Origin of the sequence: Flavobacterium sp. CHNK8 (genome assembly GCF_019774515.1) — a bacterium.
GTDB classification, from domain to species: Bacteria; Bacteroidota; Bacteroidia; order Flavobacteriales; family Flavobacteriaceae; genus Flavobacterium; species Flavobacterium tiangeerense.
Genome location: NZ_CP081492.1, coordinates 3,229,105 through 3,286,775, shown reverse-complemented (window position 1 = coordinate 3,286,775; position 57,671 = coordinate 3,229,105). Strand labels below are relative to the sequence as shown.

Annotated in this window: 48 protein-coding genes, 1 tRNA gene and 1 pseudogene (2 of these 50 only partly in view); 25 read left to right on the top strand and 25 right to left on the bottom strand. The window is 34.2% G+C overall.

Annotated elements, in window-relative coordinates; genetic code table 11:
• The 5 genes from K5V07_RS14285 to lepA all read right to left on the bottom strand — a co-directional run.
• Window positions 1–458 carry the beginning of a SulP family inorganic anion transporter gene (locus K5V07_RS14285; RefSeq protein ID WP_221918011.1) on the bottom strand. It extends 1,150 nt beyond the left edge of the window, so the window shows 458 of its 1,608 coding nt (coding positions 1–458); the start codon lies at window positions 456–458; the stop codon falls past the left edge of the window.
• 19 nt (window positions 459–477) lie between these two features.
• Entirely contained in the window at window positions 478–2,349 is a 1,872-nt protein-coding gene (locus K5V07_RS14280) for a proton-conducting transporter membrane subunit (protein WP_255577977.1), read from the bottom strand.
• A 1-nt stretch (window position 2,350) separates the two neighbouring features.
• The gene (locus tag K5V07_RS14275) at window positions 2,351–4,843 is read right to left on the bottom strand and encodes a YbcC family protein (protein WP_255577976.1); all 2,493 of its coding nucleotides are present in this window, start codon (window positions 4,841–4,843) and stop codon (window positions 2,351–2,353) included.
• Between the two features lie 66 nt (window positions 4,844–4,909).
• Window positions 4,910–5,278, bottom strand: a complete 369-nt coding sequence (locus K5V07_RS14270; protein ID WP_221918010.1) for a hypothetical protein — start codon at window positions 5,276–5,278, stop codon at window positions 4,910–4,912.
• A 61-nt stretch (window positions 5,279–5,339) separates the two neighbouring features.
• Window positions 5,340–7,136 (bottom strand): translation elongation factor 4, encoded by a 1,797-nt coding sequence (lepA, locus tag K5V07_RS14265; protein WP_221918009.1) that lies wholly within the window; start codon window positions 7,134–7,136, stop codon window positions 5,340–5,342.
• Window positions 7,137–7,584: 448 nt separating this feature from the next.
• Here lepA and K5V07_RS14260 point away from each other — a divergent pair.
• Window positions 7,585–8,112 (top strand): annotated as a pseudogene (locus tag K5V07_RS14260) (pyridoxamine 5'-phosphate oxidase family protein); the annotation flags it as partial.
• A gap of 18 nt (window positions 8,113–8,130) precedes the next feature.
• Here the strand turns inward: K5V07_RS14260 and K5V07_RS14255 are convergent.
• The 4 genes from K5V07_RS14255 to K5V07_RS14240 all read right to left on the bottom strand — a co-directional run bounded on the left by K5V07_RS14255 (window position 8,131) and on the right by K5V07_RS14240 (window position 11,045).
• Entirely contained in the window at window positions 8,131–8,490 is a 360-nt protein-coding gene (locus tag K5V07_RS14255; protein WP_221918007.1) for a hypothetical protein, read from the bottom strand.
• A 2-nt stretch (window positions 8,491–8,492) separates the two neighbouring features.
• Window positions 8,493–8,975 carry a DoxX family protein gene (locus K5V07_RS14250; protein ID WP_221918006.1) on the bottom strand — a complete coding sequence of 161 codons (483 nt, stop codon included), beginning with the start codon at window positions 8,973–8,975 and terminating at the stop codon, window positions 8,493–8,495.
• A gap of 80 nt (window positions 8,976–9,055) precedes the next feature.
• Window positions 9,056–9,721, bottom strand: coding sequence for a GIN domain-containing protein (locus tag K5V07_RS14245; RefSeq protein ID WP_221918005.1), 666 nt, complete (start codon window positions 9,719–9,721; stop codon window positions 9,056–9,058).
• A gap of 118 nt (window positions 9,722–9,839) precedes the next feature.
• On the bottom strand, window positions 9,840–11,045 hold the full coding sequence (locus K5V07_RS14240; RefSeq protein ID WP_221918004.1) for an AraC family transcriptional regulator: 1,206 nt from the start codon (window positions 11,043–11,045) through the stop codon (window positions 9,840–9,842).
• A gap of 140 nt (window positions 11,046–11,185) precedes the next feature.
• Here K5V07_RS14240 and dusB point away from each other — a divergent pair, with 140 nt between their 5' ends.
• The gene (gene dusB, locus K5V07_RS14235) at window positions 11,186–12,181 is read left to right on the top strand and encodes a tRNA dihydrouridine synthase DusB (protein ID WP_144890531.1); all 996 of its coding nucleotides are present in this window, start codon (window positions 11,186–11,188) and stop codon (window positions 12,179–12,181) included.
• Between the two features lie 113 nt (window positions 12,182–12,294).
• On the opposite strand, the gene K5V07_RS14230 is transcribed toward dusB, so the two are convergent.
• Entirely contained in the window at window positions 12,295–13,494 is a 1,200-nt protein-coding gene (locus K5V07_RS14230) for an FtsX-like permease family protein (RefSeq protein ID WP_221918003.1), read from the bottom strand.
• 3 nt (window positions 13,495–13,497) lie between these two features.
• Window positions 13,498–13,890 carry a 30S ribosome-binding factor RbfA gene (gene rbfA / locus K5V07_RS14225; RefSeq protein ID WP_221918002.1) on the bottom strand — a complete coding sequence of 131 codons (393 nt, stop codon included), beginning with the start codon at window positions 13,888–13,890 and terminating at the stop codon, window positions 13,498–13,500.
• Window positions 13,891–14,171: 281 nt separating this feature from the next.
• On the opposite strand from rbfA, the gene K5V07_RS14220 reads away from it, so the two are divergent.
• The 5 genes from K5V07_RS14220 to K5V07_RS14200 all read left to right on the top strand — a co-directional run bounded on the left by K5V07_RS14220 (window position 14,172) and on the right by K5V07_RS14200 (window position 24,485).
• Complete coding sequence (locus K5V07_RS14220) at window positions 14,172–17,864, top strand: exodeoxyribonuclease V subunit beta (protein WP_255578004.1); 3,693 nt, start codon at window positions 14,172–14,174, stop codon at window positions 17,862–17,864.
• Window positions 17,865–17,912: 48 nt separating this feature from the next.
• On the top strand, window positions 17,913–19,106 hold the full coding sequence (gene kbl / locus K5V07_RS14215) for a glycine C-acetyltransferase (protein ID WP_221918000.1): 1,194 nt from the start codon (window positions 17,913–17,915) through the stop codon (window positions 19,104–19,106).
• 132 nt (window positions 19,107–19,238) lie between these two features.
• On the top strand, window positions 19,239–20,672 hold the full coding sequence (locus tag K5V07_RS14210) for an OmpA family protein (RefSeq protein ID WP_221917999.1): 1,434 nt from the start codon (window positions 19,239–19,241) through the stop codon (window positions 20,670–20,672).
• A gap of 63 nt (window positions 20,673–20,735) precedes the next feature.
• The gene (locus K5V07_RS14205) at window positions 20,736–23,513 is read left to right on the top strand and encodes a PD-(D/E)XK nuclease family protein (RefSeq protein WP_221917998.1); all 2,778 of its coding nucleotides are present in this window, start codon (window positions 20,736–20,738) and stop codon (window positions 23,511–23,513) included.
• A 300-nt stretch (window positions 23,514–23,813) separates the two neighbouring features.
• The gene (locus K5V07_RS14200; protein WP_221917997.1) at window positions 23,814–24,485 is read left to right on the top strand and encodes an ATP-binding cassette domain-containing protein; all 672 of its coding nucleotides are present in this window, start codon (window positions 23,814–23,816) and stop codon (window positions 24,483–24,485) included.
• On the opposite strand, the gene K5V07_RS14195 is transcribed toward K5V07_RS14200, so the two are convergent.
• The 3 genes from K5V07_RS14195 to K5V07_RS14185 form a co-directional block, all read right to left on the bottom strand.
• Window positions 24,482–25,264, bottom strand: coding sequence for an alpha/beta fold hydrolase (locus tag K5V07_RS14195; RefSeq protein WP_221917996.1), 783 nt, complete (start codon window positions 25,262–25,264; stop codon window positions 24,482–24,484). The two genes, K5V07_RS14200 and K5V07_RS14195, sit on opposite strands and share 4 nt — an antisense overlap.
• 211 nt (window positions 25,265–25,475) lie before the next feature.
• Entirely contained in the window at window positions 25,476–26,276 is an 801-nt protein-coding gene (locus K5V07_RS14190) for a TIGR00266 family protein (RefSeq protein WP_221917995.1), read from the bottom strand.
• Between the two features lie 330 nt (window positions 26,277–26,606).
• Window positions 26,607–27,899: an aminopeptidase P family protein gene (locus tag K5V07_RS14185; protein WP_221917994.1), complete on the bottom strand. Its 1,293-nt coding sequence runs from the start codon at window positions 27,897–27,899 to the stop codon at window positions 26,607–26,609.
• A gap of 202 nt (window positions 27,900–28,101) precedes the next feature.
• Here K5V07_RS14185 and K5V07_RS14180 point away from each other — a divergent pair, with 202 nt between their 5' ends.
• Window positions 28,102–30,939, top strand: coding sequence for a sialidase family protein (locus K5V07_RS14180; protein WP_221917993.1), 2,838 nt, complete (start codon window positions 28,102–28,104; stop codon window positions 30,937–30,939).
• A 68-nt stretch (window positions 30,940–31,007) separates the two neighbouring features.
• Here K5V07_RS14180 and aceA read toward each other — a convergent pair whose 3' ends face one another.
• A complete protein-coding gene (aceA, locus tag K5V07_RS14175; RefSeq protein WP_086453285.1) occupies window positions 31,008–32,288 on the bottom strand; it encodes an isocitrate lyase in 1,281 nt (426 codons plus the stop codon).
• Between the two features lie 64 nt (window positions 32,289–32,352).
• Window positions 32,353–33,972 carry a malate synthase A gene (gene aceB / locus K5V07_RS14170; protein ID WP_221917992.1) on the bottom strand — a complete coding sequence of 540 codons (1,620 nt, stop codon included), beginning with the start codon at window positions 33,970–33,972 and terminating at the stop codon, window positions 32,353–32,355.
• Between the two features lie 141 nt (window positions 33,973–34,113).
• On the opposite strand from aceB, the gene K5V07_RS14165 reads away from it, so the two are divergent.
• The gene (locus K5V07_RS14165) at window positions 34,114–35,595 is read left to right on the top strand and encodes a helix-turn-helix domain-containing protein (RefSeq protein WP_221917991.1); all 1,482 of its coding nucleotides are present in this window, start codon (window positions 34,114–34,116) and stop codon (window positions 35,593–35,595) included.
• Between the two features lie 99 nt (window positions 35,596–35,694).
• On the opposite strand, the gene K5V07_RS14160 is transcribed toward K5V07_RS14165, so the two are convergent.
• On the bottom strand, window positions 35,695–37,056 hold the full coding sequence (locus K5V07_RS14160; RefSeq protein ID WP_221917990.1) for a hydroxymethylglutaryl-CoA synthase family protein: 1,362 nt from the start codon (window positions 37,054–37,056) through the stop codon (window positions 35,695–35,697).
• 369 nt (window positions 37,057–37,425) lie between these two features.
• Between K5V07_RS14160 and K5V07_RS14155 the strand changes: the two genes are divergently transcribed.
• From K5V07_RS14155 to K5V07_RS14145, 3 genes are all read left to right on the top strand, one after another.
• On the top strand, window positions 37,426–38,091 hold the full coding sequence (locus K5V07_RS14155; protein ID WP_158730266.1) for a succinate dehydrogenase cytochrome b subunit: 666 nt from the start codon (window positions 37,426–37,428) through the stop codon (window positions 38,089–38,091).
• Between the two features lie 13 nt (window positions 38,092–38,104).
• Window positions 38,105–40,105 carry a fumarate reductase/succinate dehydrogenase flavoprotein subunit gene (locus K5V07_RS14150; RefSeq protein WP_221917989.1) on the top strand — a complete coding sequence of 667 codons (2,001 nt, stop codon included), beginning with the start codon at window positions 38,105–38,107 and terminating at the stop codon, window positions 40,103–40,105.
• Between the two features lie 67 nt (window positions 40,106–40,172).
• Entirely contained in the window at window positions 40,173–40,919 is a 747-nt protein-coding gene (locus K5V07_RS14145; protein ID WP_182649716.1) for a succinate dehydrogenase/fumarate reductase iron-sulfur subunit, read from the top strand.
• 111 nt (window positions 40,920–41,030) lie between these two features.
• Here K5V07_RS14145 and K5V07_RS14140 read toward each other — a convergent pair whose 3' ends face one another.
• Window positions 41,031–41,594, bottom strand: coding sequence for a hypothetical protein (locus K5V07_RS14140; protein ID WP_221917988.1), 564 nt, complete (start codon window positions 41,592–41,594; stop codon window positions 41,031–41,033).
• A gap of 74 nt (window positions 41,595–41,668) precedes the next feature.
• Between K5V07_RS14140 and K5V07_RS14135 the strand changes: the two genes are divergently transcribed.
• Window positions 41,669–42,439 carry a nitrilase family protein gene (locus tag K5V07_RS14135; RefSeq protein WP_221917987.1) on the top strand — a complete coding sequence of 257 codons (771 nt, stop codon included), beginning with the start codon at window positions 41,669–41,671 and terminating at the stop codon, window positions 42,437–42,439.
• Here the strand turns inward: K5V07_RS14135 and K5V07_RS14130 are convergent.
• Complete coding sequence (locus tag K5V07_RS14130; protein WP_221917986.1) at window positions 42,436–44,094, bottom strand: Ig-like domain-containing protein; 1,659 nt, start codon at window positions 44,092–44,094, stop codon at window positions 42,436–42,438. The two genes, K5V07_RS14135 and K5V07_RS14130, sit on opposite strands and share 4 nt — an antisense overlap.
• Before the next feature lie 190 nt (window positions 44,095–44,284).
• Between K5V07_RS14130 and mce the strand changes: the two genes are divergently transcribed.
• The 4 genes from mce (at window position 44,285) to K5V07_RS14110 (ending at window position 46,989) form a co-directional block, all read left to right on the top strand.
• The gene (gene mce, locus K5V07_RS14125) at window positions 44,285–44,686 is read left to right on the top strand and encodes a methylmalonyl-CoA epimerase (protein ID WP_182649708.1); all 402 of its coding nucleotides are present in this window, start codon (window positions 44,285–44,287) and stop codon (window positions 44,684–44,686) included.
• A gap of 141 nt (window positions 44,687–44,827) precedes the next feature.
• A tRNA-Ile gene (locus K5V07_RS14120) sits at window positions 44,828–44,901 on the top strand.
• A 131-nt stretch (window positions 44,902–45,032) separates the two neighbouring features.
• On the top strand, window positions 45,033–45,788 hold the full coding sequence (locus K5V07_RS14115; RefSeq protein WP_255577975.1) for an ApaLI family restriction endonuclease: 756 nt from the start codon (window positions 45,033–45,035) through the stop codon (window positions 45,786–45,788).
• Window positions 45,778–46,989, top strand: a complete 1,212-nt coding sequence (locus K5V07_RS14110) for a site-specific DNA-methyltransferase (protein WP_221917985.1) — start codon at window positions 45,778–45,780, stop codon at window positions 46,987–46,989. The genes K5V07_RS14115 and K5V07_RS14110 overlap by 11 nt, the downstream gene beginning before the upstream one ends.
• Before the next feature lie 88 nt (window positions 46,990–47,077).
• Here the strand turns inward: K5V07_RS14110 and K5V07_RS14105 are convergent, their stop codons facing one another.
• The 5 genes from K5V07_RS14105 to K5V07_RS14085 all read right to left on the bottom strand — a co-directional run bounded on the left by K5V07_RS14105 (window position 47,078) and on the right by K5V07_RS14085 (window position 50,841).
• A complete protein-coding gene (locus K5V07_RS14105) occupies window positions 47,078–47,365 on the bottom strand; it encodes a hypothetical protein (RefSeq protein ID WP_221917984.1) in 288 nt (95 codons plus the stop codon).
• 13 nt (window positions 47,366–47,378) lie between these two features.
• Window positions 47,379–48,239, bottom strand: a complete 861-nt coding sequence (locus K5V07_RS14100) for a hypothetical protein (RefSeq protein ID WP_221917983.1) — start codon at window positions 48,237–48,239, stop codon at window positions 47,379–47,381.
• 314 nt (window positions 48,240–48,553) lie between these two features.
• On the bottom strand, window positions 48,554–48,850 hold the full coding sequence (locus K5V07_RS14095; RefSeq protein ID WP_221917982.1) for a helix-turn-helix domain-containing protein: 297 nt from the start codon (window positions 48,848–48,850) through the stop codon (window positions 48,554–48,556).
• An 81-nt stretch (window positions 48,851–48,931) separates the two neighbouring features.
• Window positions 48,932–49,609 (bottom strand): hypothetical protein, encoded by a 678-nt coding sequence (locus K5V07_RS14090; protein ID WP_221917981.1) that lies wholly within the window; start codon window positions 49,607–49,609, stop codon window positions 48,932–48,934.
• Window positions 49,609–50,841 (bottom strand): site-specific integrase, encoded by a 1,233-nt coding sequence (locus K5V07_RS14085; protein ID WP_221917980.1) that lies wholly within the window; start codon window positions 50,839–50,841, stop codon window positions 49,609–49,611. Before K5V07_RS14085 ends, K5V07_RS14090 begins: the two co-directional genes overlap by 1 nt.
• Before the next feature lie 522 nt (window positions 50,842–51,363).
• Here K5V07_RS14085 and K5V07_RS14080 point away from each other — a divergent pair.
• Window positions 51,364–51,576, top strand: a complete 213-nt coding sequence (locus K5V07_RS14080; RefSeq protein WP_144894141.1) for a hypothetical protein — start codon at window positions 51,364–51,366, stop codon at window positions 51,574–51,576.
• A gap of 18 nt (window positions 51,577–51,594) precedes the next feature.
• Here the strand turns inward: K5V07_RS14080 and K5V07_RS14075 are convergent, their stop codons facing one another.
• Window positions 51,595–52,182, bottom strand: coding sequence for a riboflavin synthase (locus K5V07_RS14075; RefSeq protein ID WP_182649704.1), 588 nt, complete (start codon window positions 52,180–52,182; stop codon window positions 51,595–51,597).
• A 57-nt stretch (window positions 52,183–52,239) separates the two neighbouring features.
• Between K5V07_RS14075 and pdxA the strand changes: the two genes are divergently transcribed.
• The 7 genes from pdxA to K5V07_RS14040 all read left to right on the top strand — a co-directional run.
• Window positions 52,240–53,289, top strand: a complete 1,050-nt coding sequence (gene pdxA / locus K5V07_RS14070; RefSeq protein ID WP_221917979.1) for a 4-hydroxythreonine-4-phosphate dehydrogenase PdxA — start codon at window positions 52,240–52,242, stop codon at window positions 53,287–53,289.
• Window positions 53,290–53,374: 85 nt separating this feature from the next.
• Window positions 53,375–53,917, top strand: a complete 543-nt coding sequence (locus tag K5V07_RS14065) for a DUF177 domain-containing protein (protein ID WP_221917978.1) — start codon at window positions 53,375–53,377, stop codon at window positions 53,915–53,917.
• 9 nt (window positions 53,918–53,926) lie between these two features.
• Window positions 53,927–54,121, top strand: coding sequence for a 50S ribosomal protein L32 (gene rpmF / locus K5V07_RS14060; protein ID WP_007137315.1), 195 nt, complete (start codon window positions 53,927–53,929; stop codon window positions 54,119–54,121).
• 174 nt (window positions 54,122–54,295) lie between these two features.
• Window positions 54,296–55,294 carry a beta-ketoacyl-ACP synthase III gene (locus tag K5V07_RS14055; protein WP_144894149.1) on the top strand — a complete coding sequence of 333 codons (999 nt, stop codon included), beginning with the start codon at window positions 54,296–54,298 and terminating at the stop codon, window positions 55,292–55,294.
• Between the two features lie 23 nt (window positions 55,295–55,317).
• A complete protein-coding gene (gene accB / locus K5V07_RS14050; protein WP_221917977.1) occupies window positions 55,318–55,797 on the top strand; it encodes an acetyl-CoA carboxylase biotin carboxyl carrier protein in 480 nt (159 codons plus the stop codon).
• A gap of 94 nt (window positions 55,798–55,891) precedes the next feature.
• A complete protein-coding gene (accC, locus tag K5V07_RS14045) occupies window positions 55,892–57,238 on the top strand; it encodes an acetyl-CoA carboxylase biotin carboxylase subunit (protein ID WP_221917976.1) in 1,347 nt (448 codons plus the stop codon).
• Between the two features lie 419 nt (window positions 57,239–57,657).
• Window positions 57,658–57,671 carry the 5' end (the start) of a hypothetical protein gene (locus K5V07_RS14040; protein WP_144894155.1) on the top strand. The gene runs 283 nt beyond the window's last position, so only the first 14 of its 297 coding nucleotides appear in the window; its start codon is at window positions 57,658–57,660; its stop codon lies off the right edge, out of view.

Genomic DNA, 57,671 nt, shown 5'->3' with positions numbered 1-57,671 from the left:
ACTGGAATTTGTTTGGCAATAATAATAATTCCAATGGCGGCTAACATACCATGAATGGCTGAAAGTGGAAAGAAATCGGCTAGTTTTCCCAGTTTTAAAACGCCAAATAATATTTGAACTAAACCAGCAATAACCATTGCGCCTAAGGCTAGTTTCCAGCCTAAAATCGGATCGCCTTTTCCAAATTCAGCAACAGCACCGGCAACAATGACAATTAATCCAGCTGCTGGACCTTTTATGGTTAATCGTGAACCTGAAATTAAACTCACTAATAAACCACCAATGATTGCTGTGATCAATCCCATAATTGGGGGGAAATCGGAGGCTTTAGCAATTCCTAAACTTAAAGGTAGCGCTAATAAAAATACGATAAAACCAGATATAGCATCTGCTGAGAAATTTTCTTTCAATCCCGCAATTCCGTCTGCTGGGATGAATTTTTTTATTTTTGAGTTCATAGAAATGAATGTGTTTTAATTATGATGATTTATAAGGTAATTCGTGATAGGTCTTAATGTGTGTTCCTAAGAAAAGTCTAGTGTAAATTCTAACGCCGGCTATTCCAGAAACCACAAAACTAGTGGCTACTAAAAAAGCTAGTACAACTTGGTGACTTTCAATATGACTAAACAATAAATCTTCGCCAATAAAAGTGGAAGTAATTGGAAAACCTGTAACGCCAAGTGCTGCTAATAAGAAAAAGAAAGCAAATTTTGGATGTTCATATACGTGTCCAGAATGTTGACTTAATAAAATTCTCTTTTCCATTGTTTTTAATTTCAATAAAGCGATGTAACCAATAGTTCCCGCTATTACAATTCCTGTGATATATAAGGATATTTCGTAATAACTTACTTTTTCGTTAAACAAAATGGCTAACACAATCCAGAAATGGTTAAAAACAATTAATAACCAAGCAACAAACGGACTTTTTCTTTCTGAAAAGGCTTTGAAAACGAATACCAATCCAATGGTAGCGAAAACTTCAGGTAAATAATTAGTCACGTAACTTGGAATGGAATTTTTGTAATACAAAGTGATGCTTCCAACTAAATACGTGCTTAAAAACAAGAAGAATAGTTTTCTTAAGTTTAAGAAGTTTAACTTATTACCAATTGTGTTTAATGGATTCCAAAGGAAAATTCTAATGATTTTTTCCAAGTGAAATTCGTTTAAACTCAAAACATATAAAGCATTTTCTAATTTTTTAGGAATCATGCTTTTACGTACTTGTTTAGGTACGAAATTGTAAAATTGTTCTCGGATTAAATAACTTACCACAGATGGTGAAACCAATAATTGATAGGTTCTTAAAAACGCATTTCCAGCAATATGAAATAAAGCTAATGTTTCGAATCCCAAAGCTATTTCAATAAATATCAATCCAATTTGTGAAATCGAGCTATAAGCAATTTGACTTTTTACGGAGGATTGTACTCTGGCAATTAAAGTGGTAACGATACTTGTGGTTAATCCCATTACGCCGATGGCAATTCGCATAGACGTTTGGTGTTCCCAAAAAGGCATCGTACGTAACATTAAAAAAGCACCTAGATGCACCGAAAGGGAACCATAAAAGATAGCACTTGATGGAGTAGGACCTTCCATCGCTCTTGGTAACCAAGAAGAAAATGGTACTTGAGCCGATTTTACTGCTGCTGCACACGCCAAACATAAGGCGATAAACGAACCAATTAAGGTGTGATTTTGCAAATGTTCGTTGACCAATTCGTAATTGTGTAGTCGGATAAAAGTGATGTTTTCATGAAACAAATGATGACTTGCCCACATCGCTAAAATAATTCCCACATCACCAATTCTATAGATTGAAAATACTCGGAAAGCATTTTTTACAGGTAAATAACGTTCTCTGTAAAAACCAATAAGTAAAAATGATGAAATTCCGATAATTTCCCAACCGATAAATAAAGTTTCAAAATTCCCTGATAAAATGGCTAAATTATATCCAAAAAAGAAGAATAAAACGGTGATAAAAAAGCGTTTGTATCCTTTTTCTCGATGTAAATAATAGCGACTGTATGTAGTGATCATGGAGGTTAATAGAGCCCCGATAAATAAATATACCGCAGTTACTTTGTCAAAATAAAAATCGATAAAGAAGTCGTAGTCATTTGTTTTGACTAACGATACTTCGAATAAATTCAAATCTTTGCTGCCGTTAAATATCCAATAGAAAATAAAAACACACAACACTAACAACTGCGCAAAAACCGTTGTAAATGCCGTCCAAGATAGCCAAGACTCTTTCTTTTCTGGAATGAAAAAACTAATCAAAAATCCTACAATAGGAATAATGATAAATACTAATAAAAATTCATTTGTCATCATCTTATTTTAGTAGCGTTATGTTTAAATTTTCCGAACTCGTTATCGCATATTCCAAAGAATTATCGATAGTTTGTATATTAAAAGAAGCGGGTTGGTAAATTTCAAATTCACCATTTACAAAACGATATAGTGTTTTAGTTTCTGGATCCAAGGCAACCAAGTTCACCCAATTATTGATAAACCATTCATAGGTTGCGGGAACTTTTGTTATGGCATATTTTACAATTTCAGGAAAATGTTCTACTACAATTAACAAGCGTAATGGATCGTGAACTTCAATCATTTGACTAGGTAAACCTGGTCGTAAATCGCCGTCAATTCCATTCGCAACTCCAATTAATCCCATTACATTATGAGGTAATTTGGAGCCCGCACCGAGTTTATGATTGTCAACTCTTGAGAAATAATATTCTAAATTAATTCCACCACCAACAGGAGCTACGGCATTTAAAATTCCAGCTAAATAGTCGCCTTTTGGATCTACTTCATAATCAAATGAATTCATAAAGGAACGTCTGTCTAAGAACACATGGTCCGAAACACTTCTTCTTCCCACGATACACATGGCATTTGTCGCATGATTCAATTCAGGTCGAGGTTCAAATAATGAAACCGAACGATTTTTTATTTTCTCATGTACTTTTGAAATGCTTTCGTTAGAATTAATGGTGTCAAACCTTCTAGAGCGTTCTTTGGCATTATTGGCTAGTGCATTTGTGAACGTTTTGCTATTCTCCTTATGTGAAAATGTATTGATTTGGGAAAGTAATTCTTCATCGTAAAAAACAATTTCATCTCTAGTTGTATCATGTAAAGCCGGTAGAAACTGAGTTTCAGCTGGAATAACAATGCCTCGTTCAACCAAAATTTCACGAACTTTTACATGATTAGCAGCGAAGCTTAATACTTTCGCGTTTACGCTACTTGGTCTTCCGCTACATGCACCACAATCGTAACCAGCAAAATGAGTATTGTTTACGCTAGTAGCGCCGTGGCCTACTACATAAACTATTGGAGCAAAATTTTCTACCAAACCAATAGTCTTTAAAATACCTTCCACACGATTAGCCATTTCTTCAATAGAAAATCCTACTTGTAAACCGTCTATTTTTTCTTCTGGATTAGTGTTTTCTATTACTAATTTAGACTTTTTATTCAAATGTTTGAAGGAAGCCGAAGTAGCAGGTGACATACTAGGTTTGAAAATATTTAAAAACAATTTAAACGCTGAGGTATACCCTAAAGTTTGAGAAATAAGCCAACCAAATACCAAGGAATGCGATTTTTTATGGTAGTGATAATCTTTAGCGCTTTTCTTTTTTCTAGGCAACTCTTTAATTAAAAATTGCGGAGTTACAGGTGCTGGACATAATTTGGTAAAGAACTTTCCATTTATGGGTTGATAGAAAAATTCGAAATTAAAAAATGCCGCAACCCCAAAAGTTTTTACACTTGGTTCTAAAGCTTCAATATGTCTTCTAAACGAACATTCTCTATCGTCCATACAAAATAAAGCTTGAAATTTTGTGTTTTCTTCTGAGGCTTTTACACTTGTTTTATGCTGCAAACCGGTTAAGGCTTGGTTGTAAAAGGTCCATTCAAAAGCTTCTTGCCAAATAGAAAGCACTTCAAAATATTCTGAGTAAGCCGATTGAGAAAATAGATTTTCAGCTTCAAATGTGATTTTGGTAATTAGAGGTTCCCAGTTTTCACCAAATTTTTTATCTAATGCATCAATCTCTAAAAGCAACTCGAAAGTAATAAGTTCTTTCAAGTTTATTTTTCTTTCATCTAAAAGTGAAGTGGGATTGCTTTCTAAAGTTGCAATCATGCCGCTCCATCCAGGATGAGAAAATTGTTGATCAAAGAGATAATTTTCAAAATACAAACCTTCTCCAACTAAAATTTGAAGTAATTTGTAAATTGAAGTGTCTTCTTTTAGTAGCTTTTTGGCTCTTGCCGTTGAAAATATACTAAAAACACCATTTTTATCTAATTCTTTTATAGAAGCTAAAAACCCGTCTTGATGAACAGGAAATGCCCAAACAGAAATGCCTTGATCTAAATAACTACATAAGATTCTAAAAAGAATACCGTGAGTAGATTTGTCTAAGTTTATGGCATATTTCTCTTTCCATAGACTTCTAAGTTTTCCAATTTTAGGATAAATGGCTTCGTCGTAATTTTTATGCAGAACATTTTCTTTCCAAGATGAAAAGTTATCTTCTCCTTTTTTCTGATAAATAATTTTATCTAGAATAGCCTCATTTATTTGGTTGTTTTTTAACTTGTTTCTAAAATCAGAAAGAGGTAAAAATGTTTTGTAACCAAATATTTCAGATGATTCTTGTAAGGCTGTAAAGAAGTCTTTATCCTGAAAAGCATGTAATGTATTGTGATGCACAAAGTCTTTCAGCGGATTTTGTGCAGGTAGAAAATGCGAGAGTTTGTGAAGAGTTGCCTCTTCCACAAATCGCAATGAAGTTAAATTCATTATATTCTAAATTAAGTTAATAACAATAATGTTTTGCTTGTATAGCAAACAGTTATGAATATTGTATTAACTTAAATTAAGCTTCCAGTTACAGAAAAGATCGTATAAAGGAATACTTTTTTGTAGGATACAAAAAAGTGTTTTATTGTAGATTTTTTGATTTTTGGAATATGAAAATAAACCAAAATTTGAACTTATCGAATTGGAATATTTTTCTAAGTCATCACCAAATTCGACATCTTCTTCAATGTCAAAACTGATAAATTCAAAATCATTTTCAATTTCATTTAGAGCAGAAAAACCGTATGATTTTGCGTGCTCAACTTTATAATTCTTAAAATTATTACTGACTTCAGGTGTATTATTTCCATACGACAAATTCCCACATGCAAAGTATGTGAGAATTGTGAGTAGGAATAATAATTTTTTAGTCATTGTAATAAGTAGTCGTCAGGCAAAACTATTAAAAAAAAATTAAAAGCGTATGATTATATCTTTAATCATTCAATTTTAATACGGCCATAAACGCTTCTTGAGGAATTTCAACATTCCCTACCAATCGCATTCTCTTTTTACCTTTTTTCTGTTTTTCTAATAATTTACGTTTACGAGAAATATCTCCTCCGTAACATTTTGCCGTAACGTCTTTACGCAATGCTTTGATCGTTTCACGCGCAATAATTTTAGCACCAATTGCCGCTTGAATCGGAATGTCAAATTGCTGTCTCGGAATCAATTCGCGCAATTTCTCACACATTTTTTTACCAATGTTGTAGGCATTACTCTCGTGAATCAAAGCAGACAAAGCATCTACAGATTGCGAGTTCAATAATACATCAAGTCTAACTAATTTCGAAGTACGCATTCCTATTGGAGAGTAGTCAAATGAGGCGTACCCTTTAGAAACCGTTTTCAATCTATCGTAAAAGTCAAATACAATCTCGGCAAGTGGCATGTCAAAATTTAATTCAACACGCTCTGTTGTCAAGTAAGTTTGATTGGTAATTACACCACGTTTTTCAATACACAAACTCATTACGTTACCCACAAAATCAGCTTTAGTGATGATAGTTGCCTTGATAAAAGGCTCCTCTACACGGTCTAAACGTGAAGGTTCCGGTAAATCAGATGGGTTGTTAATGATAAAAGGTGTCTCCGGATCTTTTTTGGTGTAAGCCAAATACGAAACGTTAGGAACCGTAGTAATTACGGTCATGTCAAACTCGCGCTCCAATCGTTCTTGGATAATTTCCATGTGCAACATTCCTAAGAATCCGCATCGGAAACCAAAACCTAAAGCCGCTGAACTCTCAGGCAAAAATACAAGCGAAGCATCGTTCAATTGTAGTTTTTCCATCGAGGCACGCAAATCTTCATAATCCTCTGTATCAACAGGGTAAATACCGGCAAAAACCATTGGTTTTACATCCTCAAAACCCGTAATCATATTCGTTGTTGGCGTTTTTGCATCCGTAAGTGTATCACCTACTTTTACTTCTTTCGCCTCTTTAATTCCAGAAATTAAGTATCCAACATCTCCAGCTGAAATAACTTGTTTTGGCACTTGATTGAGTTTCAAGGTACCTATTTCGTCAGCAAAATATTCATTGCCAGTAGCCATGAATTTAATTTTTTGCCCTTTTTTAATTTCACCATTTACTACTCTAAAAATAACTTCAATACCTCTAAACGGGTTGTAATGAGAGTCAAAAATCAAAGCTTGCAAAGGCTCGTCAACATTTCCTTTTGGAGCAGGAATTTTTTCAATAATTGCTGCTAATATATTTTCGACACCAAAACCAGTTTTACCAGAGGCGTGAATAATATCCTCCAGTTCACAACCCAATAAATCAATAATATCATCGCTTACCTCTTCAGGGTTGGCGCTTGGCAAATCTACTTTGTTCAAAACCGGAATAATTTCCAAGTCGTTTTCTAATGCCAGATATAAATTTGATATCGTTTGTGCCTGAATACTCTGCGCTGCATCCACAATCAAAAGCGCACCTTCGCAAGCCGCAATCGATCGAGAAACTTCATACGAAAAATCAACGTGTCCCGGAGTGTCAATTAAATTCAAGATGTATTCCTCACCCTTGTAGGTGTACTCCATCTGAATGGCGTGACTTTTAATTGTAATACCACGTTCACGCTCCAAGTCCATATTGTCAAGCAATTGCGCCTTTTCTTCACGAGCAGTTACAGTTTGTGTAGCACCTAGTAAACGGTCTGCAAGCGTACTTTTCCCGTGATCAATATGTGCAATAATGCAAAAATTCCTTATGTGTTTCATTTTCAGTAAATATCAATAAATTTGCTTGTCAACTTGTGGGCGTGCCGGCAGAAAAAGCCGTCGGGCTATGCGCTCTATCTTTTGTGAAGTCCCGATTGCTATCGGGACTTCACAAAAGGATGCCGCTGCTATCCCTCACGCAAAACCCCACTAAGAGTCAATTAATTTGCAAATATAGGCTAAAAGTTTTTTATGAGAGATTGAACAATGCCTAATGTTGCAGCAATTGAAATTTAATTTTTTAGCAGTTCTCTTTTAGGGTCTTTCTTATTGTATTTTTGCTCGTACTTACAAGAGCATCTTGCAGTTACATTTGAACTTTTATACCATCTATTTATGCCTACTTCACCACAAGATTCTATTACCATAAACGACACTTCTTACAACTTACAAGAGCTAGAAACACTAGCTTGGAAGAAATTAGTCAACGGTTCAGTCAAGAAAAAAAAACGGTTTCCGAACCATGTGCGTTGGTACCATAAATGAAAACAACACTGCCGCTTTGCGAATTGGAGTAAACAGAAAAGTAGATGAAATTCAAAAAATCATTTACTTTCACACGGACAATCGCTCCCGAAAATGTTATGATTTACAAAAAGACAATCGCATTTCACTCTTGTTTTACGATGCACGTCAACGGGTTCAAATTGTTGTGAAAGCGCATGTCGCTTTACACACTAACGATGCCTTATCAAATGATCGTTGGAAGGCAACCAGTCCGCAAGCTCGTCTAGGTTATATGACATTGGAACCACCCAATTCAAAATCAGACCATCCAACCTTGGGATACGAAGAACGTTTTTCGACCCTAAAGCCCACAGATATTGAAAGTGATTTGTTTCAAGAAAATTTCACGGTTGTCGCTTGTACCGTCTATGAACTTGAATTTTTATACCTCGACTTTACTGGCAACAGAAAAGCTAATTTCTTTTACGAAAACAGTGTTTTACAAGATAGTTTTTGGGCAGTTCCTTAAACTTAAATAGGCAATGACTCATATTTTATTGAACTTCGCTTTGTAATAAGTAGTGTCTTTTTCAGAGAAAACGACTCTGCGGTTATCGTCATTTTCGAATTCTAAACTGTCATTAACCACAAATTTTACTTCTGTAAATTTATAACCGGTAACAAATGTGGTTGTTATTTGATAGGTGTTATTGGTAGCATTCAATTTCATTTCGGTAGCTTCACCCCAAGACAATGGTTTGTCTTTTCCACGAATGGCTACCTTTTTTACATTTTTCATTTCGGTTGCATCCAAAGTAAAAATAACGGTTTTTTGCTGTGTTTTTTGAACGCAATTTGTTAAAAATAAAGAAAGTACAAGTGCTAGTAATATCGTTTTAGTTTTCATAATTAACCTTTGTTTTTAGTTAGTAAATAATCAATTCCAAATCGTCCTGACCCTAGTATTAAAAAGAACATCGCTACCCAAAGAAATCCCATGGCGGCAAGGCAATTCCACAGTCCATTTTGTATTTGTTGCATAAATATGGCAACTAGCATGGTGCAAATTACTAAGAAAGAAGCAATACGGGTTTGAAATCCAAATAACAGTAACAATCCGCCACCAGCTTCTGCAAAAGCGCCCATCCAAGCAAAGAAAGCTGGAGCAATGGCAAAAATCCCACCATAATTTGCCACATCACCGGGAAACCAAAAAGCGACTTCAAACAATCCTAAATTAGCATCAACGGGTGACCAAGGCATTCCAAATTTATCGGCTCCAAAGTTAAAAGCCAGCAAGTACCCGCAAACAATTCGCGGAATAGCAATAAATAGATCTTGTGACCAATGTGGCAACAAAATAGGTTTAGTGATTTTGGTAAGTAGTTTCATAATGTTATATTTTTTGATTTTCTTATTGAAATTGATATTGAATTTTGATATTGCCATTGCCATTGAACTTTGAATTTTTATTAATTGACAATTAAATCTCCATTACCTGATTTTTTCGAATTAGAATCGAATTGGGCTTTCCCTTTGTTAATGATATCTCCGTTTCCAGTTAATTTTGCAGTAAGTTTTTCAGTCACATTGGCAGTTAGATTTCCGTTTCCAGTACTTTTTAAATCGGCTTTTTTAGCAACTAGATTCTCTGCGTTTACATCGCCATTTCCAACTTTAACAATATCTAAATCGTCAATTGATCCGCTAATTTTACTTTCGCCATTTCCGGTGTTTTCTAATCTAAAATAACGACCCAAAACATTTTTCACGGTTAAATTACTATTGCCAACGTTTTTGATTACACTTGCCTCTGGCATCGTGATTTTTATTTTTAGATTGGTGTCTTCAATATATATTTTATTGTTCTGGTTTCCTTTAAATTGAATTTTTAGTTCTCTATCTGAAACGTTTTCTGAAAAAGTCAAGAGAGGTTCCAAATTGTCATCAATAGTTATTGCAATGTTCCAAGGTTTGCCAATCTCAACCTCAATTGTTCCGTCTAAATCTTCAAAAGAAAGCTTGTCGAAATTTTTGTAGTCGTAATTTTTAGTGACTGTTTTTCCAGATCCTTGTAGTTGTGCGTGAGCAAAAGTTGAAACGAAGACCAACATTATTGCCAAGATTAATTTTTTCATAATTAGTTTTTTAGTGATTAATAACAGGTCAAAGTTGCGCCATAAATCAGCATCAATCGCTTCAAATTATGATTTGAGACTAATTAAATAATGTTTTAAAGTATTGTAAATATTGAGGTCACAGGTTTTCTGTAAATTCTTTTGGTGTTTTTGAGGTATTTTTCTTGAAAGCTCTGTTAAATGTAGCTTTCGAGTTAAAGCCGCAATCGTAAGCAATTCCTAGCAAGGTAGATTTTTTGTGTTCGCCATTTGACAAACTGATTTTAACCGCTTCAATTCTAAAATTATTGATGTAATCATTAAAGTTCATTAGAAACCCTTGATTGATTGTTTTGGAAATAACGGAAGCGTTGGTTTCTAATTTTTTTGCCAAATCGGTAAGCGTTAATTCGGGATTTTGATAGAGTTTTTCAGCTTGAATTAAGGTTTCTATTTTAGATTTCCAATGTTCCGTTTCGGGTGAAACAACTTCTTCAACAGTATCATATTGAATGTCAATACTGGTCTCCAGTTCATTTGCACTGCTATTTTCTAACAAAAGAATGGGGTTTTTGTCAAAAAATGACATCTTAAACGGTATCGTAGCATTTGTAGGATTAGAATATCCCGTAATGGCAATGTAATACATCACAATTGAGAAAGAAAGATAAAACCACCAACTACCTTGATACGATTTTATTTCTGGAAAAAAGTATTCAACACCATCAAAAACAAGTGGTAAAAGCAACATCACTAAAAAAGCAATCAAATACGTTTGAATCCATTTAAACAAAACCGAATCGGCATAACTCACCACCTGAAACATCAGTCTTTTGTATACATTGTAATATCGGATACTCAAAATAAAATACACAATCATCGAGAGTAAACCTAATTTTTGATACCATTCCTCAAAGTCTTTGTCCATTCCGTTTTCGTAGAAATAATAATCCCCAAAAATGAATTTGTCGTAAATCCAAATAGCAATAATGTAAATAAGATAAAGCAATCCTGGCAGAATATGTAATGCCTCTTTTTTCGAAAATTTAAATGAAGGATTCAGTAAACTTTGAGTATAAAAAAAGATGATCGGACCTATCCATAAAAGGTGTTGAAAAGGAGTGTAAAATAAAATATCTCGATAGGGTTGATTGTCATACCAGCCTGCAAAACCAAGCATCCACGGTGCAATATAGAGGCTACAAAGAAAAATGAAAAAACTCAACCAATAATTCGATTTATTTTCGGTTTTGATAGCTTTTGCAAGTAACAAAACGCTGTAAACAATTCCTTGAGTAAACGAAATAAGTAAAACGGAACTGTAAAATCCAAAGGTAAAAAGCATCTTGTAGTTTTCGTAAAAATAATTATTTTTTGTAAACTAATGTCAAAATTTTGCAACTACGACTTCTTGTGTCTTAATCTATTGATAGTTCCAAAATTATCGGTCTAATTTTTTTATCTTTGCAAAAAAATAAAAACACCTTGATTAAAATAGGCGACCATATTGTATTACCGGATTTTCCCTTACTTCTTGCTCCAATGGAAGATGTAAGCGATCCTCCGTTTCGTAGATTGTGCAAAATGCATGGTGCTGATATGATGTATTCTGAATTTATTTCTTCTGAAGGATTAATACGTGACGCCATCAAAAGCCGAATGAAATTAGATATTTTTGATTACGAACGCCCTGTGGGAATCCAGATTTTTGGTGGAGATGAAGAAGCAATGGCACTTTCGTCTAAAATTGTTTCTACCGTAAATCCCGATCTTATTGATATCAATTTTGGTTGTCCAGTAAAAAAAGTGGTCTGTAAAGGTGCCGGTGCTGGTGTTTTAAAAGATGTTGACTTAATGATTCGGTTAACTAAAGCTGTTATTGATAGCACTCATTTGCCAGTAACGGTGAAAACGCGTTTAGGTTGGGATGATAATTCTATCAATATTGATGAGGTTGCTGAACGTTTGCAAGACATTGGCGTTGCAGCATTGAGTATACACGCTAGAACACGTGCCCAAATGTACAAAGGCCACTCGGACTGGTCACACATTGCCCGCGTGAAAAACAATCCAAGAATTACGATGCCTATTTTTGGAAATGGCGACATTGATTCTCCAGAAAAAGCATTACAATATAAAAATGAATACGGCATTGACGGAATCATGATTGGTCGTGCTGCCATTGGTTATCCTTGGATTTTTGACGAAATCAAACATTACTTCAAAACAGGAGAGCATTTAGCTAAACCGACCGTTATTGATAGAGTAGAAGCCGTGCGCAATCACCTTACTTGGGCCATGGACTGGAAAGGAGAACGATTAGGAATTGTGGAAACGCGACCGCATTACACGAATTATTTCAAAGGAATCCATTCTTTTAAAACCCACAAACAAAAATTAGTAACCCTAGATCGTCCAGAAGAGTTATTTGCCGCTTTAGATGAAATTCAGGATGCTTATGCTGGTTATGAGGTGGTTTAGTGACACTATAAACTTAATCTGAGCTATAAGGAACAAGCGAAGCAATTCCATTAATCTGCACAAATTAATTCGTGTAAATTGGTGGAATTCGTGTTTTATTTTAAATGGGAAAACTACTCCAACAACCTTTTACTAACCCTACTACTCGCTATCAGTGAAGCAATAAAACCTAGCGATACAATGGTTCCCATCACAATAAGAACATTTTCAAGAGAGAAAACAACGGGATAGGCTAGTGTAGGAGTAATCATAATCAACTGGAAGTATTCTTGCAATAAAACAATAATAATCCCAATAGTTAATCCTATAATGCCACCAAAAACACTCAATAAAGTACCTTGAAGTAAGAATATTTTGCGTAAGTCTTTTATTTCTGTACCCAGGTTATAAAGTGTTTTTAAATTCCCTTTTTTGTCCAAAATCATCATGATCAAAGCGCCAATTAGGTTAAAAAGCGCCACCACAATCACTAATGTAAAAATTAAGTACACAGCAATATTCTCAGTGTTTAGCATTTTATAAAGCGCCTCGTTAAGTTGAGCTCGGTTTTTTACCGTGATTTTATGGCTAAAAATGGAGTTTAATTGGGATGTAATTGCCTTTTCATCGGCTGTTTTAGATACTTTAAATTCTATTCCCGAAACTTGATTGGGTTTGTATTCCAGTAATTCTTGGGCTAAACCCAAGTCAGCAAAAACATACTTTGAGTCTAAGTCATCGTTAATATTATAGATGCCTACAGGTATTACATCGGTTTTATTAAAAGCTTGTTCAGGATTTTCAATGGCGCCTTTTCCTGGTTTTGGAACTAAAACTTCCAGTTGATTATTGAAATCCAACAATCCCATGGAGAATTTTTGAGCAATTCCGTAGCCTACAACTACTTGGTACGTATCTGGACTAAGCCATTGCCCATTAAAAAGTTTTGTATCAAGGGCATTTACTTTATTAAAATTGTGGTCCACTCCTTTAAGAGTAGCAACCTCTTGTTTTCCATCAAAAGTAAACAAAACGCGCTCTTCAATAATTTTAGAATAGGAAACGATGCCGTCAATTTTTTTAATCTGCTTTTCCTGACTTGGTAAAACGAAGAAAGATTTACCCAGAGTGCTGCCTATTTTTAAATCAGGATCTATATCATTTGCAAACGAAAGACTAAATACTTTAAGTCCGCTAAACACTGATAAAACCACAAACAAAGCCATGGCACCAACAATAATTCCCAAACTGGCAATCCGATTGATGATGTTAATAGCGTTGTTTTTGCTATTACTTTTAAGGTAACGTTTGGCTATATAAAGCGGAAAATTCAAAGGTTATTGAAATCTACGTTTGTCTAATAAATCTCTATTTTCAATAGGATTGTCTCGGTTAGCAAGAGCATTGTCTATTTTTTCAATATAATCTAAAGAGTCATCAATAAAGAAAACCAAATTTGGTACTTTTCTCAATTGTAAACGTACACGTTGAGACAAGTCATGCTTAATATTCTTAGAATTTGATTTTACTGCCTCCAGAATTTCATTTGCTTTTTCTTGAGGAAATACACTTAAATGCACCGTAGCTACTGATAAATCTGTAGTAACCGTAACCTTGGATACCGAAATGACTAAGTTTGCCACTCCGTTTTTTCTCACTTCACCTTGCAGGATGTCTACCAAATCTTTTTGGATCACCCCACCTATTTTTTTCTGTCTATTTGTTTCCATGCTGCAAAAATACTACTTTTAAGGTTTATCCCGAAGTTTCAACTCAAATTTTAAAAATTAACCTATTAATACACGTATTTTTAGGAGCTATTTCCTGCTGTTCACTATATCTTTTTATAAGGTGATGAAAAATCACCTCATAAAAAGGATGCCGTTTCCATCAGGGCTAGGAGATCCCGTGCAGTAGTGCGCTATTTCTATAAAATGATAAGTAAAATTCAATATTTAAAAATATCAATTTGGAACCTAAAATAAATCCAGTTTCGGCTCCCTCCCCTTTGGTGAGTCCCGACGCATCGGGAGGGGAGGGAAAACCATCTTTCTCTATATATGATGCTTCGGCAGGCTCTGGAAAAACCTATGCGCTAGTCAAAGAATACCTTAAGATTATTCTTGTTGCAACAAAAAACGATGCCTATCGCAACATTCTAGCCATTACGTTTACCAATAAAGCGGTACACGAAATGAAATCCCGAATCGTAGGCAGTTTATCTGAGTTTGCAAAAGAAGAGCCCAACCAAAAGGCGCAAGACTTAATGCTGGATTTAGCTTCGGATACGCAACTGTCTATTATCCAAATCAAAACCAAATCCCAGCAAATCATTAAGCATATTATTCACAATTATGCTGCCTTTGATATTTCGACCATCGATAAATTTACCCACAAAGTGATTCGGGCTTTTGCTCATGACCTGAATCTGCCCATGACTTTTGAAGTCACTTTGGATACCGAAAATTTATTAACAGAAGCTGTTGATGCCATTATTGCTCAAGCCGGAGAAGATGAAACATTAACAAAATTGTTAATTGATTTCACAATGGAAAAAACAGATGATGATAAGTCATGGGATATATCTCGGGAAATTCTTCAAACTGGGAAACTGGTCTTGAATGAAAACAACCGAAATGAAATCACCCATTTTCAAGATAAATCCATCACTGAATTTGTCGAAATCAAAAAAAAATTAGCCGAAACCTGTAAGATTCTTCAAAAAGAGAGCATCCTTTTAGCTGAAGAAGGGTTGTCAATTATTGATAAAAACGGAATCAATCTTAAATCCTTTTCGGCAGGACATTTCCCCAATCATTTAGTTGCCATTAAAGACGGAAAATACAATCCTAAAAATAAAACCTATCATGAATTTGATGATATAAAAATTAATAAAACAGCACAAGACAGAGCCGTAATAGAAAGTATCATTCCTAATTTACTTCAGCTTTTAGACAGTATTTATAAACTGCATGATAAAATAAATTTTTACAAAGCATTCTTAAAAAACATTACACCTTTATCATTATTGAATACAGTAAGTAATGAATTGGCCAAAATACAACAGGAGCAAAATGTCCTTTCAATTGCTGAGTTTAATGCCATCATTCACAGAGAAATTCAAAATCAGCCAGCGCCCTTTATATACGAGAGATTAGGAGAGCGTTACCGACATTTTTTCATAGATGAATTCCAGGATACTTCCGAAATGCAATGGCAAAACCTGATTCCGTTAATTGACAATGCACTTTCAGGTCAGGACGATTACGGAGTAAAAGGGACTTTGATGATAGTAGGAGATCCCAAACAATCTATTTACAGATGGCGTGGTGGTAAAGCAGAACAGTTTATTGAATTAAGTAAGGATCAAAACCCATTTAGTAATCCGGATAAAAGACTGGAACATTTAGACAAAAATTATCGTTCCTATTCACAGATAATTGAGTTTAACAATGATTTTTTTAAGTTAATTTCAAATGAATTTGAGCACCCAGATTACAAAGATTTGTATGAAAACCACAGCTATCAAAAAACGAATGATAAAAAAGGAGGGTATGTAAACATTTCATTTATTCCAAAACCAGAAAAAGGAGAAGAGGAATATGATACAAATCTAGAAGAGGAAAGCAAGAGCAAAATAGATTTATACGTTGAAGCCACTTTGAGCACAATTCAAAAAACGCTTCAACAAGGTTTTCAATACAAAGATATTGTGGTACTCACCAGAAAACGAAGTCAAGGAATTGCCATTGCAAATTATTTAACAGAGCAAGGAGTTCCACTTTTGTCTTCAGAGACTTTGATGATACAAAATGCCACCGAAGTACGATTGATTATTCATTTATTAAAATATTTAAAAAACAGCTCTGATTTAGAGTCTAAGGCGAATTTTCTTCAATACATAGCTCAAAACAGTCAAGACAAGCTTCCTGTTCATGATTTTATTGCACAAGGAATGGCTTTGCATAAAGAAACTGATTTTGAAAATTGGTTACTCGGCTTTGATGTTTCGCTTTCGTTTCAAAACATTCGAAAAAAATCATTGTATGAAGCGGTAGAAACTATAATAAGTAAATTCCTCTCCCCATCCCTCTCCAAAGGAAAGGGTGACGAAGCGGCTAATGGTTTGGATAAAAATGTTATAGCAGAATCAAATAAGTTAGGATACATGACCGGCGGAAATTATGCTCATCTTTTAAATGAAAAAGCAAAAGAAAAGAGAAAAGAGCCAACGCCTGCTGAGAAAGCTCTTTGGATGGAGCTTAAATCTAAGTCACTAGATGATCATAAATTTAGGCAGCAACACTTAATAGATGATTTTATTGTTGATTTTGTCTGCTTGTCAAAAAAACTAGTTATTGAAGTAGATGGAGAGTATCATTTTACCGATGAACAAGCTGAGCTAGATAGTAATAGAACCAATACTCTCAATAAGTTAGGATATAAAGTTATCCGATTTACTAATGAGCAAGTGTTAAAAAATATATCAGAGGTTTTAAAAGAAATCAAAAAGGAGGTAATGGTTCAGGAGAATTCTCTAGATATTATTGCTCCAGTTTCATCTCCCTCCCTTTCGGGGAGGGCTGGGGAGGGGAATGCCTATGTTCAGTATTTCTTAGACATTGTTTTGGAGCGCGATATTCGCAACCAAGCAGGAATTTCTGATTTCTTGAATTTTTGGGATAAAAATGCAGAGAAATTCAGTATTCCTTCACCAGAGGGAACCAATGCCGTTCGGATAATGACCATTCATAAATCAAAAGGATTGGAGTTTCCAGTTGTTATTTTTCCATTTGCCGAGGAAGATTACAATAGAAAACCAAAAGACAAACTCTGGTTGAATGCTGAAGAGGAGGATTTTGGTTTACCAAAAGTTTTAATTGATAATAGTAGTGCAGTTGAGGGATTTGGTGAAGCGGCAGCGGCGGTATACCATCAAAAGAAACAGGAAGAATTGCTAGATAATATTAATGTTTTGTATGTGGCTTTAACTCGTGCAGAGGAACAGCTGTATGTGATTTCAAATATGAATCTATCTAGTAAAGGCGAAATTCCAAAGAATAATATGTGTAGCTTTTTCATTAATTATCTAGATCATAAAATTGGTTTTGAAGAGCAAAAATTAGAATATGAATTGGGTGAACCAGTAAAGTTGTCCTTGGTGAAGCAATATGTTGATACTTCAAAAACAATTCCTGTTGTTTCAGAAATTTTGAATCCAAAGAATATTAAAATTGCCCAACGCGAATCTATAATGTGGGGAACGCAGCAACAAGAGGCCATTGAGTATGGTAATTTAATCCATGAAATTTTATCCTTTGTTAAAACAAAAAAGGATGTTTCTATAGCCATTACAAAAGCATTAGAAAATGGTTTAATATCATTTTTACAACAAGAAACGGTTTTGGCTACCATTCAAGAAATTGTGAATCATCCTGAATTAGAAATTTGTTTTTCAGAGGGTAATGAGGTTTTAAATGAGCAAACCATAATTCAAAAGCAAGGAAAATCTATAAAACCAGACCGTATGGTGATTACTCCAAATAAAGAAGTGCAATTGATAGACTATAAAACGGGTACTCCTAATATAAAGTACCAACAACAATTAGAAGATTATCAATCGGCAATAGAGTTGATGGGTTATAAAGTGATAAAAAAAGCACTTATTTATATCGGAAAAGGAATCGAAGTAGTAAATTTGTAGCTCAAAAATGAATAATTCGCAAAAAATAGAACTTTTAAAAAATAGTTTATGTACGGAAAAATAAAAGAACATCTTCAAGCTGAATTGCAAACCATAGAAGATAACGGTATTTTTAAGAAAGAAAGAATAATAACCTCACCACAAGGTGCTGAAATTACAATAGCAACCGGAGAAACGGTACTTAATTTTTGTGCAAACAATTATCTAGGATTATCATCTCATCCAGAAGTAGTTCAGGCTGCAAAAGATGCACTTGATACACATGGTTTTGGGATGTCATCTGTTCGTTTTATATGTGGTACACAAGACATACATAAAACATTAGAGAGAAAAATATCTGAGTTTTATGGTTTAGAGGATACTATATTGTATGCTGCCGCATTTGATGCTAACGGCGGTGTTTTTGAACCTTTATTAGGTGAAAATGACGCCATAATTTCAGACAGTTTAAATCACGCCTCTATTATAGATGGTGTGCGTTTGTGTAAAGCAGCTCGTTACCGTTACGAAAACTCAAATATGGAGGATTTAGAACAGCAACTGATAAAAGCTACTGAGGCGGGAACCCGATTCAAGTTAATTGTTACTGATGGAGTTTTCTCAATGGACGGATTAGTTGCGCCATTAGATAAAATTTGTGATCTAGCGGATAAATATGATGCCATGGTTATGGTAGATGAGTGCCATGCTGCAGGTTTTATTGGTGCAACCGGAAAAGGTACGCTCGAAGCAAAAGGAGTAATGGGCAGGGTAGATATAGTTACAGGAACTCTAGGAAAAGCACTAGGAGGTGCAATGGGTGGTTATACTACAGCCAAAAAAGAAATTATAGAAATCTTACGTCAACGTTCAAGACCGTACTTGTTTTCTAATTCACTTGCTCCATCAATTGTTGGTGCATCAATAAAGGTTTTTGAACTATTAGAAAAAGACACCACTTTACGTGACAAACTAGAATGGAATACAAATTATTTCAAAAACGGGATGAAAAAAGCTGGTTTTGACATTATAGACGGTGATTCAGCGATAGTACCTGTGATGCTGTACGATGCAAAGTTATCTCAAACCATGGCCGATGAATTATTAAAGAAAGGGATATACGTTATTGGTTTCTTTTTTCCGGTTGTTCCAAAAGATAAAGCAAGAATTAGAGTGCAACTCTCTGCTGCCCATACCCAAGCGCATTTAGACAAGGCAATTCAAGCATTTGTTGAGGTTGGAACAATGCTAAATATTATATAATTACTATATTGGGATTATATAATTCTCACATTGAGCTGAGAAAACGATTTTTTTTAACATTTCATTTTGTAGTTTAAAATTTACGTGCTACTTTTGTTCATAATTAACTAAATGTAATTAAAAAATTTAAGTATGAAACATCTTAACAAAATTTTTGTTGCTGCGATGATGGTGGTGGGATTTACTTCTCAAGCACAAGATAGCAACAATCCTATTGCAATATCTTTCGGAGTAAATGCAATAGATACTAAAACAAGTGCAGGTGGAGGAAAAGGATGGGCTGATCGTCATTTCTCTCAACCATTTGCTGTAAAAGACAACTGGAATATTTTACCATCAGTTTCGTACCTAAGCGTATCGAAATATGTTGGAGATAATTTCTCTGTAGGTCTTTCAGGATCTGTGAATAAAATTGATAAATACGTACGTTTTAATCCAGCTGCTCCAGGTAGAGATTCTCGTGGGTATGTAGTAAACAATCCTGGAGATTTAATGTATTATGGAATTGATGCGACTATTAAATATAGTTTCATGAACATGATCAAATCAAAAGTTATTGACCCTTCTCTTTCTGTAGGTGGTGGATACACTTTCTTAGGAGATAGTAGCTACGGAACTTTAAATCCTGGTGCAGGTTTAACTTTCTGGTTTACTGAGAATGTAGGTGTTGAATTAGCAACAAGATACAAAAAATCTTTTGGAGATAGAGAAGATGCAAATGGTACTCCAGATGCTCCATCTCATTTCCAACATTCTGCTGGTATCATCTTCAAATTTGGAGGTAAAGATACTGATGGAGACGGAATCTACGATAAAGATGATGCTTGTCCAGATGTTGCTGGTTTAAAGCAATTCAATGGATGTCCTGATACTGATGGAGACGGAATCCAAGATAGCGCTGACTCTTGTCCAGACGTTGCAGGTTTAGCAACTTTAAATGGTTGTCCTGATGCTGATGGAGATGGTATCGCTGATAAAGATGATGCTTGTCCTAATGAAGCTGGTCCAGTTGCATTAAAAGGATGTCCTGATACTGACGGAGACGGAGTAGCTGATAAAAATGACAAATGTCCTACTGTAGCAGGTCCTAAAGATAACGCAGGTTGTCCTTGGCCAGATACTGATGGAGACGGTGTATTAGACAAAGATGACAAATGTCCTTCTGTAAAAGGAACTGTTGCTAACCAAGGATGTCCTGAAGTTTCTGAAGAAGTGATGAAAACTTTAAATAACTACGGTAAAGTAATCTTATTTGATTCAGGTAAATCTACTTTCCAACAAGGTACTTATACAGTATTACAATCAATTACTTCTATTTTGAAAGAGTATCCAAATTCTAATTTCCAAATTGAAGGTCACACTGATAGCGACGGAAGTAATGAATTAAACCAATCTTTATCTGAAAACAGAGCAGCAGCTGTTAAAAACTATTTAGTTGAAAACGGAATTGCTACTGAGAGATTAAAATCTACAGGTTTTGGAGAAACTAAACCAATTGCACCTAACAAAACTGCAAAAGGTAAAGCTGAAAACAGAAGAGTTGAGATTTCTTTGATCAAAGAATAATTTCCTCAAAATATTTATAGAAAACGCCTCGATTTATCGGGGCGTTTTTTTTATTTTTATTAAATGACAAACATTACTTTTTTAGATAAAATAGCTACAGTTTTAATAGAAAAATACGCAACTAGTTTTTCGGATACAATTATAGTGCTGCCAAATAAACGAGCTAAAATATTTCTTATTGAAGCTTTAAAACGTCAGGTGACTTCAAATGTTTTTTCTCCAGACATTATCAGCATAGAGGATTTTATTCAAGACATTGCAGGTATTCGTACTATTGATCCTATTGAGTTGTTATTTGAATTTTATGAAGTATACTTGTCAGTTACTGATAAAACAAACCAACAGAGCTTTGAGTTATTTGCCAATTGGGCCAAAACCTTATTGCAAGATTTTAATGAAATTGATCGGTATTTACTTGATCCAGCACATGTATTGTCCTATTTGAAAGATATTGAGGACATCAAAAAATGGGGTATTGAGGTGGAGAATAAAACGACTTTATTAGAGAAATATATTGATTTCTGGAAGTTATTACCACATTATTATCAATCGCTATATGCACATTTATTGACTAAAGGGATTGGTTATCAAGGATTAATTTATAGAGAAGCAGTCCTTAATTTAATTCATTTTTCGGAAAGTGTTCAAAATAAAAAGTATCTTTTTGCGGGATTTAATGCATTAAATGCTGCCGAAGAGAAAATAATTCAACACCTTATAGCAAGTGAACAAGCTGAAATTTTTTGGGATGTAGATCAAACTTTTCTCAATGACCCGTATCATGATGCAGGACTTTTTGTGAGAAGGTTTAAAGAAAATTGGAAACATTATAAGGTAAATCCTTTTGAATGGATAGTTGATGATTTTTCTAAAACTAAAAACATTCATTTCATTGGTACACCCAAAACGATAGGTCAAGCTAAAATTGCGGGAAGTATTATAGAAAATGTAATCCTTGAATCAATAACATCTCAGGCTGCTGGTAAACTTGATAAAGTAGCTGTAGTACTTGGAGATGAGAATCTTTTAGTTCCACTTTTATATTCGTTACCATCAAGTGTTGGCGCTTTAAATATTACAATGGGTTATTCCAGCAAGAATAATCCAGCTCAAATATTGATAAGTAAATTATTTAAAATGCATACCAATGCACTTTCAAGAAATGCTAAAAGCTACGTTTTATATTATAAAGATGTTTTGGATATTCTAACACATCCATTAGTGGAACCGTATGCAAATACAAGTGCGCTCGTAAAAATTATCAATCAAAATAATTATACGTTTATCACCCATCATAAATTGATGGAGTTGCAAGTTGAGCCTAGTGAATTGTTTCTGTTATTATTTCAAAAATGGGAAAACGGATCGATTCCTGTTTTAGAAACAATTTCTAAATTATTGCAAACCATTAAAGAGAATTTAAGCAACGATAATGAGGAAGAAAAAATCACGAAGGCCTTTGTTTTCGCTATTTTTAAAGTGATTAATAAACTAATTAACTACTATTCTAAACACGAACATATTGATAAAATAGAAACGCTATATTCTATTTATAAGCAGGTTATTGATCTTGCCGAAGTGTCCTTTGAGGGAGAGCCACTACATGGTTTGCAGATTATGGGAGTTCTTGAAAGTAGGGTTTTGGATTTTGATACTGTTATCGTCACCTCTATGAATGAAGGTAAATTCCCTGCTGGCAAATCTCAGAATTCTTTTATTCCTTATGATGTGAAAAGAGAGTTGGGTTTGCCAACTTTTAAGGAGAAAGACGCCATTTACACCTATCATTTTTATCATTTGTTGCAGCGTGCCAAGACTATTTACTTGTTGTATAACACCGAAAGTGAAGGTTTGGATGCTGGTGAAAAAAGTAGGTTTATCACACAACTGGAAGTAGAAAAGCAAAAAAATCACACCATTACTCATGAAATTTACAATGCGGTTTTACCCGATACGGCGTACCAACCTATTGTAATTCCTAAATCAGAAAGTGTGATGCTGCGATTGAAAGAAATTGCGGAAAAAGGATTTTCACCCTCTGCTCTAACCAGTTATATCCGCAATCCGATACAGTTTTATTTCCAAAAGATCCTACGCATTAGCGAAGTGGAAGAGGTGGAAGAAAATATTGCTTTGAATACCCTGGGAACCATTATTCATGAGACCTTACGTGTTTTATACGAACCCTTTATTAATAAATTTATTTCAGAAACTGATATTCTAAATTGTTTTAAACAAATAGATGATGAGGTTCTCAAGCAATTTAAATTAGTGTACAAGGAAGGCGAAATCAAAAAAGGAAAGAATTTATTAGCGTTTGAAGTAGCCAAACGTAATGTTTCTAATTTCTTGAAAGTAGAATTAGAAAATATCAAAAATGGAGATGCCATCAAAATTATTGCTTTAGAACAAACTTTTGAGCGCATTTTGCATCATCCGAATTTGCCTTTTCCAGTATTGATAAAAGGAAATGTGGACCGAATCGAAGAGCGCAATGGAAACATCCGAATCATCGATTATAAAACGGGAAAAGTGGATAAAGCCAATGTGACTTTAAAATCTTGGAACGGACTCATTGAAGATATTAAAAGTGATAAAATAATACAGGTGCTTGCATACGCGTACATGTACGAAACGGAAGCAAAAGGAAAAACCATCGAAGCAGGTATTATCTCTTTTAAAAATCTAAAAGCAGGTTTTTTACCTTTTAATTTTAAAGTAGATAAAACTGTCAATAGTAGTATCACCGATGATATTTTGAGAAATTATCTGGAACAATTGGTACTTTTATTAAGTGAAATTTTGGATGTGAATACGCCTTTCAAAGAAAAAATAATTTAATTCAACTACTATCAGAAAGCTAATTAATTGTTTCGAGTTTTACAAAAGTACTTTAGCCATAAACGTCGCTATAAGTACTTTGGCAGCGGTTTTTGGAGGTTTTGAAACCTTTAAATATGTGCTCTTGTTTTTTGGATTTTTTATTAGTCTTTTGATTAAAGAGGTGAATGCTAAAAACGAATACTTGTTTTATTACAACAACGTTCTTTCAAAAATTCAGTTGATTGTTTATGGATTCCTCATTAATTTTTTCGTCTCGATGCTCTTCATTCTTGCTGTTAACCTCATATTGAATTTGCTATGGCAACAAGTATTTTAGAAGTAGATAGTGTACAAAAACAATACAACGGAAAAATTATCCTTTCGGATGTGTATTTGAAATGTGAAACGGGTTCTGTTCTCGGGATTTTAGGTCGAAATGGTTCTGGTAAATCTACATTATTGAAGATTATTTTCGGGATAGAACCAGCTGATTTTAAGTTTGTTCGGGTTGGTGGAAAAGTGCTGTCAAAAACAAGTGAGCTGTTAAAGGAAATCAGCTATTTACCTCAGGATTCTTTTATTCCAAATTCTTTTTCGGTGCAAAAAACCATTCAATTGAGCATTGCCAAAGAGAAAGTAAAAGATTTTTGCGAAGATGCAATGATACAATCTATGTTGGGTAAAAAAATCAAACATTTATCTGGTGGGGAATTGCGGTATCTAGAAATTAAATTAATCCTGAACAATGATTCAAAATTTGTACTGCTTGATGAGCCTTACAACGGCTTGTCACCCATTATGGTTGAAAACATAAATGCATTAATCACGACCATGTCTGCTGTAAAAGGCATTTTGATCACCGATCATAATTATGAAAATGTAATCAAAATTTCTACCAAACTGGCATTAATGAAAGATGGGAAAATGCATCATTTAAAAGATAAAAACGAACTCGTCGAAAAAGGATATTTAAAATTTGGTATGCTCTAAATACTTTTAAAAAAAGACAATAGAACAGCTAATAATTCGTTTTGATTTTCTAGATGACTCATGTGTCCATCAGGAAAAGTGATAAGTTGTACCGCTGTGTTTTCTATTTGTTCCTTGGTTTCTTCATAATTCAAAACAGGATCTTTTTCGCCTAAAATTAAAAGTTTAGGAAACGGCGTAAGATGTAGCAATACTTCTCGATCTTGTCTGATTTTCATACCTTCTAGTGAGGCAACAATTCCTTGCAAGGGCGTTTGAAGCGCTTCTTTTTTAACGTTTTCAATCGTTGCAGCTAGTCGCTCTCTATTGTTTTCACTGAATAAATTAGCAATCGAAAGAGAAATGAAATTTACAAAAGAGTGTTTCACGGCTTTAATAGCACGATCCCGATTTTTTTTGCGCTCTTCACTGTCGGCTCTTGCGGTTGAGTTGAGTAAAACCAATCCTTTTATAGTATCTGGATACAATTCGGCGAACGCCAAAGCCACATAACCTCCCATAGAATGCCCTACGAAAATAGCTTTGCGAATGCGCAATTCTGATAAAACCGCATGAACTACATCGGCATTGTCCTCCATGGTATGCACATATCCCAAACATTCTGTGGCGCCATGACCTAATAAATCAATGCTAATAACACGATTTTTTTGCGCCAATTCTGGGACATAAAAATCCCACATGTTTTTGTTTTCCAGAAAGCCGTGGAGTAAAACAATGGCTGTTCCTTTTCCTTCGTCAGTATAGGAAATAGTGGTTTTTTTAAAGAGGATTTGTTTCAATTTTGTAATGTTTATGCAAAGCTAAAGCTTTAATTTTTTTCAAAACATATTAGCCATTTAAGTTTTAAATTTTTTTGGGTGAATATTGCTGATAGTTGCAATTTAAAAATAAACATATAAGTCATATAAGTTCAATTGTTCATTTCATTACAATACTTATATGACTTATATGTTTACAAAAAAAGCTCTCATTTCTGAGAGCCTTTGAGTATTAAAATCTGTTATCACCGTCTATTAATCGGCCTAAACCGCCCAGTAAACTGCCTTCGTCACGGCTGCTTCCACCTGCTCTTGGTGCCGATGCAATGATTCTGTCGGCAAGGCGACTAAATGGTAAGGACTGAATATAAACTGTGCCTGGACCGCGCAGTGTAGCGTAAAACAAACCTTCGCCACCAAAAAGAGAATTTTTGATTCCGCCTACAAACTCGATGTCATAATCTACATCTTTTGTAAATCCTACAATACAACCAGTATCGACTTTTAGTACCTCGCCTGCGGCTAATTCTTTTTTAGCTAATGTTCCTCCGGTGTGTACAAAAGCCATTCCGTCACCTTCAATTTTTTGCATGATGAAACCTTCTCCACCAAATAACCCAGTTCCAAGTTTTTTAGAAAATTCGATTCCTACTGAAACGCCTTTGGCTGCACACAGAAACGAATCTTTTTGGCAAATAAATTTACCGCCAAATTGCGTCAGATCAATTGGGATGATCTTGCCAGGATAAGGAGAGGCAAATGAAACTTTACTTTTGGTGTTGTTTTGGTTGATGAATGCGGTCATAAAGAGACTTTCTCCAGTAAGTACTCGTTTTCCGGCGCTTAAAAGTTTGCCGAACAATCCGTTTTCTTGTCCTGATCCGTCACCGAAAATGGTTTGCATTTGGATGTTGTTGTCCATCATCATAAAACTTCCGGCTTCGGCAACGACAACTTCCTGAGGATCTAGTTCGATCTCTACGTATTGCATTTCTTCGCCGTAAATGTGGTAATCAATTTCGTGTGCTTGCATGATTTTTATGTTTTTTAGTTTTTTTTTCTAGTTAATATTTTAATTGTTGCTGATAACGGTTTTAAGAATAAGTCTTTGACTGTTTTGTAACGTTACAACTTTAGAATTGTTTTAACATTTTGTGGTTTTGGAAATAGAGCGAACTTTTTAGCCCTGATGGCAGTGGCATCTCCTGCTTATAAAAAACAAGGCTTTTGTGCCGTAGTTTTTTAAGCGGGAATAGAACGGACAGCAGGACAGGTTGTGGTTTTGAAAATTACATATACTGCTCCTCAAAAAAAAAGCAGCCTAGATTGCGCTAGACTGCTTGTTATGGATGGGAAAGAGGAGTTATGCGTTCATGAGGTCTTCGATTTCCTCGACTTCGATAGGAATGTTGCGCATCATGTTGAAAGGTTCGCCGTTTTCTTGAACGATGATGTTGTCCTCAAGACGAATTCCGAAACCTTCGGCAGGGATGTAAATTCCGGGCTCAACGGTAAATACCATGTTGGCTTGCATTGGCTCGGTCAAAATACCATAATCGTGCGTGTCTAGCCCCATGTGGTGTGAGGTTCCGTGCATGAAATATTTTTTGTAAGCGGGCCAGTCTGGGTTTTCGTTTTGCACATCGGCTTTGTCAATAAGTCCTAAACCTAGTAATTCTGAGGTCATTATTTTCCCCACTTCGATGTGGTATTGTTTCCAAAGTGTGCCAGTGGTTAACATTTTAGTAGCCTCGTTTTTTACACGCAATACGGCGTTGTAAACTTCTTTTTGACGGCTTGTATAACGCCCAGAAACGGGAATGGTACGCGTCATGTCACTAGAATAATTGGCATATTCAGCAGCTACATCAAGCAAAATCAAGTCTCCTGCTTTGCATTGTTGGTTGTTTTCGATATAATGCAAAACATTGGCATTGTTGCCCGATGCGATAATGGGTGTGTAGGCAAAACCACGAGAGCGGTTGCGGATGAATTCGTGAATCAATTCGGCTTCGATTTCGTATTCAGTAACGTTTGGTTTCACAAAAGGTAATAATCGTCTAAAACCAAGTTCAGTAATGTTGCAGGCTTTTTGGATCAAGTCCAATTCTTCGCTTTCTTTTACAGAACGAAGGCGTTGCAGGATAGGGTTGCTTTTGGCAACGGCGTGTGCAGGATATTTTTCTTTCCACCATTTTACAAATCGTGCTTCGCGGGTTTCGGTTTCTACGGTGGCGCGGTAATGCTCGTTGGTGTTGATGTAAATAGTTTCGGCGTGCGTCATCATTTCGAATAACACTTTTTCAAAATCTTGTAACCAGTACACGGTTTTGATTCCAGTTACTTCGTAAGCACGTTCTTTGGTTAGTTTTTCACCTTCCCAAATAGCAATGTGCTCGCTAGTTTCTTTCAAGAAAACCATTTCGCGTTGGTGCTCATAAGGTGCGTCAGGGAATAACAGTAAAATACTTTCTTCTTGGTCTACACCACTCAAATAAAAGATGTCTCGGTGTTGTGCAAAAGGCAAAGTACTATCAGCCGATACGGGGTAAATATCATTCGAATTAAAAACAGCAACACTTTTTGGCTTCATTTGAGCCATGAATTTCGCTCTGTTTTTTATAAATAAATCGCGGTCAATTTGATGGTATTTCATGAGTTGAGTTTTGTTTTTATGGGTGTGAAATGTAATTGGAATGGCTTATTTATCTCATTAATTTAAAACAAATGGATGTCAGTCCATATTTTTTATTGATTATTCAAAAATACTAACTTTGAGAGAAACAGGTGTTAATTAGAGTATAAAATTTTTTGGTCCGTTGATTTATCCTTAAATTTCGGCATCAAAATCCAACTCTATGAAAAAAGGAATACTCTTAGCTGCCTTTATTGCGCAAACCGTTGCCTCTGCACAAGTCTCTCCTGAGGCAGTTCAAAATAGTTTAGTATCCAAAAAACAACTGCAAGAACAATCGCTTTTTAAAAACATAAGTCTACAAAATGTGGGCCCAACGGTTATGAGCGGACGTGTAGTTGATGTAGATGTAAATCCTGAAAACCCTACCGAATTTTATGTAGGTTACGCTTCAGGAGGTTTGTGGTATAGCAATAATAACGGTATGAGTTTTGTACCGGTTATGGATGCAGCGCCTACACAAAATGTAGGTGATATTGCGATAGACTGGAAAAACGGAACGATTTGGGTAGGAACTGGAGAGGTAAATTCTTCGCGCTCTTCGTATGCTGGAATTGGGATATTAAAATCAACGGATAAAGGAAAGACTTGGCAAAATATGGGTTTGCATGACACGCACCATATTAGTAGAATTTTGATAAATCCAGTAAATCCTGATGAAATTGTAGTAGGTGCGGTGGGACATTTATATACTAAAAATGAAGAAAGAGGAATTTATAAAACCACAGATGGTGGAAAAACATGGAGCAAGACACTTTTTGTAAACAACGAAACAGGAATTATTGATGTGGCTGTTTCGCCAAAAAATTTTAAAATACAATATGCTGCTGCATGGACTAAAGACAGAAAAGCTTGGGATTTTAAAGGTAATGGATCAGCATCAGGAATTTACAAAAGTGAAGACGCTGGAGCAACTTGGAAATTGAATTCTACAGCTGAAAGTGGGTTTCCTACAGGTGAAGGTGTAGGTAGAATTGGCTTAGCCGTTTATGATGATGCTACAGTTTATGCCGTTCTGGACAACCAATTCAAGAGACCTTTAGACGCTAAAAAAAGCAATTCATTACCAGCAGCCTTTTCTGTTCCTGGAGATGAGTTTCTTAAATTACCCAATAAAAGCTTAAACTCTATTCTGAAAAACTATGGTTTAACCGAAAAATACAGAGCTGAAAACATCAAACATTGGGTTCAAAATGGGTATTTGCAACCAAGTGAAGCCGGAAAATTAGTTTTAGCATCCATTAATAGTTTGGCTGAAGCCGAGGTTATTGGTGCCGAAGTGTATAAATCTACAAATGGGGGAACAAGTTGGACAAAAACACACCAAAACTTCATTGACGATTTATTTTATTCTTATGGATATTACTTTGCAGCTATTTCGGTAGATCCGAGTAACGCAAATAAAATTTACTTATCTGGTGTACCGGTAATTAAATCAGATGATGGTGGGAAAACGTTTACTAGCATTAGCGAAGAGAATGTACATGCTGATCATCATGTTGTCTGGGTTAATCCTAATAAATCGGGTCACTTAATTAATGGTAATGATGGTGGTTTGAACATTTCTTATGATGATGGAGCACACTGGTTCAAAGGCAATTCGCATAGTGTGAGTCAGTTTTATGCTGTGAATGTTGATGAGCAAGAACCATACAATATTTATGGTGGAATGCAGGACAATGGGGTATGGGTTGGACCTAGCAACTATCAATTTTCTTCGGAGTGGTTACAAACAGGAAAATATCCTTATGAAAATTTAATGGGAGGTGATGGAATGCAAACTCAAATTGACAAACGCAATCCTAATATTGTTTTTACAGGTTTTCAGTTTGGAAATTATTACCGTATAGATCGTGCCAATAACAAAAGAGAGTACATTTCTCCAAAGCCAAAGAAGGATGAGAAACCATTCCGTTTTAATTGGCAAACGCCTATTTTGCTTTCCTCACACAATCAAGATATATTGTACATGGGGTCCAATTTTTTGCACAGATCTATGAACCAAGGACAAACTTGGACTGCAATTTCACCAGATTTGACCCAAGGTGTTAAGGAAGGTAATGTTGCCTTTGGTACACTAGCCACGATTAGTGAGAGTACTTTGCAATTTGGGTTGTTATACACTGGGAGTGATGACGGACTAATTCAGGTGACGAAAGACGGAGGTGTGAGCTGGAACAAAATCTCAGAAACTTTGCCACAAAACCGTTGGGTAACTAGAGTAGTTGCATCGACACATAAAAAAGAACGCGTTTATGCCACCTTAAACGGATATCGTAATGATGATTTTACAACTTATGTATACCTATCCGATGATTACGGACAAACTTGGAGTAGTATAGCAAGTAATATTCCTGCAAGTCCAGTGAATGTAATTGCAGAAGATCCAAACAATGAGAATGTATTGTATTTAGGGACTGATAATGGACTATATGTTTCATTAAACAGAGGGAAGACTTGGGAAGATTTCTCCAATGGAATGCCTAATGTTGCGGTACATGATTTAGTCATTCAAAAGAAAGCTAAAGATCTTGTAATAGGAACTCATGGGCGCTCTATTTACAAAGTTAATTTGGATCAAGTCCAAAATATAAATGACAAAGTTTTAGCTTCTACTATTCATATTTTTGAATTGAAAAAGATAAAAAAATCAAGAGAATGGGGTAATAGTTGGAGTGCTTGGGCTAAACCAACAGGTCCTAAAGCTGAAATTTGGTTTTACTCTAATGAAGATGCCGAAGTGGTGTTGCAAATTGAAAACAGCAATAAAGAAGTCCTTTTTTCTCAAAAAGTAATGGCCAAAAAAGGATTAAACAAGCAGGTTTATGATTTATCCGTTCCAAAGGAAATTGTTGAAAAAGCTTTGGCTAAAGACAAAAAAATGAAATGGGAAGCAGCTAAAAACGGAAAGTATTATTTACCCGTTTCTGTAAACAAAGTTAGCATTCAAAAAGCCAAAGAGAAAGTAGTGGCTGATCTAGAAATTTTTGAATCTAAATAATATCATTTCTCAAAAAACAAAAAACACTATTCCATATGAAATCGTGTTTTTTTATGTTCTTTAGATATTTAAAACTGTGCCGTTTCAGTAGAATCTTTCATGGCTGTAGTGCTTGATTTTCCGATTGTTACAGTATTTTGTACCGCATCAAAATAAGAAGTCCCTACAAATCCTTGGTGTTTTACCGCTTTGAAGCCGTGTTTTTGTAGAGCAAATTCTCTTTCTTGTAATTCAGAGTAGCCCGCCATTCCTCTTTCTTTGTAAGCTTTTGAAAGTTCAAACATACTTGTGTTTAAGGCATGAAACCCAGCCAATGTGATGAACTGAAATTTATAGCCCATAGCTGCTAGGTCTTCTCTAAAAGTTTCCATTTCAGCTACAGATAGTTTTGCAGCCCAGTTAAAAGATGGAGAGCAATTGTAAGCTAGCATTTTTCCTGGGAATTGTGCGTGAATAGCTTCTGCAAATTGTTTGGCGTATGCTAAATCAGGGTTACTAGTTTCCATCCAAATTAAATCAGCATACGGTGCGTAACTCAATCCACGGTCAATTCCTTGTTCAATTCCACAATTCACATAAAAAAAGCCTTCAGCAGTTTTTTCTCCTGTAATGAATTTTGCGTCTCTTGGGTCAATATCGCTTGTCAATAAATTAGCGGCATCAGCGTCAGTTCTAGCAACAACAAGCGTAGGCGTTCCCATAACATCAGCTGCTAAACGAGCTGCAATTAATTTATTGATAGCTTCTTGCGTAGGAACTAATACTTTTCCGCCAAGGTGACCGCATTTTTTAGCAGAACTCAACTGGTCTTCAAAGTGAACACCTGCAGCTCCTGCTTCGATCATTGATTTCATTAATTCAAAAGCATTTAGATTTCCTCCAAAACCAGCTTCGGCATCAGCCACAATAGGAACTAGGTAGTCTTTTTTATCAGTAGTTCCGTTTACCACTTGTATTTGATCTGCTCTTAAGAGTGCATTGTTAATACGTTTTACTACAAGCGGAACACTATTGGCAGGGTATAATGATTGGTCAGGGTACATTTCGCCGGCTACATTTGCATCGGCTGCAACTTGCCAACCGCTCAAGTATATGGCTTCAAGTCCAGCTTCTACTTCTTGAATAGCTTGGTTTCCTGTAAGTGCGCCAAGTCCTGCCACAAAATCTTGCGAATTAAGTTTGTTCCATAAAGTAGTAGCTCCTAGTCTTGCAACGCTGTGTTCTATTTGGTAAGAACCTTGTAGTTTAACAACTTCCTCAGCAGTATACGGACGCTCAATGCCTTTCCATCTTGGGTTTGAAATCCAGTCTGCAACTAATTCTTGAATTCTTGTTTCGGTAGTTTTCATAGTGTTTGTATGGTTTAAATGGTGTTTAATATTTTATTGATATTTATTTTATTGCAATTGTTTTTTAAATGTATTTGTATCCTGGTAGGGTTAAAAAGTCTATGAAATTCTTGTTTACCACCAGTTGATCTAATAATTGTTCCGCTAGAATGTATTTTTGTTTCTCATGATTTTCATCCCCAACTAGTTTTTTTATTTTTTCATATTCTTCCATGGCTAGTTTATGGTAGTAATTGGTGTTTAGTTGTTTTCCGTTATCTAGCGTAACCTTGTTTTGTAGCCATTGCCACAGTTGTGATCTAGAAATTTCCGCAGTTGCAGCATCTTCCATTAAATGATGCAAAGCTGCTGCTCCTTGGCCATTGAGCCACGATGCAATGTATAAAACAGAAATACTGATATTTTTTCGAACGCCTTCCTCTGTGATGGTTCCTTTTGGAGTTTCTAGTAAATCGCTTTCGGTTACGTGAACGTCCTCTCGTTTTACATCAATTTGGTTTTTGGCAGGCATATATTTGTCAAATACAGTCATGGCAAGCGGAACCAAATCAGGATGGGCGACCCAAGTACCGTCATGACCATTTTTAACCTCACGTTCTTTGTCGGCAATTACTTTGTTAAAAGCGATAGTATTGGCTTCTTCATTATTTTTGATCGGAATTTGTGCTGCCATTCCGCCTATAGCGTGTATGTTACGTTTGTGACAACGTTGAATTACCAGTTGTGAGTAAGCACTCATAAACGGAGCTGTCATGGTTACTTGATCTCTGTTTGGAACAATGAAATTGGGATTGTTTCGTAGTTTTTTGATATATGAAAAAATGTAATCCCATCTTCCGCAATTTAAACCAACAATATGATCTTTCAATTCATAAATAATTTCGTCCAATTGAAAACTGGCGGTTATAGTTTCGATTAAAACGGTTGCTTTGAATGTTCCTTTTTTTACTCCTAAATACTCCTGCGTAAATAGGAAAACTTCGTTCCACCATCTTGCTTCAAGATAATGTTCTAGTTTTGGGATGTAAAAATAAGGTGCTGTACCATCTTCAATAAGTTTTTTATAGTTGTGAAAAGCATATAGTCCAAAGTCAATCAGTGATCCTGAAGTTTGTACACCGCCAATTAAAATATTCTTCTCAGGCAAATGCAATCCTCTGGGACGAACTAACAATATGGCAGTTTTTTCGTTTAAACTGTACTTTTTGTTTTTTATAGGATCCTCAAGACTAATTGTTTTGTTCACGGCATCTTTCAGGTTTTGTTGTCCTGTCATAAGATTGTTCCATGTTGGGGAAGTGCTGTCTTCAAAATCAGCCATGAAAGTTTTGGCGCCAGAATTCAGGGCATTGATTACCATTTTACGATCTACAGGTCCTGTTATTTCAACTCTTCGGTCAGCTAGATCATCTGGTGTAGTTGCTGCTTCCCAGTTGTTTTCTCTAATTTCTTTTGTTTCCAATGGAAAAGTAGGTAGTGCGCCTGCATCAAATAAATCTTGTTGTTTTATTCTGTTTTGTAATAACAACAAACGTTCATTATTGAAATTTTCATGTAGTAATGAAAGGAATGTTATTGCTTCATCGGTTAAAATTTCAGGATAACGCTCGGTAGTATCTATTGAAAAATTTAACATATTGGTTGAATATATTTCTTTAATTTCTGTTTTTTGACCTGTTTCCATAACTAATTATCTTTTTTTGTTGTCAATATTATTTTTTAACACTGCAATGATACAAAAAGTTTTTAATAAAAAAAGCGAACGTACGCTAAAATGTAAAAATATTTTTTTTGGCGAAAATATTTTTTGTCTTATCTTTGAGATATGAACATAGAAAAAGATTATATCAAGCTTATTTTTGGGCTTAAACTCAAGCAAGCACGTACGGCTAAAAATTTGTCTTTATTTGGTTTAGCCAAAATCACAGCGCTTTCCAAATCGTATTTGAACGAAATTGAGAAAGGAAAGAAATATCCTAAAACCGATAAGATTATTTTACTGGCTGAAAAATTAGATGTTACTTATGATCACATGGTTTCGTTGAAGCTAGATAATAATTTAGCGCCTATTGGCGAAATATTAAAATCAGGGATTTTAAAAGAGATTCCGCTGGAGCTGTTTGGAATTCAAGAGGCAGATTTAATTGATATTATTGCCAATGCACCTGCTAAAGTCAATGCTTTTATAAGTACCATTATTGAAATTGCGCAACACTATAACCTTACCAGAGAAAGTTTTTTCTTGGCAGCACTTCGTTCTTATCAAGAGGCGCACAATAATTATTTTGAAGATTTAGAGGGGAAAGTTCTTTTGTTTTGCAAAGCGTTTCATGTAGACTTAACCACTAATATTTCTATCACAGAACTCAAGGCTATTCTTGTTGAAGAATATGGATATACCATACAAGAGTTGATTTTTACAGAGCACGAAGCTTTGGGTGATTTACGTTCCATTTTTGTACCCTTTAGTAAAACCTTGTTGCTATCAAATGATATTGATGAAGGACAAAAAGCGTTTATTTTAGCTAAAGAAATTGCATACAACTACATGGAAATCAAGGAGCGATTGTATACTTTTAGTTGGATAAAATTTGATAATTTTGACCAAGTGTTGAATAATTTTTACGCTTCTTATTTTGCTGGAGCTTTATTATTGCCGCGTCAACATCTTATAGACGAACTAAATGTATTCTTAGCTCTAGAAAATCCTAAACCGCAACAAATGGTTCAGTTGATGAACCAGTTTAATGTCTCTCCTGAGTCTTTTTACCAGCGTTTGACTAATATTTTACCGAAGGATTTTAATCTCAAAAATTTGTTTTTCTTACGACTTTCGCACCAAAAAGGAACAGATACTTATCAAATAAAAAAAGAGTTGCACATCACCAATCAGCAGGAACCTCATGCTAATGAAATGAACGAGCATTACTGCCGCAGATGGGTTTCTATACGAACGATTGAAGAATCAATAAAGCAGGGTAAAAATCACTTTTTTGACGCCCAAATCTCTAGTTACGAAAACAGTAAAAATGAGTATCTCGTTTTTTCATCGGCTACGCCAGATCCTTTTAAAACAGATTGTATCCGAAGTATTTCTGTTGGAATATTGATGACAGCAGGAATGAAGAAAAAATTTAAGTTCATCGAAAATGAGTCGCTCAAAAAACAAATTGTAGGTGTTACTTGTGAAACTTGTGCGGTAAAAGATTGTTTAGAACGTGCTTCGCCTCCTATTCAATTGGAACAAAAAATTAGGAATGAAAACACCGAAGCAATTGTACAGAAATACATGGCGAAGTTTAGTTAAAAATAGAATTCAAAAGTAATTACGTAAAATAAGACACAGATTTCGCAAATGGTGCATTAAATTGATGAAATCTGTGTTTTTTATTAATTTAAAACAATATTACTCCACCCATTTGTAATAACGAGCCCCTAGTAAGTTGGGGTTTTCGCTCTCAATACGTTCTAAAATCCATTCGTTTTTTGGGCTACAAACGCTTTCGTGTTGTTCTTTTTTATGGAGTTTTTCGTAAGTTTTAAAGTCAATTTCAAAGCTTTTTTCGAGGGTTTCAAATAATGATACACGCTCCAGTGCTTCTTTCCATTCTGCTTGAATGGTTCCTTCAAATACTTTTGACTTCGAGCCGCTTCCATAGGCTAGAAGGCCAAATACACTTCCAGAAATTTCTTTTTTAGAATCATAAAAATGAGCTAATGTTGACAATAAGCCCATAAAAATAGAGCCTGTATAAAGATTTCCTATCAATGACGAAGCTAGTTCGGCAGGCTGTAATTTTTTAGACACAAATTCTATGTAGGCTTCATTTTTGCTGATTTCTTTCAGTTTGTGTTGGTAAACAGTAGTTTCTTCTGTTCTTGATAAAGTGCTATTGGAGGCATCCAAAGCATAAATTTCACTAAGCATTCTGCGGCCTTGATACGCATAAGGTAAGTGCATGACAATGCTGGTCCAGGTGTTATAAACCGTTTGAGACGTTTTTTTTAATTTCTTGAACGAAAAATAAGCATCTCGGGTTCTATCCATGTAACATTGATTGGAATACTGACCGTCAAAAACAGGTTGATCTTTATGTATTTCTATTTCGCTTTCTAGATTGTCAAACCAAGCTTCGTTTGTTTCATTTCCAGTTATGGCAGTTTTTGATAAAGTTCTGTAGGGTTTAAAAAAATCAAAAACACCTTTGGTACTCGTTGCCCAGACATCTCCAAAAGCGATAATTCTGGGGTTTGAAGTGATCAATAGGGCAACAGCTCCCGCACCTTGGGTGTATTCGCCGGTAGAGTTCAAATCGTATTTAGCAAAATCAGTCGTTACAACAATGGCCTTTTTGCTTGGGTTGAGTCGAATAAAATCAATACAATTTTGCATCGCATCTACGCCGCCAATACAGGCAAAAGTAAAATCAACCACATCGCATTCTGATAAAGTGTTTTCTCCAAATTTTTGCTCCATCAATGAAATTAAGAACGAACTAATAGGTTTGGAGTTGTCAATACTACTCTCGGTCCCCACATAAATTCGGGCTATTTCATTTAGGTTTATGTTGTGGTCAAGTATGAGCTTGGTCAAGGCATTGGCTCCAAAAACTACTACATCTTGGTGTACATCCGGAAGAGTCATTTTTTCTAATCCAAGTCCTTTTTGCAGTTTTTTAGGGTCAATATTTCTGGCTTTTGCCAATGCGCTAATGGATAAATGTATTTTTGCAACATCAAAAGTGATGGCATCGATTCCGATTTTCATTTTAAATTATTTTGACTATAAAATTAGAAATAAGCTCGCTAATCTTTTTTTATTTTGTGTTTTTAAAACTGCCTTCGGTCTATTTTTAGTAAATTTAAATTTTTGATTTAGGCAAATTATTGATGTCATAAAAAACATTGTTATTTTTAAGAATTATGTTTTTGTTTGATTCGTAAAGATTTTCAAATTCTTTAGTTTTGTCTAACGAAATTCTTCTTTTGTAGGGTTCTAGGTATTGATTTATATAGGTTCATTTGGTTTTGTGATGTAACACTTTAAAATGATTATAAATTATAGCGAAAAGGTTGTAGTTCATTTCTAATTGCCCTATTTTTGTATGATTTTTTAAATTAATACAACTAAATTCTTATGGCAAAATCTTCATTATTAAAGTCATCGATCGCAAAAAAAGTAGCTATGGCGCTTTCTGGACTTTTCTTAATTTTATTTTTAGCACAACATTTTTTTATAAACAGTACCTCGGTTTTTAGTCCTGATACTTTTAACTCTATTTCTCATTTTATGGGAAATAACCCGTTGGTGCAGTTTGTTATTCAACCAATCCTTATCATAGGTGTGATTTTTCACTTTATCATGGGTATCGTTTTGGATTTTCAAAACAAAAGTGCTAGACCTATTAAATATGTGAAAAATAATGGTGCAGCAAGTTCATCATGGGCATCACGTAACATGATTATTTCTGGTTTAGTAGTATTGGCTTTTATGCTTTTACACTTTTATGATTTTTGGATTCCAGAAATGGTTTACAAGTATGTAGAGGTAAATCCACTTGATGAGACTCGTTATTTTGGTGAGTTGCAACATAAATTTGTTGATCCTATTCGTACTGCTATTTATTGTGTATCATTTGTATTGTTATCATTGCATTTGTGGCACGGTTTCAACTCTTCGTTTCAATCTGTAGGGTTCAACAATAAATACTCTAGATCATTACACAAATTGGGATATGCTTTTGCAATTGTAGTTCCTGTTGGCTTTATTTTCATTGCATTATTTCATCATTTTAATCATTAATATTAAATTATAAATGGCTTTAGATTCAAAAATACCAAATGGTCCAATAGCGGACAAATGGACAAATTATAAAAATCACATCAATTTAGTTAACCCAGCTAACAAACGTAATATTGATATTATTGTTGTAGGTACTGGTCTTGCAGGTGGTTCTGCCGCTGCAACTTTAGCTGAATTAGGATATAACGTTAAAACTTTTTGCTTTCAAGATTCACCTCGTCGTGCGCACTCTATTGCTGCACAAGGAGGTATCAACGCAGCAAAAAACTATCAAGGTGATGGCGACTCTACTTTCCGTTTGTTTTACGATACGGTAAAAGGAGGAGATTACCGCTCAAGAGAAGCAAACGTTCACAGACTTGCAGAAGTTTCTGTTAATATTATTGACCAGTGTGTTATGCAAGGTGTACCATTGGCACGTGAGTACGGTGGTTTGCTAGACAACCGTTCTTTTGGAGGAACATTAGTAGCTAGAACTTTTTACGCAAAAGGTCAAACAGGACAGCAATTATTATTAGGAGCTTATTCTGCAATGAACCGTCAAATAGGTCGTGGTAAGATAAAATCATACACACGTCATGAAATGCAAGATTTAGTTCTTGTTGATGGTAAAGCAAGAGGAATTATTGCTCGTGACTTGGTAACAGGTGAGCTTGAGCGTCACTCTGCACACGCAGTTGTAATTGCTTCTGGAGGTTACGGTAACGTATTTTTCTTGTCTACATACGCCATGGGAAGTAACGCTACTGCTGCGTGGAAAGTACACAAAAAAGGAGCTTTCTTTGCTAATCCATGTTACACACAAATTCACCCAACATGTATCCCAGTTTCTGGAGATCACCAGTCTAAATTGACTTTGATGTCTGAATCATTACGTAATGATGGACGTATTTGGGTTCCTGCAAAATTAGAAGATGCACAAGCAATTCGTGAAGGTAAATTGAAGCCAACACAAATCGCTGAAGCTGACAGAGATTATTATTTAGAGCGTCGTTACCCAGCTTTTGGTAACTTAGTGCCTAGAGATATCGCTTCTCGTGCTGCTAAAGAAAGATGTGATGCTGGTTTTGGTGTGAATAAAACAGGTGAAGCAGTTTACTTAGATTTTGCAGCAGCAATTGAGCGTTACGGTAAAGAACAAGCGTATGTTAAAGGTTTTGATGCCAATGACAAAGCGTTAGTAACAAAATTAGGAGCTGCTATTGTGGCTAATAAATACGGAAACTTATTCCAAATGTATGAGAAAATCGTTGATGAGGATCCGTACACAACCCCAATGATGATTTATCCAGCAGTACACTATACTATGGGTGGTATTTGGGTTGATTATAACTTACAAACTACAATTCCAGGTTGTTTCAGTATTGGAGAAGCTAACTTCTCTGATCACGGTGCTAACCGTCTTGGAGCTTCTGCTTTAATGCAAGGTCTAGCTGATGGGTATTTTGTATTGCCATACACAATTGGTGATTACTTAGCACCAGACATTAAAACAGGAAAAATTTCTACTGATTTACCTGAATTTGTTGAAGCTGAGAAAAATGTAAAAGCACGTATTGATCAGTTTATCAATAACAACGGTACGCATTCTGTTGATTATTTCCATAAGAAACTTGGAAAAATCATGTGGAACAAAGTGGGTATGGCTCGTAATGCGAAAGGATTAACAGAGGCAATTGAAGAAATTGCAGCATTAAGAGAAGAATTTTACAGAGATGTTAAAGTTCCTGGAGATGCATACAGTTTCAATCAAGAGTTAGATAAAGCAGGTCGTGTTGCTGATTTCTTAGAATTAGGCGAGTTGTTTGCTAAAGATGCATTGCACCGTAATGAATCTTGTGGAGGTCACTTCCGTGAAGAATACCAATCTGAGGATGGTGAAGCACAACGAGATGATGAGAACTATGCTTATGTTGCAGCATGGGAATACATGGGTAAACCAAGTGAGGCTATACTTCACAAGGAACCTTTAGTCTATGACAATGTTAAACTAGTAACGCGTAGTTATAAATAGGAATCAGTCCGAGATAGAAATGATGGTAGTTCTACTTTTTATCTAAGACTTTCAAACGAAAGAAAATATGAAACTTACATTAAAAATATGGCGTCAAGCCAACGCAAAAGCAGAAGGTAAAATCGTAGAGTATCCATTAGATGGTATTGAAGAGGACATGTCTTTCCTAGAGATGCTTGATGTGCTTAACGAAGGCTTAATTAACAAAGGAGATTTACCAGTATCTTTTGATCATGACTGTCGCGAAGGTATTTGCGGTTCATGTTCTTTGTATATCAATGGTGAAGCGCATGGTCCAGACAGACGTGTACCTACTTGTCAATTACACATGAGAATGTTCAAAGACGGTGATACTATTTTTATAGAGCCGTTTAGAGCTAAAGCTTTTCCAGTAATTAAAGATTTAGTTGTTGACAGAAGTGCTTTTGATAGAATTCAACACGCAGGTGGATTTGTATCTGTAAATACTTCAGGAAAACCAACAGATGCTAATGCAATTTTGATTCCTAAGCACGATGCAGATAGAGCATTTGATGCTGCTACTTGCATAGGTTGCGGAGCTTGTGTTGCAAGTTGTAAAAACTCATCAGCTATGTTATTTGTATCTGCTAAAGTATCACAGTATGCTTTATTGCCGCAAGGTAAAGTAGAGGCTGCTGATCGTGTAATGAACATGGTGGCACAAATGGATGCTGAAGGTTTTGGTAACTGTACCAATACTGGAGCATGTGAAGTAGAATGTCCAAAAGGAATTTCTCTTGAAAATATTGCCAGAATGAATAGAGAATATTTATCTGCAAGTTTAAAGGGATAATAAGTTGGTCTTAAAGTTTAAATCTTAAAGATTAAATAATATCTTAAAACGCATTCAATCTCAAAGTTGAATGCGTTTTTTTTGGTCTAAATGTTAGGTTTAAAAAGTGTTCTAGTCTTTCCATCCCCATGGAGCAGTTGGTGTTGCTACTGTTTTTGTTAGATCAAATTTTACGGTAAACAATCTATCAGATCCTAAGCGTCTTAAATTATAGGTAAACGAGGTCTGATCAATAGTAATCCACCATACATTAGTAGCAGCGTTTGGAATTAAATTTAATGTTTCTTGATCTGCTGGAAAAAACTGAATACCAGCACTGCCTGAATTAGGACTCGTACCACCGTACTGTGTTACTTTGTCTTCAGTACCATCTTCGTGTCTGTGATCGTGTTTAAGTTTAATTCTATCGTTTTCAAACGTCAAAACCCAAGTTCTTGATTTGTCTTCGCCAACAAAAAAAGGAATTTTAATGGTATTTTTGGTACAACTTCTTACATGCATTACTAGTTTTTTATCCCTAAAAGTATCATTAGAAGCGCCTTCTTTAATTTCTCCTTCAAACGATTTTCCACAATGTTTTTGTAGGTTTTCCCAAAATTGTTGTGCGCCCGTTTTTTCTTGTGCTTGAAGTGTTAACTGAGTTAACAGCACAAGGGCAACTAATATTTTTTTCATGTTTTTTTCTTTTTGCTAATGTAAGGAAGTTACGGTACGTATAGAATTGTTATTTTTATAGAAAATTAGAAAAAATGAAAATAGCCTTCATTCAAGCTCCGTTGTCATGGGAAAATCCAAATGGAAATCGTGTATATTTCGAATCCAAAATCAATGAAATACAACTTGATGTACAATTAATAGTCTTGCCAGAGATGTTTACTAGTGGTTTTACCATGAATCCTGAACGTGTTGCTGAGGGTATGGATGGCGAAACCTTAACTTGGTTAAAACAACTTGCTGCCAGTAGAAATTGTGCTTTTATGGGTAGTCTCGTGATCACAGAGGGAGATCAGTTTTTTAACAGGTTCGTTTTTGTTGCGCCTTCTGGAAAGGTAGAGTATTATGACAAGAAACATTTGTTTACACTTTCTGGTGAAAACGTACCCTATGTTGCAGGTAAAGAAAAGTATATTATTGAATATTTAGGTTGGAAAATTTGTCCTTTAATCTGTTATGATTTGCGTTTTCCTGTTTTTTCCAGAAACACAGAGGATTATGACTTATTAATTTATGTAGCCAGCTGGCCAAAAACAAGAGTAAATGCTTGGGATATTTTACTTCAGGCTAGAGCTGTCGAGAATATGTGTTATGTTATAGGAGTTAATAGATTAGGAACTGATGGTAATGGGTATGAATATGTAGGGCATTCTCAAGCCGTTGATTTTTTAGGTCATTATTTACAAGAACCAACTCAAACGCAGGGCAGTTTTGTAGTGTCATTAAACAAAGAAAAATTAATAGAAACAAGACAAAAACTAGGTTTTCTCAATGATCGAGACACATTTGAACTAAAAGACAACTAAGGTTGTTTTTTGTTTGCTGCTTTCTTTTTAATTTCGGGGGTGTACGGAATACTTAAATCAAAAAGTTGATTGACGTCCCAATTGGCACGAACATCTATTTCTTTCGAAAAGTAAATTACTTCTTCGGCTTGCAGTTTATTGAGGAAATTTCCCGGATCCCACTTGCCGTTTTTATTGGAGTCATAAGTGGCTCTAAGCGTGTATTGTGCGGGCTCTACTAAGTTGAAATTGACAGTACTGTTTTCTGTGGTGTATTCAGAGGCTAGCACATCTCCTTTTGCATTTGTTAACTCAATAAGTACGGGAAAACTTTTTACTTTTTGAAGATTTACACTCAAATTTCCGTATTCTGAAGTGTTTCGGGTACTGAATTTATACATTAAGGTGTCATTCTTTTTTTCAAAAAAATCAGTAAAAGCTTCAGGTAAAATGGTCATTACGTAGTTTTCTGAAGATTCTTTTTTAAAGTCAAAATACAAGCGTTGATTGTATTCGTCATATTCTGTTTTAAACGGAATTGATTTTTTGTTTCTATCCAATAAAGTTATTTTCTCGTTTGCAATATTAATTAATGGCGTACTAGTTTCAAGAGTAAACTGCTCTCTGAATTTCAAGTCGCCCATTTGTAAAGGAGTAATATTTAAAGTATCTTTTTTTTGATCCTTAATTTTAAAGGAAAATTTAGTTTCATACTTATCTTTTTTTACAAATAACTTCAAGGAATCTGTTTTAATAGGTTTATACCATATTTGGAGTGAATCCTTTTTTGGAAATTTTGTAACCAAGTGATTTATTTCGGTAGCATTATCTTTTAATGTTAATTTAGGTAAATCTTTAGGGTTGTCAATTGTTCCCTCATAACCCATTATGAGTTTGTTGCCGGCAGCTTGTACTGGTCTAATAGCCTTAAATGGTAGCTTTTCTCTGAAAATTTCTAGTTCATAAAGCGTATCGTTTGGTACAGATATAAATTCTTTTACAAACCCAATCTTGTCTTTCTTAGGGTCAAATTTATTATTGTTATTATAATCCTTAAGTGCAACAAGCAAATATTTCCCCGCTTTAAGGTTTTCTAGTCGGAAAGTTTTTAAGCTGTCAAGAGTATTTGTGATGTATCTTGGATTTTGTTTGTAAATTACTGAGTCATTAAATTTGTCGTTTACATCATACAGCATAACCGAAACGAAAGACTCTACTTCTTTGTCAAGAGCACTTTTTATGGTTCCTCCTAGTTGCAAAGAATCAATTGTTGACCCTGTAGAGAACACATATTTGAACTGGTTTAAGGGATTTTCTTCGTTATTATCAGCAATACTTTGTCCAAAATTAAGACTGTAAGTAGTATTGGGTTGTAAAGTATCTTTGAGCGTAATTGTTATCGTTTTTGTGGGTGTGGTAGGTATAATAAGCGGTTCATTTTTCATGGGAGGAGAAATGATAAGTTGCTTATTTAAGTTTTTCAATTTAATATTTTCGTCAAATACCAATTGAATCTTGTTTCCAGTGAAATTGGTATTAAAATTTTTAGGAAAACTTACCTTAAGAATTGGCGCAATGGTGTCTTTTAGACCTCCAGTAGTAGTGCCTCTTTTTGCACAACTAGCTAAGATTATTAAAAAGAGAAAAAAAGTATATTTGAGATTGTTTTTCAACATGGTAAATTCTGATTTCAGTTTACAAAATAACGACTATAATTTATGCTTTCGAAATATTTTAAGGATTTATTATCAATAGTAGCTGCAATAGATTAGTGATAATTTTGGTCTACGAATATAAATACTAATTTTACATAATTGGCTGCTTAGTCAAAAAACAGGTTGTTTTAAAATATAAATAAATTTATTCATGAGAAAAATAGAACACATAGGAATTGCTGTAAAAGATTTAGAGGTATCTAACTTGGTTTTTGAAAAATTGTTTGGAGCACCAGCTTATAAATTTGAAGAAGTTCTGAGCGAGGGTGTCACTACTTCTTTTTTTCAGAGCGGACCCAATAAGATTGAATTACTAGCTGCAACTCATCCGGATAGTCCAATAGCTAAGTTTTTAGAGAAAAAAGGTGAAGGGATTCATCATATTGCTTTTGATGTAGCAGATATTGAGTCAGAAATTGTTCGATTAAAGCAAGAAGGCTTTGTGGTCCTTAATGAAACTCCGAAAAAAGGAGCTGATAATAAGCTAGTTGTGTTTTTGCATCCCAAAAGCACAAATGGAGTTTTGATTGAACTGTGTCAAGAGATCGTATGATTTTAAATGCTATGTAGTGTAGGTCGTTAGTATTCAATGCATTCGGATTGCTTTGAGATTTTTTTTATAAAAGAGTAAAAAACTATGTCAAATTTATTTGTAGCAATTAAAAAATAGTAGTAATATTGCAACCTCATAACCGGTCCTATAGCTCAGCTGGTTAGAGCACCTGACTCATAATCAGGTGGTCCCTGGTTCGAGCCCAGGTGGGACCACTGTTAACGTTTAAAAAGCCTTACAAACATTGCGTTTGTGAGGCTTTTTTGTTTTTAGGGGACGAATGAGGGGACGAAATTTTAGCTTTGTTCGTAAATATTAATTCAAAGGGATTTTAAAAAATGTAACTTTGAAAAATCAATTTGAACGAAATAAAAAGAATATGAAAAAAACTATAAAGCAAATAGCTCAGGAAGCTTTGGAATTAGAAAAGTTAGTAATAAATGAAGCAATTGCTAAGGGATCTGCATATGAGTTGCTTACTTCAAAAATAGAAGTGCTTGCGCAAAGATATTCTGCTAGTTTAAGATTAAGAATTGATGAAAGAAAGGAAGAGATGGAATTAGATGATAATTCTCATTATCTAGTTTATAAAGTTTTAGGAATAGGCACAAAAGAAGGTAAGGATATTGATGTTTTTCAAAATGCTGGACGTTTCCTTTATAAATATGCTGGTTCATTCCTTGAAGAAGCCGCCTCATTGTGTTTAAAGTTTAAAAATGTTGAAGGAGGAAAATTATTAATCGATAATAATCAAGGCGCTAGACCAAGAACTTTTGAAATAGATTTTTTGGACAATAAGAATGCTATAGAAATTAAATGGAGAGACGCTACTACTGATGGAGATCATATTACCAAAGAGCATACAAGAGTTAAATGTATTAGTAGTTATGATTATATTCCAGTTAGAGTAATGTTTTATTATCCTCAGCGAACTCAAGCTAAAAGGGTTCAGGAAACTTTAAAATCAATATATAAGAGCTTTAACGGAGAATATTATGGGGGAGAAGAAGCCTGGGATTATATCAAAAAATATAGTGGTTACGATTTAAAAGAAATATTGACAGTTATAGCGAGTAAAAGATTACCAGAAGATGGAAATTAATAAAATTTATTTAGGGAATTGCATAGAGACAATTAAGGAAATTAAATCGGATTCCGTTGATTTAGTTTATTTTGATCCTCCTTTTTTTACGCAAAAAAAACATAGTTTAGTCACTCGCGATTCATCGAAAAAGTATGAATTTAGCGATAGCTGGGAATCTCTTGAGGAATATATTCATTTAATTGAGCTTTGTTTAATTCAGTCGAAAAGAATATTAAAAAAATCTGGAAGTGTCTTTTTACACTGCGATAAAATTGCATCTCATTACATTAGAGTAGTACTGGATAAAGTTTTCGGCATGGAAAATTTTCAAAGTGAAATCATTTGGAGTTATAAAAGATGGTCAAATTCAAAAAAGGGACTTTTGAATTCTCATCAAAATATATATTTTTATTCGAAGAGTAATAAATTTAAATTCAACACTTATTTTACAGATTATTCTGCCACAACAAATATTGATCAAATTTTGCAAGATCGTGAGAAAACTTCTAAAGGAAAAACTGTTTATAAAACAGATATAGAGGGAAATCCTGTAATTGGTAAAGAAAAGAAAGGAGTTCCTCTTTCAGATACTTGGGAGATACCATATTTAAATCCTAAAGCAAGAGAAAGAGTTGGGTATCCAACTCAAAAGCCCGTTTTGCTATTAAAAGAAATAATTAAAATAGTTACTGATGAAGGGGATTTAGTTGTAGATCCTTTCTGTGGCAGTGGAACAACTTGTGTTGCCGCCAAAGATATGAACCGTAATTTTATAGGAATAGATGTTTCCAATGATGCTGTTGAGCTGGCTAATAGGAGATTGGAGGAAATGATAATCACGACTTCTAATTTACTAAAAAGAGGTGTGGATAGTTATTTTGAGAAAGCAGATAATGATATTGCTTTATTGAAAAGTATTGATGCTTTTCCTGTTCAGAGAAATTCGGGAATTGATGGTTTTTTAAAAAATCATTATGAGGCTAAACCAGTTCCTGTTAAAATACAAGGAGATTTAGAATCATTAAATGATGCAATAAAAAAATTAGAAAATGCTTGTACTGGTAAAGATTATAAATTAAAAATTGTTGTTCAGACAAAAAAAGAAATATATAATGATCGATCCTTTGAATATGTCTCAGATGTTAAAATTTTAAAATCTGACAGACTTAAAATTCAAGAGTTATATGATAAAGAAATTAATGTTAATGATAACTTCTAATTGATTTATCTAAATATTATCCTATTATTTAAAATGGTTTGTTTTAAATAATAGGATTTCTTTCTAAATATTTGTGTTTAAAATATAATTACGTAAAAGTTTGAGCTTTATCGTTTTGCTGTAAAATTTCAGCAAATTCAGGATTGAGATTAATGAAATTCTGAATTATATCAGTCATGATTTTCTTTACAAGAATTCTTTCTTTTTTGTCCTCAATCTCATTTGCTGATTCTAAAAGTTCATTAAATGAAGCTCCATTATTAATTAGAAGAGCAATTAGATATTCGCCAAGGATTATATCTTCATTATCTGAATTAAATCTTGTGAATTTTGTGTTATTTGGTAATTCTTTCAATTCCGTATTATTATTATTCATATTCATATTTTGTTTAGTTAGGGATCGCTTTATTCTTTTCGTCTAGTCTTTTATAAAGAGGTAGTGTTTGTCTGTTTAGGTTTATCATTTTTATATTTATAATCATTCTATTGCTGTGGTCTTTTACTTCAAATTCCTTGAGTACTGCATCTAGTTTTTTAAACTCATCTACAAAACTCGAATCGGTGTAAAAATCGGTGTACAGTTCCGAAACTTGTCTTGAGCAGTTCCAAACTTGACATTTAAATTTGTCGTTGTTCTTAGTTACATACTTGGTAATATAAGAAGCAATTGACCTTATGTTATTCGAGTTTAGTTGTCTTACATCAAAAGCAGAAGAAGGTTTGTAATTCTCATCTCTAGGTATGATTCCGTTTTTTCGTTGTAAGTCAAGCCAGTAATTCCACCATTTTTCAATTTTCCAATATTTGTTGGTTATCATGTGAAAGTGAATATTACCCTTGAATGTATCATTTTTGGTTTGTCGTTCAGCTACCCAGATGTATTGAAAGTTTTCACTTCGTTTTTTAACGTTATCGATAAATTTTCGCAATATGTTTACTGCTTGTTCGTCTGATACCTCATTTAAAAATGTGAGCGTAACAAAACTTAATCTTTTGTAGCATCTCGCAAAACAGATTAATTTCTTTCTTATTTTTTGTTTTGACCGTTTAGACAAAAAGCGAAGTTTGACTTCTTTCTTTTTATCTGCTTTTGGTTTGGGTTTAGGTGTTGTTTTCTCATTTGAATTTTTTTCTGCTGGAGGTTTCTTTTTTCGTTGAAGTGCTGAACCAGTGAACTCTTCTTTGGGAATTACTCCGAATTCTCGAACTGAAAAAGCAACGCTAGTACCGTATGTATTTTTGACTATCATAATCTGAATCGTTGTACATTAATTAAAACCATTAAAAGGTTATTTATTAATGGTTATTAACTAAAGGTGTTTAATTATTAAAGGTTAAAAAAAAAGTAGTACTTAGATAAATGGGGGTATAAAGTTGCCTTTATAGAATCGCTTTATATATTTTCCTGTTCTTCGTTCGTAAACATTCATGTATGACCACGTAGGATGGGAATTGTTCAAAAACATTGAGAAACCGTTTAGCTTGTGAACGTAATTCCATTTTTTAGGTTTTGTTTCGTTTTCTAGAAATACTATAACTGAATAATCGTTTTTATTGGCTTCCATTAATTGCGCCCTCTTTGATTAGATGAAACAATAACTTTTAAAGCGTTTTCTATATCTTCTTGTTTATAGAGAACTCTATTGCCAATACGATAAGCACGAATGATTCCCTCTTTAGTAAAAAGGTGAAGTGTAGGTAATGAAATGTTTAGAATCCTAGCGGTTTCTTTTCTTGATTTTAAATCCTTATCTGTATTTTTGATTGGATTTGAAAATTCTTTGACAGCTCTTTCAAATGCTTTATTTATTGCATTTTCGAAGTCTGATAATTCGAATGTGTGGAATGTTAAATTTGCCATTATTTTACTGTATTTAAGTTTATAATGGCAAAGATGAGATGAAGAGTAGCGAGTAGTGTTTATGTGTAGTACTACAAGTTTTTATTTTAAATTCGGAATTTCTTTTTCTATTTCTTCTGCAATTTCGTTTAAACCAATGCTTTTAAATTGATTGTGTAGATTTTCAAAGTGCTTTTTATTTCGTACAGGATTGTTAACTGCATTTATGTATAATGTTCCTAGTATCTTTCTTGTGTTTTGTTCATCTAGCCCTAAAATAACACTAAGTATTTTTGCTATTTTATTGTCGTTAAATTTACTGGTGTCCATTCCTAACAAATTGAGAGCAAGCATTTTTTCTTGATGATTTAGTGCTATAGAGGGTTTTGCTTTTGTAGAAAGTAAAACTTTTAGCCATGTGTAGTATTTAAATAGTTCAATTGCTTGGTCTGCGGAACGCTGTTTTAAATGCTGTGTTTCTTCGTTTTCATCATGTAATTGTTCAATAATTGTTTTTTCTTCACTATTTAAATATTTATAAAAAGCATCATGAAAAATATTTCTGTCAATATAAGTTTGACCTAAGTCGAAGACTTGAGGAGTTTTATTTACGTTAGCTTGAATTGGTTGTCTTTTAAATGGGTTTCTTAAAACAGGGACGTTGTAAACATATTCCTCAACGGCTTTAATTTCATTTTCGATTTTTAAATTTCTATTAAAATTATTTTGAATAGTTAAATCAAATTTCTCTTGTAATGTATTTGCTGTAATTATTTCCATTATTTAAAAAAAGCATGAGTTAGTAATTTGTCTGCATTTTGTTCTTGAGTAATTCTTATGTATTGCATAAAAGAACGCTCTGTTTTATGTCCTGTTATTTTCATTATTGAAATTGCGGGAATATCTGCAATATATAAATTTGTTGCAAAACTTCTTCGGGCTGTATGGGTAGAAATAAGTTTGAATTTTGGGGATACTGATTTTTCGAGTTTTCCGCCTCGTGTTATGGTGGTTTCTATTAATTCTTTTATGTTGGCTAAACTTGCAACTTCTTTTAAGTAAGTATTCATTACTTGATTAGTGTATGCCTTAGGGAGTTTGTTTTTGTACTTCTTTAATATAGTTCTAACCGTTTTGTGTAATGGAATTGCAACACGCTCACTGGTTTTTTGAGTTCTGATAAAAAGCATTGTATTGTCAGCGTTTATATTTTCAGGTTGTATTTGTGTAAAATCAGAAAATCTTAAACCAGTATAACACCCAATCAAAAACAAATCTCTTACTTTATCTAGTCTAGGAGTTGCGCTTAATTTTAATTTTTCGAATTGTTGTAGTTCTTTAATACTTAAATAAACTGTATCAGATTCTTCTCGAATGGTTTTAAATTTCTTTTTTCGAAACTCTAAATTCTCATTGATACCTCTTTCGGTTGCTTCGTTCATAAAAGATTTAATCGTCTTAATATGTTTTCCAACGGTATTGGCTGAAAGTTTATGATCTTGCGATAGAAAGGCGGTATAATGATTGTAAAATTCTAAAGTGATACTTTCAAAATCAATAGCCTTGTATTTAGAAGAGTATTCTTTTAGGTATTTATACGTTGTATTATAAACCTTAATTGTGCCTTCTCGTTTGTTTAATTTACTTTCAGTAATATAGTCATCAACAAAAGATAAAAAAGATTTCTTTTTAGGCTTTAAAATATGGTCGCTTAATTCGTTTTCAAGTTCTTTTTTTAAAAGAATGTTGTTTGGTTGGATGCCATCATTGAGCAATCTTCTAAAAACATTTTTAATTCCATTTTCAATTTTATCTAATCTAGTGTTGAATTCGGGATATTCTTTAAATTGTTTAGTTTCTTTGACGCGTTGAGTTAACGGATTCCAAAATTTGGGATTTATTTGTTCACCAGTTGAATATTTGAATCTGCTATATTGATAATTATAAAGTAGATAAATCAAAGTATCGCTTTTTGAATTCGGTTCTTTTAATATAAATTTTGCTTTCGACATACCTTAAATTTAGAGAATGTAAATCTAAGAATATTTTTCTAGGGGACGAATGAGGGGACGAATTTTTTTGTTTTAATCATTTTTGCCCTAATTCTATATTATTTGAAAATCAATAAAAATAAGGCTTAAGCCTATTAAATACGGTAAAATAGGGTAAAATTTAATCAAACAACATGGGGTGCAGGTGGGACCACATTTAACACTTAAAAAGCCTTATAAACACTGCGTTTGTAAGGCTTTTTTATTTTTAGGTGTGTTAGAGATTTATGGTGATGTCTGTTTCATTTTAAATCCTGAAGTTAAAGTAGTATATAAAATGTTTGTTTGCATAGTTGTTACTTGTTGTAGACTTTTAAAAGAGTTTTTCTAAATACAAAAGTTATAGAGCTAGATTTAGTGTAATTCTTGTTTTAGTGAGTATTTGTTATAATAGCAATAAGTAGGCATGTTATTGATAAAAAACAAGTTATTGTAATTTAATTTCTTTTTTGTGTCGTTAATTTTATTTATTTTTGTGTCGACATGAAACAACTATCAAATAAATACCACCTTTCGTTTGTGTTGACTTTTGCTTTTGTAATTTTTGCAAAAGCACAACCGCCACCACCACCTCCGCCAGGTGCGCCGCCACCTGTATTTCCAATTGATGACTGTGTTTTTGTGGTTATGATATTAGCTGTTTTTTTAGGGATTTATCTCATTATTTATAACACAAAAAAACCTTTAGGAAGCTAAAGGTTTTTTTTGTGGGTGTTATTTTGTACTGTGAAGCCGGGATACGTATTTACCAATAACATCAAATTCTAAATTTACTTTAGTGCCAACTGTAAAAGTGTTGAAGTTGGTATGCTCATAAGTATATGGGATAATTGCGACGCTAAATCTATCTTTTTGTGAATCTACTACGGTTAAACTTACTCCGTTTACAGTAATAGATCCTTTTTCGATTGTTATATTATTCAAATTACTGTCGTATTCAAACGTGTATTTCCAGCTCCCGTTCGTTTCATCGGCTTGAATGCAAGTTCCTACTTGGTCAACATGTCCTTGTACAATATGTCCGTCAAGCCTATCACCAAGCTTCATAGCGCGTTCCAGGTTTACAATATCATTTGCACTCCAGTGAGATAGGTTGGTTTTTTGTAAAGTTTCATCTATGGCAGTCACTGTGTAGCGGTCATCTTGTATGGCTACTACTGTCAGGCATACGCCGTTATGTGCTACGCTTTGGTCTATTTTAAGTTCGTTTGTTATAGAGGAACTGATGGTAATATGCACATTAGAATTCTCTTTTTGTATTTCTTGGATAGTACCAAGTGTTTCTATAATTCCTGTAAACATTTCTTGTTTTATTTTACTAAATTTGCAGTTCAAAATTAGCAATAAATAACGGTAGTCATGGTGAAAAATGCAGAAAATATAATTGTAGGGATTTCTATAGGAGATTTAAACGGTATTGGAAGCGAGATAGTTTTGAAAACATTTGAGGATTCTCGAATGTTAGAAATGTGTACTCCAGTTATTTTTGCAAATGTAAAAATGTTAACTTTTATTAAAAAAACATTTCAATCGACATCATTGTTGCACGGAATAGACAAGTTAGACCAACTTGTTCATGGTAAAATTAATGTTTTAAATGTTTGGAAGGAAGGAGTTGAATTAAATCTTGGCAAATCTGATGTTAAAGCAGGAGAGTATGCAATAAAGTCTTTTGTAGCAGCTACAACAGCGCTAAAGGAAGGTGGAATTGATGTGTTAGTAACTGCTCCTATTAACAAATCTAATATACAATCGGAAGATTTTGCATTTCCGGGACATACAGATTATTTGGATCAAGAATTAGAGGGAAATGCATTGATGTTGATGGTTCAAGATAATTTGAGAGTAGGTTTGCTTACAGATCATATTCCTTTAAGTGAAGTTGCATCGCATCTTACTGAGGAGTTAATTGTTAGAAAGATAGAAACAATCAAGCAATCTTTAATTCAAGATTTTAGTATTAATAAGCCGAAAATTGCTGTGTTGGGACTAAATCCTCACTGTGGCGATGGCGGAGTGATAGGGAATGAGGAAAATTTAGTTTTGAAACCGGTTTTAAAAAAAATATTTGATCAAGGAACACTCGTCTTTGGACCTTTTTCAGCAGATGGTTTTTTTGGAAGCAATCAATACGAAAAATACGACGCTATAATAGCAACCTATCATGATCAAGGATTGATACCTTTTAAAACATTGTCTTTTGGCAAAGGAGTAAATTATACAGCAGGTTTAAATAAAATTAGAACTTCGCCAGATCACGGGACGGCTTATGAAATCGCGGGTAAAGGTATTGCTGATTTCAATTCATTTAAAGAGGCGGTTTATTTAGCTATTGATGTGTTTCATTCTAGAAATCAATATGCCGAAATCAGTAAAAAACCGCTTAGAATAAAAGAAAAACAGTTGTGAACAAAAAAAAGTGAATAAGATTATTAGATTTGCAATAAATTTATATCTTTGCACTCCCGAAGTTTAGGGTCAAATTGTGGTTAAAATGAAGAACACGAAAGAATATTTGATACCTTTTATAGGTTTAAAGCTAGGGAAACATAATTTTGAATATCAAATTGATAATAAGTTCTTTGAAATCTTTGATTACAATGAATATCAAGATTCAAATATCAAAGTAAATGTAGTTTTAGATAAAAAAAGTACATTTCTAGAATTAAGTTTTAAACACAAAGGATACGTAAATGTTCCTTGTGACTTGACCAGTGAAGATTTTAACTTGGCTGTAAAAGGAAAAATGAAACTTATAGTTCGTTTTGGTGAAGAATTTAACAATGATAATGAGGAGTTATTAATACTTCCTCACGGAGAGTTTGAGATAGATATAGCGCAATATATTTATGAAATGATTGTGTTGTCAGTTCCTTTAAGACGGGTTCATCCTGGCGTAAAAGACGGTACTTTGCAAACAGAAGCTTTGCAAAAACTAAGTGAACTTGCTGTAAGCGAAGAGAAAGAAGAAATTAAAGAAGAAGAAAATATTGACCCGCGATGGGACAAATTAAAGCAACTATTAACGGATAAATAATATAGTAAAATGGCACATCCTAAGAGAAAAATCTCCAAAACAAGAAGAGATAAGAGAAGAACACATTATAAAGCTACTGTAGCACAAATTGCAACTTGTCCTATCACAGGAGAAGCGCACTTATACCACAGAGCATACTGGCACGAAGGTAAAATGTATTACAGAGGGCAAGTTGTTATAGATAAATCTGTAGCTGTTGCTTAATACATTACGGTAAATGATATTCGAACTCTCACATCGTGAGAGTTTTTTTTGTTGATTATAATTAGAGCTAATTATAAAACAACACATTCAGAAAAAAATGAAAATTTTTTTGTAATTTTCACGTCTTTTAAAAAATTTTCAAATGGAAACATTTGACTTGAAATAAATGCAACAATGAATACAATCACAGCCGCAATAACCGCTGTTGGTGCCTACGTACCTGATTTTGTACTTTCGAACAAAGTATTAGAAACAATGGTTGATACCAATGACGAATGGATTACTTCACGTACAGGAATTAAAGAAAGAAGAATACTTAAGGATACCGATAAAGGGACCTCTTTTTTAGCTATAAAAGCTGCTCAAGATTTGATAGCAAAAGCTAATATTGATCCTCTTGAAATTGATATGGTGATATTGGCCTCAGCTACACCAGATATGCCTGTAGCTTCAACTGGAGTTTTTGTAGCCACACAAATAGGTGCTACAAATGCATTTGCATATGACTTGCAAGCTGCATGTTCTAGTTTTTTATATGGTATGTCAACCGCATCAGCTTACATAGCCTCAGGAAAATATAAAAAAGTACTGTTAATAGGTGCTGATAAAATGTCCTCAATTGTAGATTATACAGATAGAGCTACTTGTATCATTTTTGGTGATGGTGCAGGAGCCGTATTGTTTGAGCCTAACTATGAAGGATTAGGTTTGCAAGACGAATATTTGCGTAGCGATGGAGTAGGTAGAGATTTTTTAAAGATAGATGCAGGAGGGTCACTTAATCCTACATCATATGAAACCGTAAGAGACAATAAGCACAGTATTGTGCAGGATGGTAAAACTGTTTTTAAATACGCAGTTACTAACATGGCCGATGCTAGTGAATTGATATTAAAAAGAAATAATTTGACCAATACTGATGTTGATTGGTTGGTTCCTCATCAAGCAAATAAACGTATTATTGACGCTACAGCAAGCAGAATGGAACTTGAAGACTCTAAAGTACTTGTAAATATTGAAAAATATGGCAATACCACGTCAGCTACTTTACCCTTAGTTTTATATGACTTTGAGCACTTGTTAAAAAAAGGGGACAACATAATATTAGCAGCATTTGGTGGTGGATTCACTTGGGGATCTATCTATTTAAAATGGGCATACGATAAAAAATAAATTTAAACTAAAAACAAATAATCATGGATTTAAAAGAAATTCAAAATCTAATCAAGTTTGTAGCAAATTCAGGTGTTGCAGAAGTTAAATTAGAAATGGATGATGTAAAAATTACCATTAGAACCACTTTAGAAGGAAATGTAACTGAGACTACATACGTGCAACAAATGCCAGCACAAGTTGCAATTCCTCAGGCAGTAGCGCCTCAGCAAATTGCTCCAGTTGCAGCAACTCCAGAAGCACAAGTTGTAGAAAACGCACATTATATCACTATTAAGTCACCAATTATTGGAACTTTTTATAGAAAACCATCACCAGACAAACCAATGTTTGTTGAAGTAGGTAAATCAATTGGAAAAGGTGATGTTTTATGTGTAATTGAAGCCATGAAATTATTTAACGAAATTGAGTCTGAAGTTTCAGGTAAGATTGTTAAAATATTGGTAGACGATATGTCGCCAGTTGAGTTTGATCAACCGTTATTTTTAGTTGATCCATCATAAAGAAATTTTAAACTAAAAAATTATTTTTGATATCGAATATTTCGAAAATCAATAGAACTTAGATTTAAAATTTACATTTAAAATTTCAAATAAGATGTTTAAAAAAATATTAATTGCAAATAGAGGTGAGATTGCATTGCGCGTTATTAGAACGTGTAAAGAAATGGGCATAAAAACAGTTGCAGTATACTCTACTGCTGATGCTGATAGTTTGCATGTGAAATTTGCTGACGAAGCGGTTTGTATAGGGCCACCTCCAAGTAATTTATCTTACTTAAAAATGTCAAATATTATTGCAGCTGCCGAGATTACAAACGCAGATGCAATTCATCCAGGCTATGGTTTTTTATCTGAAAATTCAAAATTTTCAAAGATATGCCAAGAACACGGAATCAAATTCATTGGGGCTTCTCCTGAAATGATTGATAGAATGGGAGATAAAGCTTCTGCTAAATCAACAATGATTGAAGCAGGTGTTCCATGTGTTCCAGGTTCTGTTGGGATTTTAGAATCGTACGAACAAGCGTTACAATTAGCAAGAGAGTTCGGATTTCCAGTTATGTTAAAAGCTACTGCTGGAGGTGGAGGAAAAGGAATGCGTGCCGTTTGGAAAGAAGAGGATTTATTGAAAGCATGGGAAAGTGCTCGTCAAGAATCGGCTGCAGCATTTGGTAATGACGGAATGTATCTTGAAAAATTAATCGAAGAACCACGTCATATCGAAATTCAAGTTGTAGGTGATGCTTACGGTAAAGCATGTCACTTATCTGAAAGAGATTGTTCTGTTCAAAGACGTCATCAAAAACTTACCGAAGAAACGCCTTCGCCTTTCATGACTGACGAATTGCGTCAAGCTATGGGTGCAGCAGCAGTAAAAGCAGCTGAGTTTATTAAGTATGAGGGTGCCGGAACAGTAGAATTCTTAGTAGATAAGCACCGTAACTTCTACTTTATGGAAATGAATACGCGTATTCAAGTGGAACATCCTATAACGGAGCAAGTAATTGATTATGATTTGATACGTGAGCAAATATTAGTGGCTGCTGGTGTACCCATCTCAGGTAAAAATTATTTGCCACAATTACACGCAATTGAGTGCCGTATAAATGCAGAAGATCCTTATAATGATTTTCGACCTTCACCAGGAAAAATTACTACGTTGCACATGCCAGGTGGACATGGAGTACGTTTAGATACACACGTGTATTCGGGTTATACAATTCCTCCAAATTATGATTCAATGATTGCAAAACTGATTACTACTGCTCAATCTCGTGAAGAAGCTATTAGTAAAATGAGAAGAGCTTTAGACGAATTTGTTATAGAAGGAATCAAAACGACAATTCCATTCCACAGACAATTAATGGATGATCCACGTTATATTGCGGGTGATTACACCACCGCTTTTATGGATACTTTTAAAATGAACGATCCAGAATAAACACTTGTTTGTTGAATAATATAAAAATCCCGTCAAATATTTTTTTGACGGGATTTTTTTTGATACTACTGTTACTATACTATTTAGACTTATAAAAGGAACTAAAGAAGTGGAATGCATTTTTTTATACCATACAAATTATTTAGTTCGGCTACTCTCATGATTTTTTAAAAAGAACCTTCCATCAGTGTAAGGTTCTTTTTGGTTATGGATTCAAATAAATTTAACCAACTGTGTATTTATTACACAGTTTTACATTATTTTTTCTCGTTTTACACAGTACAGACTTAAATGTAAAATTTGTAACTAGTTTAAAAATAGTTAATTATGACAATGGATAGTTGTGTTTTAAAATTGGTATGATTATTCTATTATCATTAGTATTAAAACTAATTATATAATCTTAAATATCACATCACATGAAAAAGTTAAT

Coding starts and splice junctions, on each gene's coding strand:
- K5V07_RS14205 (WP_221917998.1), top strand. CDS start 20,736: ATGACAAACATTACTTTTTTAGATAAAATAGCTACAGTTTTAATAGAA.
- K5V07_RS14240 (WP_221918004.1), bottom strand. CDS start 11,045: ATGCTTTTTACCTTTGGATTTTACAGTTCCGTTTTACTTATTTCGTTT.
- K5V07_RS14185 (WP_221917994.1), bottom strand. CDS start 27,899: ATGAAATACCATCAAATTGACCGCGATTTATTTATAAAAAACAGAGCG.
- K5V07_RS14065 (WP_221917978.1), top strand. CDS start 53,375: ATGAAGAACACGAAAGAATATTTGATACCTTTTATAGGTTTAAAGCTA.
- accB (WP_221917977.1), top strand. CDS start 55,318: ATGGATTTAAAAGAAATTCAAAATCTAATCAAGTTTGTAGCAAATTCA.
- K5V07_RS14245 (WP_221918005.1), bottom strand. CDS start 9,721: ATGAAAAAATTAATCTTGGCAATAATGTTGGTCTTCGTTTCAACTTTT.
- K5V07_RS14085 (WP_221917980.1), bottom strand. CDS start 50,841: ATGTCGAAAGCAAAATTTATATTAAAAGAACCGAATTCAAAAAGCGAT.
- aceB (WP_221917992.1), bottom strand. CDS start 33,972: ATGGAAACAGGTCAAAAAACAGAAATTAAAGAAATATATTCAACCAAT.
- K5V07_RS14110 (WP_221917985.1), top strand. CDS start 45,778: ATGGAAATTAATAAAATTTATTTAGGGAATTGCATAGAGACAATTAAG.
- K5V07_RS14105 (WP_221917984.1), bottom strand. CDS start 47,365: ATGAATAATAATAATACGGAATTGAAAGAATTACCAAATAACACAAAA.
- K5V07_RS14150 (WP_221917989.1), top strand. CDS start 38,105: ATGGCTTTAGATTCAAAAATACCAAATGGTCCAATAGCGGACAAATGG.
- K5V07_RS14275 (WP_255577976.1), bottom strand. CDS start 4,843: ATGAATTTAACTTCATTGCGATTTGTGGAAGAGGCAACTCTTCACAAA.
- K5V07_RS14075 (WP_182649704.1), bottom strand. CDS start 52,182: ATGTTTACAGGAATTATAGAAACACTTGGTACTATCCAAGAAATACAA.
- mce (WP_182649708.1), top strand. CDS start 44,285: ATGAGAAAAATAGAACACATAGGAATTGCTGTAAAAGATTTAGAGGTA.
- kbl (WP_221918000.1), top strand. CDS start 17,913: ATGTACGGAAAAATAAAAGAACATCTTCAAGCTGAATTGCAAACCATA.
- K5V07_RS14160 (WP_221917990.1), bottom strand. CDS start 37,056: ATGAAAATCGGAATCGATGCCATCACTTTTGATGTTGCAAAAATACAT.
- K5V07_RS14200 (WP_221917997.1), top strand. CDS start 23,814: ATGGCAACAAGTATTTTAGAAGTAGATAGTGTACAAAAACAATACAAC.
- K5V07_RS14145 (WP_182649716.1), top strand. CDS start 40,173: ATGAAACTTACATTAAAAATATGGCGTCAAGCCAACGCAAAAGCAGAA.
- K5V07_RS14255 (WP_221918007.1), bottom strand. CDS start 8,490: ATGAAAACTAAAACGATATTACTAGCACTTGTACTTTCTTTATTTTTA.
- K5V07_RS14180 (WP_221917993.1), top strand. CDS start 28,102: ATGAAAAAAGGAATACTCTTAGCTGCCTTTATTGCGCAAACCGTTGCC.
- K5V07_RS14095 (WP_221917982.1), bottom strand. CDS start 48,850: ATGGCAAATTTAACATTCCACACATTCGAATTATCAGACTTCGAAAAT.
- K5V07_RS14210 (WP_221917999.1), top strand. CDS start 19,239: ATGAAACATCTTAACAAAATTTTTGTTGCTGCGATGATGGTGGTGGGA.
- K5V07_RS14270 (WP_221918010.1), bottom strand. CDS start 5,278: ATGACTAAAAAATTATTATTCCTACTCACAATTCTCACATACTTTGCA.
- K5V07_RS14280 (WP_255577977.1), bottom strand. CDS start 2,349: ATGATGACAAATGAATTTTTATTAGTATTTATCATTATTCCTATTGTA.
- K5V07_RS14080 (WP_144894141.1), top strand. CDS start 51,364: ATGAAACAACTATCAAATAAATACCACCTTTCGTTTGTGTTGACTTTT.
- K5V07_RS14165 (WP_221917991.1), top strand. CDS start 34,114: ATGAACATAGAAAAAGATTATATCAAGCTTATTTTTGGGCTTAAACTC.
- accC (WP_221917976.1), top strand. CDS start 55,892: ATGTTTAAAAAAATATTAATTGCAAATAGAGGTGAGATTGCATTGCGC.
- K5V07_RS14090 (WP_221917981.1), bottom strand. CDS start 49,609: ATGGAAATAATTACAGCAAATACATTACAAGAGAAATTTGATTTAACT.
- K5V07_RS14140 (WP_221917988.1), bottom strand. CDS start 41,594: ATGAAAAAAATATTAGTTGCCCTTGTGCTGTTAACTCAGTTAACACTT.
- K5V07_RS14135 (WP_221917987.1), top strand. CDS start 41,669: ATGAAAATAGCCTTCATTCAAGCTCCGTTGTCATGGGAAAATCCAAAT.
- K5V07_RS14250 (WP_221918006.1), bottom strand. CDS start 8,975: ATGAAACTACTTACCAAAATCACTAAACCTATTTTGTTGCCACATTGG.
- aceA (WP_086453285.1), bottom strand. CDS start 32,288: ATGAAAACTACCGAAACAAGAATTCAAGAATTAGTTGCAGACTGGATT.
- K5V07_RS14130 (WP_221917986.1), bottom strand. CDS start 44,094: ATGTTGAAAAACAATCTCAAATATACTTTTTTTCTCTTTTTAATAATC.
- K5V07_RS14190 (WP_221917995.1), bottom strand. CDS start 26,276: ATGCAAGCACACGAAATTGATTACCACATTTACGGCGAAGAAATGCAA.
- K5V07_RS14055 (WP_144894149.1), top strand. CDS start 54,296: ATGAATACAATCACAGCCGCAATAACCGCTGTTGGTGCCTACGTACCT.
- rpmF (WP_007137315.1), top strand. CDS start 53,927: ATGGCACATCCTAAGAGAAAAATCTCCAAAACAAGAAGAGATAAGAGA.
- K5V07_RS14155 (WP_158730266.1), top strand. CDS start 37,426: ATGGCAAAATCTTCATTATTAAAGTCATCGATCGCAAAAAAAGTAGCT.
- rbfA (WP_221918002.1), bottom strand. CDS start 13,890: ATGGAAACAAATAGACAGAAAAAAATAGGTGGGGTGATCCAAAAAGAT.
- lepA (WP_221918009.1), bottom strand. CDS start 7,136: ATGAAACACATAAGGAATTTTTGCATTATTGCACATATTGATCACGGG.
- K5V07_RS14100 (WP_221917983.1), bottom strand. CDS start 48,239: ATGATAGTCAAAAATACATACGGTACTAGCGTTGCTTTTTCAGTTCGA.
- pdxA (WP_221917979.1), top strand. CDS start 52,240: ATGGTGAAAAATGCAGAAAATATAATTGTAGGGATTTCTATAGGAGAT.